The 57,671-nt window shown below is 44.2% G+C and carries 45 protein-coding genes, 1 tRNA gene, 1 other RNA gene and 1 pseudogene (1 of these 48 running past the window's edge); 28 read left to right on the forward strand and 20 right to left on the reverse strand.

All coding sequences use genetic code 11. From position 1 onward, the window contains the following. Positions 1-67 (reverse strand) — tRNA-Tyr (locus R8N28_RS17560). Between the two features lie 292 nt (positions 68-359). Here R8N28_RS17560 and R8N28_RS17565 point away from each other — a divergent pair. Both R8N28_RS17565 and vmeF read left to right on the forward strand, forming a co-directional pair. Next, on the forward strand, positions 360-1,454 hold the full coding sequence (locus R8N28_RS17565; RefSeq protein ID WP_005378593.1) for an efflux RND transporter periplasmic adaptor subunit: 1,095 nt from the start codon (positions 360-362) through the stop codon (positions 1,452-1,454). After that, positions 1,454-4,567 (forward strand): multidrug efflux RND transporter permease subunit VmeF, encoded by a 3,114-nt coding sequence (gene vmeF / locus R8N28_RS17570; RefSeq protein ID WP_065274283.1) that lies wholly within the window; start codon positions 1,454-1,456, stop codon positions 4,565-4,567. The genes R8N28_RS17565 and vmeF overlap by 1 nt, the downstream gene beginning before the upstream one ends. Positions 4,568-4,647: 80 nt before the next feature. Here vmeF and R8N28_RS17575 read toward each other — a convergent pair whose 3' ends face one another. Next, complete coding sequence (locus tag R8N28_RS17575; RefSeq protein ID WP_065274284.1) at positions 4,648-5,223, reverse strand: porin family protein; 576 nt, start codon at positions 5,221-5,223, stop codon at positions 4,648-4,650. Positions 5,224-5,437: 214 nt separating this feature from the next. Between R8N28_RS17575 and R8N28_RS17580 the strand changes: the two genes are divergently transcribed. Then, positions 5,438-5,755 (forward strand): DUF1244 domain-containing protein, encoded by a 318-nt coding sequence (locus R8N28_RS17580; protein ID WP_005378586.1) that lies wholly within the window; start codon positions 5,438-5,440, stop codon positions 5,753-5,755. A gap of 64 nt (positions 5,756-5,819) precedes the next feature. On the opposite strand, the gene R8N28_RS17585 is transcribed toward R8N28_RS17580, so the two are convergent. Then, positions 5,820-6,914 carry a PLP-dependent cysteine synthase family protein gene (locus tag R8N28_RS17585; RefSeq protein ID WP_005389952.1) on the reverse strand — a complete coding sequence of 365 codons (1,095 nt, stop codon included), beginning with the start codon at positions 6,912-6,914 and terminating at the stop codon, positions 5,820-5,822. Positions 6,915-7,052: 138 nt separating this feature from the next. On the opposite strand from R8N28_RS17585, the gene R8N28_RS17590 reads away from it, so the two are divergent. Further along, positions 7,053-7,517 carry an Lrp/AsnC family transcriptional regulator gene (locus R8N28_RS17590; RefSeq protein WP_017820003.1) on the forward strand — a complete coding sequence of 155 codons (465 nt, stop codon included), beginning with the start codon at positions 7,053-7,055 and terminating at the stop codon, positions 7,515-7,517. 456 nt (positions 7,518-7,973) lie between these two features. Beyond that, positions 7,974-11,015, forward strand: a complete 3,042-nt coding sequence (locus R8N28_RS17595; protein WP_065274285.1) for a D-Tyr-tRNAtyr deacylase — start codon at positions 7,974-7,976, stop codon at positions 11,013-11,015. 68 nt (positions 11,016-11,083) lie between these two features. Here the strand turns inward: R8N28_RS17595 and tesB are convergent, their stop codons facing one another. Beyond that, a complete protein-coding gene (gene tesB / locus R8N28_RS17600; RefSeq protein ID WP_005378575.1) occupies positions 11,084-11,944 on the reverse strand; it encodes an acyl-CoA thioesterase II in 861 nt (286 codons plus the stop codon). A gap of 240 nt (positions 11,945-12,184) precedes the next feature. Here tesB and R8N28_RS17605 point away from each other — a divergent pair, with 240 nt between their 5' ends. Beyond that, positions 12,185-12,619, forward strand: a complete 435-nt coding sequence (locus R8N28_RS17605; RefSeq protein ID WP_005378572.1) for a YbaY family lipoprotein — start codon at positions 12,185-12,187, stop codon at positions 12,617-12,619. A 30-nt stretch (positions 12,620-12,649) separates the two neighbouring features. Here R8N28_RS17605 and R8N28_RS17610 read toward each other — a convergent pair whose 3' ends face one another. Further along, on the reverse strand, positions 12,650-12,952 hold the full coding sequence (locus R8N28_RS17610) for a DNA base-flipping protein (RefSeq protein WP_033905036.1): 303 nt from the start codon (positions 12,950-12,952) through the stop codon (positions 12,650-12,652). Positions 12,953-13,209: 257 nt separating this feature from the next. Between R8N28_RS17610 and R8N28_RS17615 the strand changes: the two genes are divergently transcribed. From R8N28_RS17615 to udp, 7 genes are all read left to right on the forward strand, one after another. Continuing rightward, complete coding sequence (locus tag R8N28_RS17615) at positions 13,210-13,953, forward strand: hypothetical protein (RefSeq protein WP_005389942.1); 744 nt, start codon at positions 13,210-13,212, stop codon at positions 13,951-13,953. 152 nt (positions 13,954-14,105) lie between these two features. Beyond that, positions 14,106-16,109, forward strand: coding sequence for a GGDEF domain-containing protein (locus R8N28_RS17620; RefSeq protein ID WP_065274286.1), 2,004 nt, complete (start codon positions 14,106-14,108; stop codon positions 16,107-16,109). A 137-nt stretch (positions 16,110-16,246) separates the two neighbouring features. Further along, positions 16,247-16,343: signal recognition particle sRNA small type (gene ffs / locus R8N28_RS17625), an RNA gene on the forward strand. Positions 16,344-16,555: 212 nt separating this feature from the next. Next, the gene (locus R8N28_RS17630; RefSeq protein ID WP_005378485.1) at positions 16,556-17,290 is read left to right on the forward strand and encodes an RNA methyltransferase; all 735 of its coding nucleotides are present in this window, start codon (positions 16,556-16,558) and stop codon (positions 17,288-17,290) included. Between the two features lie 244 nt (positions 17,291-17,534). Then, positions 17,535-17,954 carry a CBS domain-containing protein gene (locus R8N28_RS17635; protein WP_005378483.1) on the forward strand — a complete coding sequence of 140 codons (420 nt, stop codon included), beginning with the start codon at positions 17,535-17,537 and terminating at the stop codon, positions 17,952-17,954. Positions 17,955-18,126: 172 nt separating this feature from the next. Beyond that, complete coding sequence (locus R8N28_RS17640) at positions 18,127-20,433, forward strand: zinc/cadmium/mercury/lead-transporting ATPase (protein ID WP_053307489.1); 2,307 nt, start codon at positions 18,127-18,129, stop codon at positions 20,431-20,433. A gap of 314 nt (positions 20,434-20,747) precedes the next feature. Further along, positions 20,748-21,506 carry a uridine phosphorylase gene (gene udp / locus R8N28_RS17645; protein ID WP_005378479.1) on the forward strand — a complete coding sequence of 253 codons (759 nt, stop codon included), beginning with the start codon at positions 20,748-20,750 and terminating at the stop codon, positions 21,504-21,506. A gap of 157 nt (positions 21,507-21,663) precedes the next feature. On the opposite strand, the gene R8N28_RS17650 is transcribed toward udp, so the two are convergent. Next, the gene (locus R8N28_RS17650; RefSeq protein WP_005378476.1) at positions 21,664-22,824 is read right to left on the reverse strand and encodes a DUF1887 family protein; all 1,161 of its coding nucleotides are present in this window, start codon (positions 22,822-22,824) and stop codon (positions 21,664-21,666) included. A gap of 163 nt (positions 22,825-22,987) precedes the next feature. Then, complete coding sequence (locus R8N28_RS17655) at positions 22,988-24,979, reverse strand: methyl-accepting chemotaxis protein (protein WP_065274287.1); 1,992 nt, start codon at positions 24,977-24,979, stop codon at positions 22,988-22,990. A 269-nt stretch (positions 24,980-25,248) separates the two neighbouring features. Between R8N28_RS17655 and hinT the strand changes: the two genes are divergently transcribed. The 7 genes from hinT to R8N28_RS17690 all read left to right on the forward strand — a co-directional run bounded on the left by hinT (position 25,249) and on the right by R8N28_RS17690 (position 31,462). Continuing rightward, on the forward strand, positions 25,249-25,599 hold the full coding sequence (gene hinT, locus R8N28_RS17660; RefSeq protein ID WP_005378473.1) for a purine nucleoside phosphoramidase: 351 nt from the start codon (positions 25,249-25,251) through the stop codon (positions 25,597-25,599). A gap of 69 nt (positions 25,600-25,668) precedes the next feature. Next, entirely contained in the window at positions 25,669-27,066 is a 1,398-nt protein-coding gene (locus R8N28_RS17665) for a COG3014 family protein (protein ID WP_065274288.1), read from the forward strand. Next, complete coding sequence (locus R8N28_RS17670; RefSeq protein WP_064353738.1) at positions 27,066-27,458, forward strand: YcfL family protein; 393 nt, start codon at positions 27,066-27,068, stop codon at positions 27,456-27,458. Before R8N28_RS17665 ends, R8N28_RS17670 begins: the two co-directional genes overlap by 1 nt. A gap of 66 nt (positions 27,459-27,524) precedes the next feature. Next, positions 27,525-28,115, forward strand: coding sequence for a penicillin-binding protein activator LpoB (gene lpoB / locus R8N28_RS17675; RefSeq protein WP_005378467.1), 591 nt, complete (start codon positions 27,525-27,527; stop codon positions 28,113-28,115). Positions 28,116-28,139: 24 nt separating this feature from the next. Beyond that, positions 28,140-29,021 carry a thiamine kinase gene (thiK, locus tag R8N28_RS17680; protein ID WP_065274289.1) on the forward strand — a complete coding sequence of 294 codons (882 nt, stop codon included), beginning with the start codon at positions 28,140-28,142 and terminating at the stop codon, positions 29,019-29,021. Positions 29,022-29,096: 75 nt separating this feature from the next. Beyond that, a complete protein-coding gene (gene ycfP, locus R8N28_RS17685; RefSeq protein ID WP_005378464.1) occupies positions 29,097-29,639 on the forward strand; it encodes an alpha/beta hydrolase YcfP in 543 nt (180 codons plus the stop codon). A 533-nt stretch (positions 29,640-30,172) separates the two neighbouring features. After that, the gene (locus R8N28_RS17690; protein ID WP_005378463.1) at positions 30,173-31,462 is read left to right on the forward strand and encodes an NAD(P)/FAD-dependent oxidoreductase; all 1,290 of its coding nucleotides are present in this window, start codon (positions 30,173-30,175) and stop codon (positions 31,460-31,462) included. A gap of 76 nt (positions 31,463-31,538) precedes the next feature. On the opposite strand, the gene R8N28_RS17695 is transcribed toward R8N28_RS17690, so the two are convergent. From R8N28_RS17695 to R8N28_RS17710, 4 genes are all read right to left on the reverse strand, one after another. Then, on the reverse strand, positions 31,539-32,087 hold the full coding sequence (locus tag R8N28_RS17695; protein WP_005387823.1) for a GNAT family N-acetyltransferase: 549 nt from the start codon (positions 32,085-32,087) through the stop codon (positions 31,539-31,541). A 160-nt stretch (positions 32,088-32,247) separates the two neighbouring features. Next, entirely contained in the window at positions 32,248-33,021 is a 774-nt protein-coding gene (locus tag R8N28_RS17700) for a peptidoglycan binding protein CsiV (RefSeq protein ID WP_005387825.1), read from the reverse strand. A 7-nt stretch (positions 33,022-33,028) separates the two neighbouring features. Then, the gene (gene mfd / locus R8N28_RS17705) at positions 33,029-36,490 is read right to left on the reverse strand and encodes a transcription-repair coupling factor (protein ID WP_054576370.1); all 3,462 of its coding nucleotides are present in this window, start codon (positions 36,488-36,490) and stop codon (positions 33,029-33,031) included. A gap of 5 nt (positions 36,491-36,495) precedes the next feature. After that, a complete protein-coding gene (locus R8N28_RS17710) occupies positions 36,496-37,065 on the reverse strand; it encodes a hypothetical protein (RefSeq protein WP_065274290.1) in 570 nt (189 codons plus the stop codon). 249 nt (positions 37,066-37,314) lie between these two features. On the opposite strand from R8N28_RS17710, the gene lolC reads away from it, so the two are divergent. The 3 genes from lolC to lolE are packed head-to-tail and all read left to right on the forward strand — an operon-like array spanning position 37,315 to position 40,470. Then, a complete protein-coding gene (gene lolC, locus R8N28_RS17715) occupies positions 37,315-38,523 on the forward strand; it encodes a lipoprotein-releasing ABC transporter permease subunit LolC (protein ID WP_053349430.1) in 1,209 nt (402 codons plus the stop codon). After that, the gene (lolD, locus tag R8N28_RS17720; protein WP_005378457.1) at positions 38,516-39,223 is read left to right on the forward strand and encodes a lipoprotein-releasing ABC transporter ATP-binding protein LolD; all 708 of its coding nucleotides are present in this window, start codon (positions 38,516-38,518) and stop codon (positions 39,221-39,223) included. Before lolC ends, lolD begins: the two co-directional genes overlap by 8 nt. Positions 39,224-39,225: 2 nt before the next feature. Further along, a complete protein-coding gene (gene lolE, locus R8N28_RS17725; protein WP_065274291.1) occupies positions 39,226-40,470 on the forward strand; it encodes a lipoprotein-releasing ABC transporter permease subunit LolE in 1,245 nt (414 codons plus the stop codon). A gap of 149 nt (positions 40,471-40,619) precedes the next feature. Here the strand turns inward: lolE and R8N28_RS17730 are convergent, their stop codons facing one another. Next, positions 40,620-41,129: a DUF2062 domain-containing protein gene (locus R8N28_RS17730; RefSeq protein WP_005387834.1), complete on the reverse strand. Its 510-nt coding sequence runs from the start codon at positions 41,127-41,129 to the stop codon at positions 40,620-40,622. 8 nt (positions 41,130-41,137) lie between these two features. Between R8N28_RS17730 and R8N28_RS17735 the strand changes: the two are divergent. The 5 genes and pseudogenes from R8N28_RS17735 to kdsB all read left to right on the forward strand — a co-directional run bounded on the left by R8N28_RS17735 (position 41,138) and on the right by kdsB (position 47,101). Beyond that, positions 41,138-43,393, forward strand: a pseudogene (locus R8N28_RS17735) (DNA internalization-related competence protein ComEC/Rec2). Positions 43,394-43,424: 31 nt separating this feature from the next. After that, positions 43,425-45,173 (forward strand): lipid A ABC transporter ATP-binding protein/permease MsbA, encoded by a 1,749-nt coding sequence (msbA, locus tag R8N28_RS17740; protein WP_065274293.1) that lies wholly within the window; start codon positions 43,425-43,427, stop codon positions 45,171-45,173. A gap of 5 nt (positions 45,174-45,178) precedes the next feature. Beyond that, positions 45,179-46,186, forward strand: a complete 1,008-nt coding sequence (lpxK, locus tag R8N28_RS17745) for a tetraacyldisaccharide 4'-kinase (RefSeq protein WP_065274294.1) — start codon at positions 45,179-45,181, stop codon at positions 46,184-46,186. Then, positions 46,167-46,346: a Trm112 family protein gene (locus R8N28_RS17750; protein ID WP_005378451.1), complete on the forward strand. Its 180-nt coding sequence runs from the start codon at positions 46,167-46,169 to the stop codon at positions 46,344-46,346. The genes lpxK and R8N28_RS17750 overlap by 20 nt, the downstream gene beginning before the upstream one ends. Next, positions 46,346-47,101 (forward strand): 3-deoxy-manno-octulosonate cytidylyltransferase, encoded by a 756-nt coding sequence (gene kdsB, locus R8N28_RS17755; RefSeq protein WP_053349434.1) that lies wholly within the window; start codon positions 46,346-46,348, stop codon positions 47,099-47,101. The genes R8N28_RS17750 and kdsB overlap by 1 nt, the downstream gene beginning before the upstream one ends. A gap of 79 nt (positions 47,102-47,180) precedes the next feature. On the opposite strand, the gene R8N28_RS17760 is transcribed toward kdsB, so the two are convergent. The 8 genes from R8N28_RS17760 to pflB all read right to left on the reverse strand — a co-directional run. Next, positions 47,181-48,740 carry a SpoVR family protein gene (locus tag R8N28_RS17760; RefSeq protein WP_005378449.1) on the reverse strand — a complete coding sequence of 520 codons (1,560 nt, stop codon included), beginning with the start codon at positions 48,738-48,740 and terminating at the stop codon, positions 47,181-47,183. Between the two features lie 11 nt (positions 48,741-48,751). After that, the gene (locus R8N28_RS17765) at positions 48,752-50,023 is read right to left on the reverse strand and encodes a YeaH/YhbH family protein (protein ID WP_065274295.1); all 1,272 of its coding nucleotides are present in this window, start codon (positions 50,021-50,023) and stop codon (positions 48,752-48,754) included. A gap of 47 nt (positions 50,024-50,070) precedes the next feature. Continuing rightward, complete coding sequence (locus R8N28_RS17770; RefSeq protein WP_005378447.1) at positions 50,071-52,005, reverse strand: PrkA family serine protein kinase; 1,935 nt, start codon at positions 52,003-52,005, stop codon at positions 50,071-50,073. A gap of 494 nt (positions 52,006-52,499) precedes the next feature. Beyond that, positions 52,500-53,000, reverse strand: coding sequence for a YfbU family protein (locus R8N28_RS17775; RefSeq protein WP_065274296.1), 501 nt, complete (start codon positions 52,998-53,000; stop codon positions 52,500-52,502). A gap of 136 nt (positions 53,001-53,136) precedes the next feature. Continuing rightward, positions 53,137-53,802: an energy-coupling factor ABC transporter permease gene (locus R8N28_RS17780; protein WP_065274297.1), complete on the reverse strand. Its 666-nt coding sequence runs from the start codon at positions 53,800-53,802 to the stop codon at positions 53,137-53,139. Positions 53,803-53,956: 154 nt separating this feature from the next. After that, positions 53,957-54,697 carry a pyruvate formate lyase 1-activating protein gene (gene pflA, locus R8N28_RS17785; protein ID WP_005387854.1) on the reverse strand — a complete coding sequence of 247 codons (741 nt, stop codon included), beginning with the start codon at positions 54,695-54,697 and terminating at the stop codon, positions 53,957-53,959. A gap of 211 nt (positions 54,698-54,908) precedes the next feature. Then, the gene (locus R8N28_RS17790) at positions 54,909-55,886 is read right to left on the reverse strand and encodes a lipid A deacylase LpxR family protein (RefSeq protein WP_005378443.1); all 978 of its coding nucleotides are present in this window, start codon (positions 55,884-55,886) and stop codon (positions 54,909-54,911) included. Positions 55,887-56,039: 153 nt separating this feature from the next. Next, a protein-coding gene (gene pflB / locus R8N28_RS17795; RefSeq protein WP_005378442.1) for a formate C-acetyltransferase crosses the window boundary here: on the reverse strand, positions 56,040-57,671 show its 3' portion. 645 nt of this gene lie beyond the right edge of the window; the window shows 1,632 of its 2,277 coding nt (coding positions 646-2,277); the start codon falls outside the window, past its right edge — the gene reads right to left on this strand; it ends in the stop codon at positions 56,040-56,042.

Raw genomic sequence — 57,671 nt, forward strand, 5'->3', positions numbered from 1 at the left:
GGACGGATTCGAACCATCGAAGGCAGTGCCGGCAGATTTACAGTCTGCTCCCTTTGGCCACTCGGGAACCCCTCCAGAGGATTTTTATACTTAGTAAGATGTTTTCCCAACTCATCTCCCAAGTGCGGAGCGAATCATAGCAAACTCGCTCAGGCTGTAAAGCGTTTTTCTTACGTTTTTACGTTGAATGCTGTCTTTTTGGGCAAAGATGGTAGAAAGTCAGCGTTTTGTTTGTCCTTTGAACAGAAGAGAGGCGCGCTTTTTACTTGAATTTACACTACTTGACGTTAAACACCGTATCTACTGATAAACTGTAAGCAGTTTAATGACATAAGTTTATTCGTTTAGAAGTCAATATCATGAGCATGAAAGCCACGTTATCGTTATCTGTTTTAACGCTTTCTATATTACTGAGTTCTCCATCGGTTTGCGCTGCGATGCGAGGAGGCTCAGCGGTTACTGTTGTGACTGAACAAGTAGAAACGCATGAGATCAATCAATCCTTAACTCTTATCGGCAAATTAAAGGCAGCGGAGTCTGTGGTTGTCGCATCGGAAGTCGCTGGCAAAGTGAATCAAATCGCTGTTAAAGCGAATCAAAATGTCCAGCAAGACCAGCTATTAATTAAGTTAGATGACGATAAGGCTCAAGCCGCTTTGATTGAGGCAAAGGCGTATCTAAAAGATGAACAGCGTAAGTTAAAAGAGTTCCAACGTTTGGTTAAGCGGAATGCGATTACTCAAACTGAAATCGATGCACAAAAAGCCAGTGTTGAAATAGCACAAGCGAGGCTTGATGCTGCTCAAGCCAATTTAGCTGACCTCCATATTACTGCCCCATTTTCTGGCACTGTTGGTTTTATCGATTTTAGCCGCGGCAAAATGGTCAGTGCGGGTACTGAACTTTTGACGTTGGATGATCTTTCCGTCATGGAACTGGATTTACAAGTACCGGAGCGCTATTTATCGATGCTTTCTATTGGTATGGAAGTCATCGCTAAAACCAGTGCATGGGGTAGCCAGACCTTTACTGGTCAAGTCACAGGTATTGATACGCGGATCAGTGCCGAAACACTGAATCTTCGCGTGCGTATTGAGTTTGATAATCCAGAAAATCAATTGAAGCCGGGCATGTTGATGAACGCTTCACTAGCATTTCCTGCTATTAAGGCGCCAATCATTCCTGTTCAAGCACTTGAATACTCCGGAACTAAACGTTTTGTATATGTAATTGATGAAAATAACAAAGCTACTCGTCAAGAAGTGTCGCTAGGTGCTCGTGTTGGCAACGAGGTGGTGATCGAATCTGGTGTTGAGATTGGTGACAAGATTGTGGTTCAAGGCATTGTTAACATGCGTGATGGTGTCGAAGTGAAAGAAATTGTCGCGCCACTAAAAGCGAACACCACGGATGTGACACGCAATGACAGTGAATCGGATGAGGAAGAAAACTAATGTTACTGTCCGACGTTTCAGTTAAACGCCCTGTCGCGGCGTTGGTTCTGAGCATGCTGTTGTGTGTGTTTGGCTTTGTGTCATTCACCAAATTAGCCGTTCGTGAAATGCCTGATATAGAAAGCCCAGTCGTTTCTATCAGTACGCGTTATGAGGGTGCATCGGCGACTATTATTGAAAGCCAAATTACCTCCGTTTTGGAAGACCAGCTTTCTGGGATCAGTGGGGTTGATGAAATTAGCTCCACTACTCGTAACAGCATGTCGCGTATCACGATCACGTTTGAGTTAGGTTACGATCTCAACACAGGTGTGAGCGACGTGCGTGATGCCGTAGCTCGTGCTCAGCGCTCGCTACCTGATGAAGCGGATGACCCTATTGTTTATAAGAACAATGGCTCGGGAGAGGCGTCGCTCTACATCAATCTCAGTTCTGCAGAGATGGACCGTACTCAATTAACGGATTATGCCGAACGTGTATTGATGGACCGCTTTAGCCTGATCTCTGGGGTTAGCTCCATTGATCTCTCCGGTGGTTTGTACAAGGTCATGTACGTGAAGCTTAAGCCAGAACTAATGGCTGGACGTTCAGTTACAGCTTCGGACATTACATCAGCTTTGCGAAGTGAGAACCTAGAAAGCCCAGGTGGTGAAGTTCGCAACGACTCAACAGTAATGTCCGTGCGTACGGCTCGTACTTATAACACGCCTGAAGATTTTCAATATCTTGTCATTAAACGCGCAAGCGACAATACACCTATCTATTTAAAAGATGTAGCAGATGTCTTCATTGGTGCAGAAAACGAAAACTCAACCTTCAAAAGTGATGGTGTAGTAAACATCAGTCTTGGTGTGGTACCGCAGTCAGACGCAAACCCGTTAGAAGTAGCGAAGCTGGTTAGGTCTGAAGTCGATAACATCCAGAAGTTCTTACCAGAAGGTACACGTCTTGCGATAGATTACGACGCGACAGTGTTTATCGAGCGTTCAATCGAAGAGGTGTACAGCACGCTATTTATCACAGGCGGCTTGGTGATTTTGGTGTTGTACATTTTCATCGGCCAAGCTCGTGCAACCTTAATTCCTGCGGTTACGGTTCCTGTTTCTCTGATTTCTTCGTTCATTGCCGCGTACTACTTTGGGTTTTCTATCAACTTGATCACCTTGATGGCGTTGATATTATCGATTGGTTTGGTGGTGGATGACGCAATTGTGGTTGTAGAGAATATCTTCCACCATATTGAACGCGGTGAATCGCCATTACTCGCCGCATATAAAGGCACAAGAGAGGTTGGTTTTGCTGTTATAGCAACAACATTAGTGCTGGTGATGGTGTTCTTACCGATCTCCTTTATGGATGGCATGGTAGGTCTACTATTTACAGAGTTTTCTGTATTGCTGGCTATGTCGGTCATATTCTCCTCTTTGATTGCCCTGACGCTGACTCCTGTATTAGGTAGTCAGATTTTGAAAGCGAATGTAAAACCAAATCGATTCAATGAAGCGGTTGATCGCTTGTTTAGCAAGCTTGAGAGTGGTTATCGCGCATTATTGAAAGGCGCATTGAAAGTACGTTGGGCTGCTCCGCTGGTGATTCTAGCTTGTTTGGGCGGTAGCTATTTCTTGATGAATCAGGTACCGGCCCAGCTGACCCCACAAGAAGATCGCGGTGTGATATTCGCGTTTGTGCGCGGTGCAGATGCTACGTCATACAATCGTATGTCAGCCAATATGGATATTGTCGAAGACCGATTGATGCCATTACTAGGGCAAGGTTATCTGAAGTCATTCAGTATCCAAACGCCAGCGTTTGGTGGCCAGGCAGGAGACCAGACAGGCTTTGTGATCATGATTCTAGAAGATTGGAACGAACGTGATATCACGGCTCAGCAAGCCCTTAACAAAGTACGGAAAGAATTGGCAGGTATCCCAGATGTTCGAGTGTTCCCATTTATGCCAGGTTTCCAAGGTGGTTCGAGTGAGCCAGTTCAGTTCGTATTAGGCGGCTCTGATTACGATGAGCTCGTTGTTTGGGCTGAAATGCTAAAGAACAAAGCAGAAGAATCACCAATGATGGAAGGAGCAGAGATAGATTACTCGGAAAAAACGCCTGAGTTATTGGTTACAGTTGACCGACAGCGTGCCGCAGAGCTAGGAGTCAGTGTTCAAGACATTTCTGACACCCTAGAAATCATGCTCGGTGGTAAAAGCGAAACGACTTATGTTGAGCGTGGCGAAGAGTACGATGTGTATCTTCGCGGTGATGAAAATAGCTTTAATAATGCTGCAGATTTAAGTCAGATTTATCTGCGCACGAATAGCGGTCAGCTAGTGACGTTAGATGCGGTCACAAAAATTGAAGAAGTGGCGGCCTCTATTCGTCTTTCTCACTACAACAAACAGAAGTCCATCACTATTACTGCCAACCTGTCGGAAGGTTATACATTAGGAGATGCGCTGGATTACCTAGACCAGGAAGCCATCGACAACTTACCGGGTGACATTTCGGTGAGTTATTCGGGGGAGTCGAAAGACTTTAAAGAGAACCAAGCGAGTGTTGCTGTTGTGTTTGCATTGGCACTGCTAGTGGCGTATCTCGTGTTGGCGGCTCAGTTTGAAAGCTTCGTAAACCCGTTAGTGGTCATGTTTACGGTGCCGATGGGTGTATTTGGTGGCTTCCTTGGTTTAGTTATTATGGGCCAAGGTATGAACATTTATAGCCAGATCGGCATGATCATGTTGATTGGTATGGTGACGAAAAACGGTATTTTGATCGTAGAATTTGCCAATCAGCTACGTGATCGTGGCGTTGGGTTTGAAAAAGCGATCATTGATGCAGCTGCGCGACGTCTACGTCCAATCTTGATGACTGCGTTTACCACACTTGCTGGCGCAATTCCGTTGATCGTATCGACAGGGGCGGGTTATGAGAGCCGTATTGCCGTGGGTACGGTAATCTTTTTCGGGATGGGGTTTGCGACATTGGTGACCTTGTTTGTTATCCCGGCAATGTACCGATTGATTTCGGCGAAAACACAAGCACCAGGTCATGTAGAAGCAGAGTTAAACAAAGCAATTAGCCATGATACGAAGGGCCGTATAGCGCACCCTTAAATCAAACGTTAAAACATAAAAGCCGAGGTAATAACCTCGGCTTCTCTTTATCGGTTTAAAGTTAGCTCGGAAGCGTTCGATTAGAAGCGTTTCCCTAGGCTGATTTGTACACCTTCGTAGCTGTCGTAAAAATCTTCAAAACCCATATCCGCGACATTATAAATGTACTCTGCGCGTAACCAGATATCTTTGCTCATATCCCAATGGACACCAGCACCGATGTTGAATAGCGCGCCTGAATCATCTGTGACTTTTTGTTCGTTTGGAACATACATTTCAGCTTGAGTGCCAAGCGCAGTTACGCGACCAAACAGTGACAGCGGCGTATCGCCTAAGTCATCACTTGTTACAACAGCAGACATACCTGCTTGGTAATAGTGAAGATCTAAGTCAGTTTTTAGAGCATCGTTCTTAAGTTCATTTTGTGAATAGCGCAGAACCCCTTCAAACGCGAGGTATTGGTTTATATGGTAACCCCAGCCAACTGTGATATGTGGTGTTGACCACTCATTGTCTCTATCCGAGCCGAAATACGGTGTATCAAAACCAACGTTACCAGTACCCAGATAAAAATAAGATTGATGAGCTTGTTCTTGAGCAGCTAAAGTTGGCACGCTAATGGTCAAGGCAGACAATAATAGAATGGCGTTTTTCATAACTAGACGATAACCTTGGTAAAAGACCGTTGTAATGATTTGTTTAAATGTTAATTTAATCAATAGGATGGATGGTAATTATCATATCAGCTTTTATCAAAGGTAGTGATTTTAGAATGGGAATTGTTGCGCTAAAGCATACTTCTTACTCATGACTACCGACTAACTAGATATGGTGACGAAAGCTAGCTAAATAAGAGAGAAGGAAAGGAAAGTGGCTGAATTCAAATACAAAAACTTGACTCAAGAAGAACAAGATAAGTTAGACGCGGCGACATTTCGCCGTTTATTGGCGCATTTAGATGCTAACAAAGACGTACAAAACATCGACCTGATGATCCTTGCGGGCTTCTGTCGCAACTGCTTTAGCAAATGGTATAAATCTGAGGCTGAAAATCTCGGTTTGGATTTAGATATTGATGACGCTCGCGAACGTGTTTACGGCATGACTTACGATGAATGGAAACAAAATCATCAACCAGCGGCAACGCCAGAACAATTGGCTGCGTTTGAAGCGCGCCAGAAAAAGTAAAACCCAGCGATAAAAACAGCCCACATGAAGTTGGGCTGTTTTTTTTTAAAGTCCAGTTTGCACGTTAAGCGTTAGTTGAGCCGCAACAAGCTGGCTCAACGCAACCTTTTGCTTGAATGACTTCGAGTTGAGCTAAGTAAGGTTGAATATCGCCGATGTTCTCTTTTACCCATGTTAAGTCATAATACGTATCTAGGTAACGCTCTCCAGAATCACATAGAAGCGTCACGATAGAACCCTTCTCACCGCGTTGTTTCATCTCACAAGCCAATTGCAGCACACCGTAAAGATTGGTGCCTGTTGATGCGCCGACTTTACGCCCAATCAGCTGAGATACCCAATGGGCGGTTGCCACACTGGCTGCGTCTGGAATTTTGCGCATTTCATCAATGACACCAGCAATAAAACTTGGTTCGACACGTGGTCGCCCGATACCTTCAATTTTGCTGCCAGTATCGCCTTTCAATGAGTGATTTCCTGACTGGAAAGCATCGTAAAACACTGAGTTTTCAGGGTCTACCACGCAAAGCTTAGTGTCGTATTTTTGGTAACGAATAAAACGGCCAATGGTTGCTGATGTGCCGCCTGTTCCAGGACTCATCACTACCCAGCTAGGAATCGGGTGATCTTCTAACTCCATTTGGCTAAAGATAGAGTTCGCGATGTTGTTGTTACCGCGCCAGTCAGTAGCGCGTTCAGCATAAGTAAACTGGTCCATGTAGTGACCATTTAGTTCTTGAGCCAAGCGTCGAGACTCGTCATAAATCTGATCTGATCGTTCAACAAGGTGCGCTTTACCACCGTAAAATTCAATTTGTTCGATCTTTTTACGTGCAGTGGTTTTCGGCATGACGGCAATGAACGGTAAGCCAAGTAAACGCGCAAAATACGCTTCCGAAACGGCAGTGCTGCCTGAGGACGCCTCGATTACAGTGGTTTCAGGACCAATCCATCCATTACAAATAGCATAAAGAAACAATGAGCGCGCCAATCGATGCTTAAGAGAGCCTGTTGGATGCGTGCTCTCATCTTTTAGGTAGATATCGATACCATCAAGAGAAGGCAGTTCAAGTTTAAATAAATGAGTATCAGCAGAACGTTGAAAGTCTGCTTCAATTTTACGCACTGCATTGTTGATCCAGTTGTGGTCAGTACACATGGCGTCTCTCCTTGGAAATCGATAGATAAGCATTAGATGGGAATAATTTACCTATAATACGAGAGAAAAACTTTGCTATAGTTGCCGGTAATGACTATTTTTATAGAAAAGTTTTCTACACTTCGTGGGTTTTATAGGATGAGTTTGGATCGGGTCGATAAACAGCTGCTTGCGTTGTTACAAACCGACAGCACCTTGTCATTAAATGAGTTAGCAGAGCAGGTAAATCTGACAACGACGCCATGTTGGAAGCGTTTGAAAAGGTTGGAAGAAGAGGGCTACATCGAAAAACGCGTGGCGTTGTTAAGTACAGAAAAGCTCGAGCTATCTTTCATTGCATTTGTTCAGTTAAAAACGATTGATCATTCCGAAGGTTGGTATCACCATTTTGTTACAACTGTGAGTGACTTTCCTGAGGTAATGGAGTTTTATCGTATGGCTGGCGAGTATGACTACATGATGAAAGTACTAGTCAAAGATATGAAGTGTTTTGACGAATTCTATAAGCGGTTAGTTAATAGCGTAAAAGGGCTATCTAATGTGACTTCAACATTTGCTATGGAGTCCATTAAATACACAACAGAGTTACCAATCCTAAAATAACTCGCCCTATAAGAATTCTATCTAATGTTAATTCTACCTTTTAGTATTTTAAATGTTAAAAGGTAGTTTGATTATGCTTTTAAAACTATTTCCTACCAGATTTTTATAAATATAAACGATATTTATTCTCTCTTCTATTTTTCATTAACCATTTGTTTTTGCAGTCCATTAATCCTATACATCATAACGAAAGAAAAAATAACGCAATTTTTTCTCTTTCTTTTTCATGTTTTATTTTATTGAATATTAATTTTTACTAAATTAATGGAAGAGTTTGATTTAAACGTTTGCTTTTTGTGTTTTCATGTAATTTGGTCGCTATTTTTGATTATTTGTTTTTAGGATTAATACAGTAGCAATTACTTAAGTAATAAAGTACTCAAAAATGGGGATAGTGATTAATAAAACATCGTATTATTATCGCCCCATCTTGTATGTAACAAAGTATTACTAAAAATGAACAGAAATTACTATTTGCTTTTTCTCGCAGCTTTACTCGCTGGCTGTGGCGGTGGGGGAGACTCTAAGCCGAACAATACGAAGACACCAACTACGATAACAAAGCAGAACCGTCCGCAATTAAAAGTGGAAGACACGGTGTTGAAGTTTGAAGGAGTGGGAACGGTTACTGAAGCAAAACTGAGCAATGTACATGGGTCGGTATCTTACCAAGTCATTGATTCTAATCCGCCAAATGTCGTGAAAATTAATGACTCAGGAATACTACAAATTCTGCGCCCAGGAACGGCGACTATTCTTGCTACAGATAGTAGCTCTGCTTATGAATCTTCTGAAGCAAGATTTTCTGTCACTGTAGAGCGAGGCATCAATACTGAACTTTCAGTGAGTGATCTGAATTTCAATGCGATTGAGTCAGAAGGAAAAGCGTTGATCGTCCGTGGCCAAAAAGGCGAACTGAGTTATGAGGTAGAAAGTGGTCATAACTTGATTCGTGTTGATGAGAACGGTTCGGTATATTCATTAGGTTCAGTTGGTCAGGCATCGGTGCTGATTACTGATTCAGGTAACGACTTTTACTTGCCGAAACAAGTTCGCGCTACGGTTAAACTGCATGCAGTAGCTCCGGGGCAATTACAGTTCGCTTTGCTTGAAGACGAGTATCGAGAAGGGTTGACGTTAGAACCAGTGCGTCTAGATAAAGCTCAAACGCAACGTATTTCTTACAAAATTATAAATAGCGTACCAGACAGCAAGGTGGCCGAGTTGCTAGATCCTGAAACGGGCTTGCTTCTTGTTCATAATGTTGGTCGATTAACGGTTGAAGCGACTGCAACTTACAGCGACGCGTTTCTGGATAAACAGCAAACAGCGCAATTTTTTGTGGATATAAAACAAGGCAAGCGTCAAGAAATCAGCGCAGCGGATATCGTCACAACTTATGAGGAAGGTGGACGAATTTTCCCTAAGGTGACGAACGCCTACGGTGACTATGAGCTGAGAATCATTCGTGGTGAAGACGTTGTCGCTAAAACTGAAAATGGTGAAGCATTACTGATCAAAGGTGTTGGTGCTGCTGAAGTGGAAATTTACGAGCATGACATGCGTAATTATCCTGCAAGCAAAACTCGTTTTGATCTTGAAGTTAATCGCGCGCCTCATCCCGTTATAAAAGACATTGAAATGCCGCTTACCTATCAACCAAATCTTTCAATCCCTCTGACGTTTAAAGGGCAAAAAGGTAACGTAAATCTAGTTAGCAGCTTACCTAATGGCTTACGAATGACTGACGGCAAGTTGGAGGTAGTGACTGCGGGTGAGTACGACCTTAAGTTTGAAGACGATGGTGGGGAGTTCTACCAACCTATTCAATTTAATGTCGTCATCAAAGTTGCAAAGGCTGAAGGCCAACCGATGGCAACGCACGATTATGACGTTGTATACAGCAACAAATACAGTTTTGATCTTCACCGTGATTTTGGTTTGAGTGCTGACGAGCAAATTGAGATTGTAGATAACACCGCACCAGATGTTGTCGGTGGTTTTAGTGAAGGACGTCTCCATGTGTATAAAGCGGGTAAAGCGACGCTAACTGTGCGCAGAAAAGAGAGCGCGAATTATACCGTTGGTCCTGATCAAAAAGTCTACGTGACAATTTTGAGCGCGCCGAGCCGAATTGAAGTTCAATCCGATGTGGAAGAGATTTGGAAGGTTGGCCAAACATTTGTTGCGCCGAAAATCTCTGGTACGGTTGGGGAAGTTACGTACCGATTTGCAGACAACGCAGCAATAGATGTGGTTTCCTTAAACAGCCAAACGGGTGCCATGCAAATTCTTAACGCGGGTAGCACAAAAATTATTGTTTCGGATGCGGGGGACGACAAAGTGGATCCGGGTGAAAGTAGTTTCTCGGTCACGATTAAACAAGGCACAAACCCGGTATCGGTTACTTACCCAACGGTAGAATTCTCCGCTGGTAGTGTTATCTCACCAGTGATGAGTGGTGGGATTGCGAAGGCAAGTTACCGTCTTATTAACCAAAAAGACCCTGTGGTCGAGCTAGTTTCTCCTGATACAGGGCGTTTGAAAATCCTGCATGCAGGCACGTACCAATTAGAGGTTACCCTTACTGGGCGCAACTACAAAGCTAAAACAATCGTCGTAAATGGCACTATTAACAAAGCGAATCACCCTGGTTTAAGTGCTTCTACAATGAAGGTGGAATTTGAACCATTTAAAAAGGTTAAGCTAGACTTTGGTACACCAATAGGAAACCGCAGCTATCAAATATCCAGCTCAACAATTAAAGGAGTCGCTTCATTAGATGTTGATAAGGAAGAGCTGACGTTACTTGATCTCCCGCCAGTAAAAAGACGTTGGATTTCTCTCGACATTTCGGAAGGAGAATCTCGAGATTACAAAGCGTTGGAAAGTAAGAAAGTCCAGCTGTATCTAAGCTTTGCAGATGAAGGTGTTGCGGATCAATATACATTGCTTGAAACTGAACAAACAGTATTGTTTAGCACGCTAAATGCACGTGAGTTTTCTAACTTAGAAGAAAGTGAGTTTGGTTTGATGAACGTTCGTTCAGTGCGTGAGCCAACGGACGAAGAATTGAAATTATACGGCAAAGGTAAGATTGCACTACTTGCATTCAAGCCGGTGGGTAACGATGACCCAACTCTAATAAAAGGAGCGTGGGTACACTTAGCTCGATTTGATGGATGTACATCAGAGCTGTTCGAAGATGATCTCAAGCCTTTTGAAGCAATTGACTATGATGACCCAGGATACTGCACCAGCGGCAGCACGATTCGTATGACTCGGTTCTTAATAATTGATGACTCGAAGATGGAAAAGGTAGAGTATGAGTTAGTAGCACCTGTGATTACTTACCGTCGTGGGGTTCGTGAATTTTTAGCAACGAATAAAGGTGGATTCTATGCCGACCCAAATGTCATTTACGGGAAAGGCGAATATGGTTACCCGAAATCACTTTACGAATGGTCGGTTGTTAACATGAAGTATCAACCAAATTAATCATCGTTTGATACCCATTAAAAAAGGAGTGCGGAACAGCACTCCTTTTTTCGTCTAGCGAACACGAGCTATTTCGTGTAGCGCATCACCCCTTCTTGCACGGCGGTCGCCACTAAGTGACCTTGCTGGTTGTATATTTCGCCACGGACCAACCCACGAGTATTGCTCGCCGTTGGGCTCTCTATCGCATATAGAAGCCATTCATCCATCTTAAACGGGCGATGGAACCAGATAGAGTGGTCAATGGTGGCCACTTGAAAGTTAGGCGTCATTAATGAGACTTCATGTGGATGCATTGCTGTTACAAGGAATCCCCAATCGGATGCGTAGGCCAGAAGGTACTGGTGAATTAGCTGATTCTCTGGCATTTCACCATTAGCACGAATCCAAAGGTACTGTTTGGGTTCTGCTTTTTTGGGCTTCAAAGGGTTGATAACCGTAACGGGGCGAGTTTCGATTGGCTTTTCCCCGCAAAATGTTTTGCGTAAGCGTTTGGGTAGAAATTCTGCAATATGGCTTGCGAGCTCACTCTCTGAGGCAAAGTTTTCTGGACCAGGGATATCTGGCATTTCTTTTTGATGATCAAACCCAGGTTGATCGCCATGGTAGGATGCGGTTAGGTAAAAAATAGGGCGTCCATTTTGAATTGCCTTTACGCGTCTAGTGCTAAAGCTACGGCCATCTCTCAGATTTTCTACATCATAAATAATAGGTTTTTCTGGATCGCCAGGGTACAAAAAATAGCTATGGAAGGAGTGTACCGTGCGTGTTTCTTCAACGGTGTAGCGCGCAGCAGAAAGCGCTTGCCCAATTACTTGACCGCCATAAACTTGAGGCAAACCTAGGTTTTCACTTTGGCCACGAAACAAGCCTTCTTCTAATTTTTCGAGTTGTAGTAGGCTGAGCAATTCTCGTAGTGGTTTACTCATTGTGTCTCCTCACCGTTGTCTTTCATTCCAAGTTACCTCAACAGCCTCACTCTTGTGAAGTGGCATAGTTAAGAACTATTGAGTAACTTAGAAATAGTATTGTTCCAATTATGAAACAAAATCAATTGTTTGATAAATTCTAACTCAGTCAAACTATTGTCAAATAAAGTGACAGGAAGCAGACAGTTTTATATTCCACACCTATAATTGCTTCGGTTTAATGCTCTTTTCGAGGAATATATGAAAAAAACACTACTACTTGTTACTTCTCTACTCTTTGGGGCTGCGTTAGTGGGTTGCCAAACTTCTCAAAATACAGAAATGGAATCTACAGAAGCGTCAATGAAGACGATTACAGGTACAGTGGCTTATCGCGAGCGGATTGCCTTGCCACCAAACGCAGTGGTTACTATTGCGTTAGAAGATGTGTCCTTGGCGGATGCGCCAGCAAAAGTGTTGGCGAAACAGACATTCGAAACGGAAGGTAAGCAAGTTCCTCTTTCTTTTGAGTTGAGTTACGACAGCAATGAAATCAAACCAAACCATCGTTACAGCGTTCGTGCTCGCATTGAGGTAGATGGAAAGCTGCGTTTTATCAGCGACACACATAACGGTGTTATTACAGATGAAGCACAAACTCACCAATTAGATATTCGTCTAGTTGGAACACGTTAATACGACGTACTGAGAACAAAAAATGGCAGCTTAAGGCTGCCATTTGTATTTTTTAAGTGAAGTTTTGCCAACTTCCGAGACTTCAATCCCTTCTGCTTCTAATTTCTTTTTTTGTCGCTCTAAGTCTCTGCCTTTTAAAGATATTTTTCCTTGGCTATTTACCACTCTAAACCAGGGGAGTTTGCTGTCTTCTGGTAGGTTACCCAGTGCTTTACCAACATGTCTCGCATAGCCCGGATAACCGGCCATTTTTGCAATTTCCCCATAGGTGGAGACTTTTCCTTTTGGAATTTGGTGAATTACAGCAAAGATTTGCGCTAAAAATTGGTCCATACTCAAAAGTGTCTATTTTGGATTACTAAGGAATGGTAAACCATTGGACTTGTATATTGCTAACGGTTCTTAACCCTTGTGTTGTCAGCGACTCACTTTGAAGAATTACATTTTCTGTTCTTTAGTGTCGTTGGTTGATGAGCCTTAAACAGCATGAAGCAAACGCAAGCTAAGCTTGAATCTAGACCCTCTCAACGACTTTCAATCCCAGTTTTTGCCGTTGAGTTACCAAGTAGGTGGGGAAGCCAGGAGGCGCTATGATTTTATCGACACTTCAATTTTTCGTTACGACCTTACTCGCTGTTGTCTGCGTTCGGGCGATGAGTTTGAGCGAGGGTGACATTCCCGTTCTTGCACTTATGATCCCCGCGCTGTGGGTTCTGCCACAAGGTGGGTTCGCTGGCTTAGTATTGCTGGGCGCGATGATGGCTTTTGGTGCGACACTCTCAATGCAGCCAATTGCTTTGTCGGTTGGTGTTTTGATCCTTTTCCCACTTTTAATGGTGGTGTTTTCTCGTAGAAGCTCTTTAGGCGTGTTGCTCACCGCTGGTCTTATTGTACTTACACTGCAAGTTGGTCTTATGGTCACACAGCAAGGCGGTAAGCTGGATGGGTCTGCTTGGGTTACAGTGGTTCAAACCATTGCGGTTATGGCGATGTGGTGGTCGGCTGCGCATTGGACGCCATCCAATAAACACAGCTGGTGGCCGTTGTTTTTGTTGCTCCCATTGTGGATTGCAGGCCTACCGTACGCCGTTCTTATGGCGTTAAGTTTGACGGGAATGTTAGCGTCAATGGAAGCACTTGCGAAGCTTCAACATACCATTCGTTGGAGCAAATTATTATGTTGGACATTGCCGACTGTGGGTTTTGCCGCTTTAGTCGTCAGCCCGACCACGGATGTGCCAAACCCTGTTTTCGTGGTTTGGATCTGTTTGTTAGGGACGGCTTGGATGACTGACTATATTTTACGTAGTAGCGATGAACAGGCTGAATTATGAATTTTTAGTCAGGTAAAAAGTGACATGTGCGGCAGAGTATCGAATTGGTTGTGGAACAAAATGGAGATTAGTATATGTTCTTCATTTCATATTTACTACACTTCCAATAATAATAACCACAATATAAGTGGTTGATTTAAGATAAGTTTGTCATGACAACTTTTGCTCGAACACTGTTGCTTTTTGCATGTTGCCTCTTGAGTTTGAATGTAAAAGCCGAAGCCCCTTTAATTGCTCATTATAAAGTCGCGAGTGAAGCGGATGATGTCGTCACTCGTGTTCTTTTCAATGCTGCTTCAAAGGAGTTTGGCTTTACCGTTCAATACGTGAACTACTCCAGCTTTGATGCCATTCTAAATTCAGTAGCGAATGGGGAAGCGGACTTTGCTGCGAATATCACTTACACACAAGAACGTGCTCAACGTTTTAGTTATTCCCGCCCAACAAATATCGAATATACCTACCTCTTTGGTTTAAAAGATTCGACGTTGAGTGACATTTCGCGTGTTGGCGTCCCCAAAGATACAGTTTATGCCCAATTACTTAAACAACACTACCCTGAGCTAGAACAGATCTCTTATCAAGGTCACGAACAAGCAGTAACACTGCTACGTTCAGGTGCTGTGGATGGCGTTGTCGATGCCATTAACCAGCTCAAGCCGATGCTGATGGAGGGGTTTGACGCCAAGATGCTCAATGATCAGATTTCGATAAAGCCCGTATCCATCATCAGTAAAAAAGATCATCATCTTGAAGAGTTGGACACGTTCGCTACGTTTATTCACGGGGAAGCGGTGCAAAAGCAGCTTCGCGAAGAAATTTCCCAGTATCAATTTGAATTAAGGCGAGCAGCGTTGCGTGATTCTATTCGTTTATTACCCCTTGATTTTAATGAACCAATACGGATTAAGCTCGAATCTATCTTTCCATATGTTGTATACAACGCAGATGGTAGTGTCGAAGGGATGACGGCTGATGTAGTCCTGAGAAGCTGTGAGATCTTGGCTTTAAACTGCTTGATCATTAGTGAGCCTGGTGAAAGCTGGGGTTCTATGTACCATGAGTTTATCCAAGGTAATTTCGAAATTTTGGCGCCGTTAACGGTCAGCCGTGAGCGGCGCGCATTTAGCTACTTTCCAAAGCCCCATTACGCGCCAGCATCGGTGATGGTCAAGCGTTTAGGTTACAAACCGAGCACATACTCTCATGTTTCACAGTTGATATCTGAGCGGATTGGCGTAGTTAAGGATGACTTTTTCGATCAAATGATGACGCAACTGTTACCGCTAAAAGAACTCAAACGTTATCGTACCCAACAAGAGCTCATTCAGGGGCTACTAAATGAAGAAGTCGATTACATTCCGATGGATACGGCGATGCTCAATCATTTTTTACGTCTCAGTGAATTGGTTCCGATAGAGCAGGATACCGCTATTGGCGAGTTTTATGAGTCACAACTCTCTGTTGGATTGGTCGCGAATGAAAAAGGAGCCATGCTTGCGCCTTTCTTCAGTCGAGCGATAGCGATGTTAGAAGTTGATAAGATCATTGCTCAGTACGATGTACGCCCAGATTGGCGTACCGCACTTGAATATGAGATTCGATTAGCGACGCAAACACAAGCTGTGTTTATCTTTGTATTATTGTTTGCTATTTGTGTTTCGCTTTATCTTTACCGTCAATCGAACACTGACAACTTAACAGGGTTAAGGAATCGTCGTGCGTTGCAAGTAAAGTATCGAAAAGGAGTAAACAAAGATCTATCCATACTTTACTTAGACATTAATCATTTCAAACGAATCAATGACACTTATGGGCATCGCGCTGGGGACGAAGTTTTACAACTACTGGCACTAAAAATTCATTATGTCTGGTCGGGAAGATGTTATCGAATTGGAGGGGATGAGTTCATATTACTGGGTTATCCTACGCAAGCCGAGTTAACTAGAGCAATGAGAGAGCTCAGTAGAATCGATGTGAAAGGCAAATTATGTAGTGATTTGGAGTCTATAAGTATCTCTATTGGTTTCTCTGCAAAAAGGGAACGGCACATGAGCTTAGAGCAAGCGATGCATTTGGCTGATGAAGACATGTACATGAGTAAGCAGTCCTCACGGCACGACTCCTCTTATCGTGACTGCACGGTTTCATCATAAAGGAATGAATTGATCGAGTTTTGTTCAAACGGTAATGAAATGATGAAATTCAAGGTTTTTGCTCTTGCATTATGAGAGCTGATACTGAATAATCGCCCCATCGATTGAGGCAAGACCTCTCGAAAAGAATTATGGGGCTCTGGTCCTCTCGCAACAATAGCTCGTGAACTCGGTCAGGTCCGGAAGGAAGCAGCCGCAGCGTGTGACTTGTGTGCCGGGATGTGGCTGGGGTCCCACCCTTTGAAAGCCCTGCGTTATCGCAGGGCTTTTTTCGTTTTTGAGCCTTCTTTTATTTTGGCTACGCTTGGTGTTCAACGTCTTCTGATGATCAAGCTTCTTGAGGTTATTTAGGTATAATTTATAATCTCATCCGCTTGATACCGAACTGTCGTGAAGATTGTTTAGGGTACACTCGCCGAATAACCATTTTCACCTGGGATACTTTAATGATTTCAAAAAACCAATTAAAACTGCTTCGTGCTTTAGGTCAAAAGAAACAGCGTAAAGCGCATGGCTTATTCCTAGTTCAGGGTGAAAAGAACGTACTAGAGCTAGCAAGTAGTTCATTGAAGGTGAAGCAGGTTTTTGCAACAGCGGCATTTCTCGAACAAAATGCTGGTACGCTAAATCGTTTTGATTGTGTTGAAGCATCGCTTGATGAATTGACCAAAGCGAGCACGCTTGTGAGCAATAATGCGGCCATTGCTGTGGTTGAAATTCCGAGTGTAAAAGAGCCTCAAGCGAAAGGCTTGATGATTGCGCTAGATGGTGTATCCGACCCTGGTAATCTAGGTACGATTATTCGTGTTGCAGACTGGTATGGCATCAAGCACATTATTGCGAGTACAGATTGTGCTGATCCTTATAATCCTAAAACGATCAGTGCGACCATGGGCAGCTTTGGCCGCGTACAAGTGAGTTTGGTGGATTTGCCAAGTTACTTGGAACACGCCAAATTGCCAGTATATGGCGCGTTTTTGGAAGGAGAGAGCGTTCATAAAACGGATTTCGCTGCTGAAGGTATTTTGTTGATGGGCAGCGAATCTCATGGTGTGCGTGAAGCCGCAGCAAAATTCGTGACAGATAAGATCACGATTCCGGCGTTTGGCGGTGCCGAATCACTGAATGTCGCGATGGCGACTGGCATTATTTTAGACAACATGCGCCGCCAACATAGCTAACGCAACAATTACATAATAACAAAGCCAGTCAATTGACTGGCTTTGTTGTATTTTGCCTAGAAAAATCAGCCTGGCTGAATCTTGCGTTTAACGAAATACAGTGAATGTTGTTCGGTGAGTTAATTTTGTTTTAGTTCAATAGGCTGTGCCTATAAATAAAATTACTCCTTTCCATTTAGTAAAATCAGGAAATTAGGCGACACTTATCTAAAGGCCGCAATAAAATGCCCTTAAGGAGATAAGAATGCATTCATTAAAAGTAAAAGATTACATGACGTTGCAAGCGGTGACTTTCACGAAAGATATGTCACTTTCGGCAGCTTTAAACAAAGTAATGCAAAGTGTCACACTAGGTGGCCCTGTCATTGATGAAAATGAAAAAGTGGTTGGGTTTTTATCGGAGCAAGACTTATTAGATAAGTTGGTGAAAGCAAGTTATCACTGCCAAGATACACATACGGTACAAGAGTGTATGCATGATGATGTCTTATCTGTTTCTCCAGAAATGTCAGTAATTGAACTGGCTGACATGATGAAAGTTGGAAAGCCGAAAATGTATCCAGTGGTGGATGGCAAAGGTAAGTTGGTTGGTGTTATCACAAGAAGAGACGTGCTGCGTGCCATCGGAATGACATTAAATGAGTGTTTTAAGCATCCCGTTTAACCTCTCTGTTTAAATTTTACGGAATATTGCTTTTAAACTGGTTTGGAAAGACGCTTCGGCGTCTTTTTTATTTTCTATCGCCGAACTGTACAAATTTATCTTGACCTTGGAGCTTACTCTAAGGTTTATCCTTAGCAATAGGTAAATCACCGATACCAATAAGGAAAAAATTATGTGTACAAAACATCAAGGTTGCCAATCTAGCAAAATCAAAACTGCGGTGCCGCTTGGTGCAAGCGAGTCATGCTGTGCGCCAGTAAAATCTTCCCTCAATATCTCTCAGGCCAGTGTTGATGTTTCTGAAAGCTCTTGCTGTAGTGGAGGAGGCTGCAGCGTTGACACAGGCGAGGAAGACGATCCCACAAGGGAGAGTAATTCCTCCGTTCGGAACGCTTGGCTTGTGTCAGGTATGGATTGCCCATCTTGTGCGCAAAAGCTTGAGAAAGCCATTACGTCTTTACAAGGCGTCAGCCAAGCCAAGGTTTTGTTTGCAACAGAAAAACTGGTCGTCGATTTTGATGGTCTAGAGCTGATAGCTACGATAGAGCAGACAGCCCAAAAAACGGGTTTCCCGCTCTCTTCACTGGATGCTCCAAAACCAAGCACTACAAAGAAAGGCTGGCTTGGCGTCATAAGAGACAACATCCAAATTCTCTCGATTGCTGGTGCAATGGCTACTGCGGCAGTAATTTCTAAGATCGACCCTCAAATAAGCGCTTGGTTATTCACTTTGACGTGTTTACTTGGTTTATACCCAATCGCGCTCAAAGCATTTAAGTTGGCGCGTAGCGGTACGCCTTTTGCGATTGAAACGTTAATGAGTGTAGCGGCGCTCGGCGCTTTATATTTAGGTGAAACCGCCGAAGCCGCAATGGTGTTATTGCTTTTCCTTATTGGTGAAAAGTTAGAAGCATATGCATCATCTCGCGCGCGAAGCGGTGTCCAGGCGTTAATGGACTTAGTCCCAGAAAATTCAATTTTAATAATTGATGGTGAACGTAAAGAAGTACCAGCTGCTCAGCTTAAACCAGGGGATATCATAGAAGTCGCCCCCGGAGGTCGTTTGCCTGCCGACGGTGTTTTGCAAGATGCGCTTGCGAGTTTTGACGAAAGTGCGTTAACGGGAGAATCTGTTCCCGTTGAACATCAAACCGGTGGCAAAGTGATGGCCGGGGCTGTGGTTGTCGATAAAGTGGTTCGCTTACAGGTGACTTCCCGTCAGGGCGAGAATGCGATAGACCGAATTCTTCATTTGATTGAAGAAGCAGAATCCCGTAAGGCACCATTAGAACGCTTTCTTGATAAATTTAGCCGTTGGTATACGCCGCTAATGATGCTGGTGTCTCTGATGGTTATCGTTACGCCGCCATTACTATTTGCCCAACCGTGGGAAACGTGGATCTATCGAGGACTCGCCCTGCTGTTGATTGCTTGTCCATGTGCATTAGTCATTTCAACGCCTGCGGCGATCACTTCTGGCTTGGCGGCAGCTGCTAAGCGGGGCGCATTGATCAAAGGTGGTGCGGCGCTTGAGTTGCTTGGCAAGGTTGAGTCTGTCGCATTTGATAAAACTGGGACACTGACGCAAGGTAAACCAGAAGTGACTGATGTCTTTGCTTTTGATATGGATGAAGACAAGTTACTTAGCCTAACTGCGTCAATCGAGGTTGGTTCAAGTCATCCTCTAGCGGTTTCTTTAGTTACCAAAGTGCAAGAGCAGGGGCTTACTATTCCTGAAGCGTTGGATAAAACCGCGCAAGTAGGCTCTGGTGTCACTGGTTACGTCGATGGAAAAATGGTCCAAGTGGTCACGCCTTCAAAGGCAGACTTTCCACTTTCTCAGGAAGCCATAGAGCAAGTAGTTACGTTGGAACAACAAGGTAAAACGGTTGTCATTGTTCGTTACGATGACGAGGTCATTGGCGTGATCGCATGGCAAGACACATTGCGCTCAGATGCCCAGCAAGCCATCGCAATGTTGAAGGAACTTGGGGTCACGTCGGTGATGCTAACGGGTGACAACCCGAGAAGTGCAGAAGCAATGGCAAATAGAATAGGCTTGGATTATAAAGCGAGTTTGTTACCTGCAGACAAGGTGCATTACGTCGAGAAGCTATCACAACAACACACCGTTGCGATGGTGGGAGACGGTATCAATGATGCTCCAGCCATGAAAGCTTCGAGTATCGGCATTGCGATGGGAGGCGGTACGGATGTTGCGCTCGAGACTGCTGATGCGGCGTTAACACACAACCGTTTGATTGAGCTACCTGCCATGATAGAACTGTCGCGTGCGACGCTAAGTAACATTCGTCAGAATGTCGCGTTAGCGCTAGGTTTGAAAGGTGTATTCTTAGTGACAAGTTTACTTGGTGTTACTGGGTTGTGGGTTGCTGTATTAGCCGACAGTGGTGCAACAGCACTGGTGACATTGAATGCGTTGAGATTACTTCGTTTTGAGTCCAAGCAGATCAAATAACTGACCTAACCATTGATCCCACTCATTAATAGCCCGAGGCATTCGTGTATCGGGCTTTTTTTAACCGTATTCACCTGATGCGATCAGACGTTTTTCTCGTCCTTGAAATCACGCATTGCTATGCAACAAAATGATCTAATGCCCCTTAAAGTGTGATCAATACCAGTTTTGTTTGAAATTTCATTTTCATTACATTTTGTCATTGTGATTGTGATCACTCTATGTTGGTGAAAGGTTCGCTACAGTGCATCTGTACCCAATAACTGATTAATGAGCTTATTGTTCATAAAATAAGCCACAATAAGGAGCGACTTATGTCTCAAGCTGTATTCCATTTAGGTGTTACTGAAGCTGATCTTAATGGTGCGACTCTAGCGATCATTCCTGGTGACCCAGCGCGTGTTCAAAAAATCGCAGAACAAATGGAAAATCCAGTATTTCTAGCAAGCCATCGTGAATACACGCTATACCGTGCAGAGCTAGACGGTAAACCTGTTGTGGTTTGTTCTACAGGTATTGGTGGTCCTTCTACCTCTATCGCAGTTGAGGAATTGGCACAGCTTGGTGTTCGCACTTTCCTACGTGTTGGTACAACGGGTGCAATTCAACCGCATGTAAACGTGGGTGACATGATCGTAACGACGGGGTCAGTTCGTCTTGACGGTGCGAGCCTACACTTTGCTCCTATGGAATTCCCAGCAGTTGCTGACTTTGAAGTAGCAACCGCAATGAAAGCAGCGGTAGAAGAGTCTGGCGCTACAGTTCACATGGGTGTGACTGCATCAAGCGACACGTTCTACCCTGGTCAAGAACGTTACGATACGTTCTCTGGTCGTGTTGTTAAGCGTTTCCAAGGCTCTATGCAAGAATGGCAAGACATGGGCGTACTTAACTTCGAGATGGAGTCGGCAACACTGCTAACAATGTGTGCGAGCTCTGGTTTAAAAGCGGGTTGTGTGGCTGGTGTTATCATCAACCGTACACAAAAAGAGATTCCAGATCATTCAACTCTGAAAGAAACGGAAGCGCGTTCAATTAAAGTGGTTGTAGAAGCAGCGCGTAAAATGCTTTAAGCCGCTATAGTTGGCATTTAAACAAACAGAAAAAACCAGAGGCTAACCTCTGGTTTTTTTCTACTTATAGAAATGCGTACAGCTAAAATTTAGGTATAAAAAAAGCAGCATTAATGCTGCTTTTTATCGTTGTGAATTTTAGCTTTTCTTAATGGCACTATATCTCGTCTGAACCGCCCGCGTCTTTAAACCAAGCAGTTAAGTGCGTTCTTAAATCTTTAAGCTCATCAGGGCCAATCAGGGCTAGCCCTAAGTCTTCAGCACGAGTAATGTCATTGTGACGAAGAGGACGGAAGCTCACCAACATTGCGCGCGCTTGTAAGCCACCTAATAGATCGCGAAGCGATTCTAACTTATATAAAGTATCGTCGCCGTCATCTCTCATGCCTTTGGTTTTGCATTCGATGATGTGCAGCTTGTTGTTTACAACTGTTGCGACATCTAACTCATTGCGTACTTCACTTTCACCAAGTTTGCGATAAACCTGAACATTTAACGATCGATCTTGGATCGTCGGCATGGTGTCTTGGATTTGCTTCACGGTGCTGTGAACCAAAGTTTCTAACCACTCACCGTTTGAAAAGCGTCGAGCATCTTCATCTGCAAACGTTAAAACGCCATTCTCATAGGTGGCGATTTCTGCTTCTACTAAATCTGAAAGCAACATGTTGAGCTCACGGTAGCCCTGCTGTTTTTCGGAGAGCTCGACATCAAGCTTTTGTTCTTTGCGGCATGTGGTTGCAAGGTAGTTAAGTGTTGCTAGACCTGGCCCAAGCTCAAGCGCATTTGAGGCCCATCGTTCACCAAGTTCATACAATTTTTTATCAAGAAGAGGTGGTAAATCAACGTGGTGAAACTCGCCGCGTGCACCAAAGATAGTGAGGTAATCTGCAATCGTAATGTGATCTTCGACTTGGGTATCTTCTTTGCCATCAGGGTATAACCAACAAAGCTTATCGCTACTAGGCTCAACCACAAAAATTGGCCAGCGATAGGTACGGAAAACTTCGTACACCGACAACAAGCGATGACGAAGACCACAGCTCGCGTTCAATTTTACATCTTCGCCGCGTTCATGGAGATCTTTTGCCAGTTTTTGAATTGCTTGTTTGATCAGAGATGTATTAACAGCGGATGGAATTTCAAAAAATTCAGAAGTAATTTCTCGTTGATCTAAAACGGCACTCAGTCGGTCAAATATATCTAACTGGCTCTTGTCTCCGATGAAGACGATATGTGTGCTTAGCGTACGATTATCTAATAGAGGAGTGACCAATCTCACTGGGTCTTGGTCGATAATACCAACATGAACAGCCATAGATTTTCCTTTTTATGAGGCCGCTCGAAAAGAGTTGTGCAAGGGGATGAGCTGGCCTTATTAATCATATGTAGACATGGCCGACAAAAAACAAGGGCGACTTAACAAAAAGTCGCCCTTATACAGTTGATTGCACTAATTAATGCTCTTAATTATAAAGTATTTATAACTTAAATCGGTGGACCAATTCATTTTGCTGATGAGCCAAGTGGGTCAGTGATTCACTGGTTTGTGCGATACTCGACATGGCTTGGAAACTTTCATCGGCGATGTTGTTAATATCTTCAATGCTGCGAGCAATGTCTGTTGATGTTTCACTTTGCTCTGCTGCTGCTTGTGAAATGTGCGTACTCATTTGGCTGATTTCGATGATTAGCGCCTGGATCTCTTCCATTGAGCTGTTCGCTTTTGATGCTTGCTCAACCGACATCTCCATATCGCTCATACAGCTTTGTATGACTTGGTTCGCCGATTGCGAGCTAGATTGCAGATTACTGATCATGGATTCAATTTCAGTGGTTGATTGAGTCGTTCTTGATGCGAGTACTCGTACTTCATCTGCCACTACCGCGAAGCCGCGACCTTGTTCACCAGCGCGAGCCGCTTCAATTGCCGCGTTCAATGCCAGTAGGTTGGTTTGCTCCGCAATGTTGCGGATCACATCAAGGATAGACCCAATTTGACCACTCATCTTTTGTAGCTCAGAAACTGCGGAGACCGATTCGTTCAAACGTGTTTCTAGTTGATTAATGGTTGAGATGTTACTGCTCATAACATTTCTGCCTTCTTCAGAGGCAGATTCGACGCGTTGCACCATTTCTAGCGAGCCTTGCGCACTTTGCGCGACTTCCTGCACTGAATGAGACATTTCTGTCATCGCGGTAGCGACGTTTGCCGTTTGTTCGCGTTGAGAGCTCAATTTAATTTGTGCTTGCGAAGAGGTGCGTTCGTTGGTTGTCGCGGTTGACGATAGGTTTTCTGACGCTTCGTTGAGTTTCACCAAGATCTCGTGAAGGTTGTCGGCGAGTGAGTTAATGTGTCCACTCACACGGCTGAATTCGTTGTTATAGCGAATGTCGATACGCTGTGTCATATCACCTTCAGTCAGGCTTTCTAACACTTTTAGAATACGAGTCAACGGTTCGCGAACGCTTTGAGCGATGTGGTAGCCAATCGCTGTCGCGAGTAAAACGACAATAACGCCAATGATGATGGCTTTCGTTACACCCGCCGAATATATGTCACCTGCGTCTGCCAATGATTCATTGAGCTTATCTGTTGCGGTTGTCGTGAATTGCTCAAGAATCGCCATGGTTGAATCCACTTTATTTGCTAGGTTGGCGATATTGTTATACAAAGCGGCGCGAGCATTGAGGTAATTATTATGTTGGTCTAGCACACCGCCACGCATACCAACGTCACGAGTAAATTGCTCTACAGATTCGCCAAAAGCTTTTTCTAGCTCAGGAAGCTGAGTCACCAACCCGCGGAATGCGTAATTCAAGTGCGTTACTGCTTTGCGGTTTTTAGCTACGGCTTGCGTAACAAACTCAGGGTTGGAACTGGCGAGGGCATCAGAGGTAATTACTTCGGCATCTTTTAACTTGATAAAGTAGCTCTTTGCCATGACTTTGACAGAAATGCTGGTTTGATCTGCCACATATTCTTTAAGACCAACCGAAAGTTCGGTATTCAGTTTTTGGAAGCGGCGTGAGGATTTTTGCACTTCTTCTTGAGCCGCAAACATTGCTTCGTAGTTGTCCATGGCCTCTAGAGCTTCTGTAAAATAGCTCTGCTCTAACGTTTTTAACTGAGAAAACGGTTCGGCAAGAGAAGGGTAGATTTGGCTTGCGGTTTTCAGTTGAGCCAATGTGGATTCGAAGCGCTGTTGAGATCTAGCAAATTCCTGACGCATTTCATCCATGCGTTGTTTATTCTCTGTTGTCAGGAAGTCTTTAAATGATTTGTCGGCAGAAAGCAGCTCAACACTGGTTTGATTAGATAACGATACCAACGGTAGGGATGATTTAGAAACCGTGCCAAATTTTCCGTGAATAGCACTCATTCCTCCCATCATAATGGCAATTGTGACGGCAAATAGGATGATGATCAGTGCAAAGCCGGCATACATCCTTTTAATAACTGAACCTCGCATAAGTGAGCTTCCTCTCCCAAAAATAGACAAGCTACCCAAGCATTTTTGAGTTTACTTGGGTATAAAAATAATAATTGTCTTAAAAAAGTAACAAAATTCATTGGATTGTATTCAGTTTGTGACGCGCATTTTATGACGCACACGACAAAAAAAGCTTCGTTAATTAGCATTTGATTAATAATGTTAAGTGAACACTGTTTTTATTGAGCTCCGCTTTTGGTTGGCGCATACTAATTGGGGTCTAATTACGTTTATAAAATGGAGTCCTCATGGCGGAAGAAACGATCTTTAGTAAAATTATTCGCAAGGAAATCCCTGCCGATATCCTTTATCAAGATGATTTGGTGACTGCGTTTCGCGACATTAACCCTCGCACACCAAGCCATATTCTCATTATTCCGAATAAACTGATCCCAACAACGAATGATGTAGAAGCTGAAGATGAAGCAATGATGGGGCGTTTGTTCACTGTTGCTAGAAAGTTAGCGAAAGAAGAAGGTATTGCTGAAGACGGCTATCGCCTGATCGTTAATTGTAATCCACATGGTGGCCAAGAGGTTTACCATATTCACATGCACCTACTAGGCGGCCGCCCTCTAGGTCCAATGGTATTGAGCTAAGCTTTTAAAAGTGGGTGGTGATTCACCCACTTCTTTTTCCTGTCGAATGACACATTTGTGGAGATAAATGTGAAACTAGGTGTAAAGCTGTTAGGGCTGATGAGCTGGGCTTTAATGGCCTCTGGCTGCGCGAATTTATCTGCGGGCAATCTGTTTAGCCATTACAGCAACCAGAATCAAGAAGTTTATCAAGCCGTTGTTGCAGGGGAATATGCCAAAGCAAAACAACTTCAATCAAGTGAAGTGGGTGGCGAGATACTTGGCAATTTTGAAAAAGGTCGTATCTCTTTTCTTGCTGAAGATTACCTAACAAGTTTAAATGCGCTAGAAAGCAGCGATCGTGCTGTACGTGTTCAACAAGATCGTGCGACGATATCTGTGTCAGACACGGCAACGAGCGTCGGCTCTCTCGCAGTGAACGACAATCTCCAAGACTATCATCCCGCCGATTACGAACTTGGCTTTTTGCACCTGTATCTAGGACTAAATTACTTACAGAAAAACGATTTAGAAGGGGCACTAGTTGAAGTGCGTCGAGCTAATCAAGTTCAGGAAGCAGCAAGAAAGGCGCGTGAAAAAGAGCTAAAAGCAGCAGAGAAAGACCTTAACAAGCAAGGCATGTCTGCCAATTTAGGCAGTGTGTTAGCGAACTACCCTGATGCTGGTAAAAAACTAAGCGCGGTACAAAATGGTTATCTGTTCTATCTTTCTGGCTTGTTATATGAAGCGTCGCGAGACTTAAACAGTGCTTATGTTGATTACCGACGAGCACTCGCTGTAATGCCAGACAACAAGCAAGTTGTGGAAAGCACCTTATACGCTGCTAAGAAGCTGGGCATGCGTGAAGACTTGCGCATGCTAGAGAAGCGGTATGGTAAAGCACCTTCTGGATTAACTCAGTCACAAGGGCGAGTCATCGTTATTGATGAGCAGGGTGTTGTTGAGGCGATGAAAGGGTGGCGTATTGATTTACCAATTTACGACAGTCGCGATAATGGCGCGATTTATTCGTTGGCGCTTCCTTATTATCAGAACCGAGGTGCTCAACGTTTTAGCGATGTTGTTTTAAATGGTCAGATATTGCCTTCCAGTACGCTGACTGATGTTAATGCGATGGCGCAAAACGATCTTAATGAACGTCTTACTACAATAGTGATCCGTCAAGCTCTTCGTGTTTGGGCAAAAGATCGAATCCGAAAAGAGGCGGCGAAAAAAGGCGATGATGTAGGCAACATACTTTTCAATGTATGGAACACATTGACCGAACAGCCAGATACAAGAAGTTGGCAAACATTGCCAGCGCAAGTGAAAACGGCTTCAAAAATCGTGAAACCGGGAACACAAAGTTTAAACTTGGGTGATCAAACCTATCAGTTTGAAGTGCCTGCACAGCAGACTACATTGGTATGGGTATCTCGTCAGGGAGCACACTCAACCGTGTGGCATAAACAGCTAGGGAGACTGTAATGAAAGCATGGCTTGTTTGTTTAGCAATGGCTATTGGTTTAGTTGGATGCGCCGAAAACACGGCTGGTATTCGAATTGATGGCCAAACGCAAAAAGTATTTTTTAATGATAACGTTTTAGGTAGTCGCTTATTAGTTGACAACATCACCACCACTTACGTTGATGATCGCCCACGAGGAGTCGTGCTGCTGAGTAGCAATTACAAAGGTGATCAGCACATTCTTTACCGATTTTATTGGTATGACAACAATGGTTTAGAAGTGAATACCAAACCTGGTCCGTGGCGAAAAATGATTGTGCGCGGATTTGAGCAAGTCACGTTATCTGAAGTTACTGTGAATCCAAATGGCACAAAATTCCGTGTGCAAATTAGAGAAGCACAAGACGATTAATCTTAACGGCTCTGCCGAAGCTGCCGCGCTAACGATGCGCTGGTATTGAAAAACTAAGGAACTCTCATGAAAAAAAGTATTATTGCTCTTTTAGGTCTTGCCGTCATTTTAGGTGGCTGTTCTAACAAAGTCTCTTACGGCGATGCGCAAGCAACAGAAACCACGACTATCGATTTTGGCTCAACAGATTTACAAAAAATCGCGGCTGAAATGGTGGATAGCATGATGATGTCGGGCTCTGTAGCAGCAATTACTCGTGACCAACGTCCTATCGTTTTTGTTGAGCGAATTAAGAACAAAACCAGTGAACATATTGACACTGAATCCATTACTGACACGATCTCTACTAAGATGTTGAACTCAGGTAAGTTCCGTTTTGTTGATATGGATCGTGTTGAGTCTGTGCGTGAACAACTTAACTTCCAAAATACGGATGAGCTTGTTAACCAAAGCACAGCGATCCAATTTGGTAAAATGGTTGGTGCTCAATACATGCTTTACGGCAACCTATCTAGCATTGTGAAAAATGCAGGTAGCGATAAAGATGTATACTACAAGATGACCATGCGCCTAATGGACCTAGAAACAGGTTTGATTGAGTGGGCGGATGAAACTGAAATTCGTAAAGCGCAATCTAAGAGCCTATTCGGTCTTTAATCGAACAGGGTGGAGAAGTCATCAATGGCATGGTTTTCTTGGCAACAAGCAAAACAGTTAGATCCGAGTCTTAACGCTCTCGATGGCTTCTTTACGGAGCCTCCGGTAAAACTACAAACTGTTACCGGGGGGCTCACCAACCGTTGTTGGCGGTTGGAATCTTCTCAAGGCCTTGCATACATCTGGCGACCGACCAGTCATGTCTGCAAGGCTTTTTCAATTTCTCGTCACAGTGAATATCAAGTGCTGAATGCAGTCTCTTCATTGGAAATTGGCCCCAAGCCAGTTTTTATTCATGAGCAAGGGTTGCTGGTGGAATGGATAGAAGGAGAGGCACTGACGGAGTCAGGCTTAGCACTAAGCGATTTATTATCCATTGCGGCGAAGATTCATCAATATCCGATAAGCGCAATTCCTTTGGTTCCATTTTCATATATTTCTCGCATCGATCATTATTGGCTTGAGCTTGATGGTCAGTATGTGGGTACGGAGTTTGAGGCTTTGTACATGAAGTGGAGCACGGAACCGAACGTTGCACCTGTTCCGCTTGCCCTATGTCACTTCGATCTGGGGTGTTACAACCTAGTGCGAGGGGAGAGTGGGGTGAAAGTCATTGATTGGGAGTATGCCGGGATTGCTGACCCTAGGCTAGATTTGACCTTAACTATTCAGGTCGCGAATGCGCCTGTGGAAGAAGCGGTAAAGCAGTATTGCCAAATTCGAGGTATCGAAGATGTGTCTCTTTGGCTGAGAGGTGTACACGCTTGGCAACCAAGAACCTTGGTGATGGCGATGCTCTGGTATCTACTTGCCTATAAATTGTGGGGAACTGAACAATACTTAAACAGTGCGTATGAGTTGAAAGGCTCATTGTGTATGGAAGATCACTGTTTTGAGAACTCGTGATATTTTCCCCTTTAACAGTAAGGAAATAGTGGTAGTTTTAATAAAAGTACCAGATACACACAGGGAGAGGTACACATGATTATTTACTTACACGGCTTTGACAGTACAAGCCCGGGTAACCACGAAAAAGTTCTTCAACTGCAATTTATCGACGACGACGTTCGTTTTATCAATTACAGCACCCTTCACCCAAAGCACGACATGCAACACTTGTTAAAAGAAGTGTCTAAAGTTATCGATCAATCTGATGACCCAAACCCATTAATCTGTGGGGTTGGTTTAGGTGGTTACTGGTCTGAGCGAATTGGTTTTCTATGCGGTATCAAGCAAGTGATGTTCAACCCGAACTTGCACCCAGAAAAAACGATGGCTGGTCGAATCGATCGCCCAGAAGAGTACGAAGATATCGCAACAAAATGTGTTGATCAGTTCCGAGCGAAAAATCAAGCTCACTGCTTAGTGATTCTCTCTAAAGATGATGAAGTGCATGACAATTCGAAAACGGCAGCTGAGCTAGAAAAACACTATCAGATCATTTGGGATGAAACTCAGTCTCATAAGTTCAAAAAAATCTCTCATCATTTACAAGCGATAAAGGCATTTAAAAATACTTATTAATGTTGAGTGTAGACAGTAAAGCGGCGTTTTTATCGGCTGCTTTGCTGCGATTCCTTCTCTTGAGTATGCCGAGCCACTGTCTCTTTGAAAGGCACATTTTCTTGGTTTAACGCTTTGAATATTGTGTTCTCCTTACCGTTTTCTTACTTCCCTCCTATGTAGCACGAACACCTTGTTGTAGAGTAGTCGAAAAGTAGTCAATCCATACTCGTTACACGGATTTTGGTTGCCTTCAAAGTTGGTCTCTATATAATGAACCGGACTAAAATAATTTGATAAATATCAAAAAAAATTGAGAGCGAGTAATAAACTTGCCCAAAAACTTCTGGCGTCGTATGCGTACCAGATAAACATGCCAAACCCTGACAAGTCATTGATAGATAAAGAATCAAAGTGGGTGGTAGTTTTTTAATCCAAGTAATTGAGACACCTCTAAGAACCAAGAATTCATCGGTTGGATGGATGCCACAAATGTTTGTGAGTCATGCATCGAGCTGAACCCCATATATTCATTTTTGTAGAGGAAAATCATTGTGACACGCATTATCGTTGTAGGCGGCGGTGCAGGTGGTCTTGAGTTGGCAACTAAGCTTGGTCGAACTCTAGGTCGCAAAAACCGTGCGCAAATTACGCTAGTCGATCGAAAAGCGAGCCACTTGTGGAAGCCATTATTGCATGAGGTTGCTACAGGTTCTTTGGACGAAGGAGTAGATGCACTGAGCTATCGAGCTCATGCAAAAAACCACAGCTTCGACTTCCAAATGGGTAGTCTTCAAGACATCGACCGTGAACGTAAAGTGATCATCTTAAGTGAGCTTAAAGACGAACACGGTGAACTTCTTATGCCAAGCCGTGAGCTAGAATACGACATTCTAGTGATGGCGATTGGCTCGACATCAAACGACTTCAACACGCCTGGCGTTCGTGAAAACTGTATTTTCCTAGACAGCCCTGAGCAAGCACACCGTTTCCGTACAGAAATGAACAACGAGTTCCTAAAGCTGCACGCGAAAAACGGCAACGGTACGGTCGATATTGCGATTGTTGGTGCTGGTGCAACTGGCGTTGAACTATCAGCTGAGTTACATAATGCTGTTAAAGAGCTGCGCACTTATGGCTTCGGTGATCTTGATTCTAGCAAGTTGAACGTCAATCTGATTGAAGCAGGTGAGCGTATTTTACCAGCGTTACCTCCACGTATTTCTTCTGCTGCTCATCAAGAGTTGGTGAAGTTGGGCGTAAACGTGCGCACCGCCACTATGGTGACTAAAGCTGAAAAAGATGGCCTTACTACAAAAGATGGTGAGAAGATCCCAGCTCAAATCATGGTTTGGGCTGCGGGTATCAAAGCTCCAGACTTTATTAAAGATATCGCTGGCTTAGAAACGAACCGTATCAATCAGCTTGTAGTGAAAAACACACTACAGACAACACGAGATGATGACATCTTTGTTATTGGTGACTTAGCACAATGCACCCAGTCTGACGGTTCGTTCGTGCCGCCACGCGCTCAAGCTGCACACCAAATGGCAAGCCAGGCATTTAGTAACATCGTCGCGAAGATCAACGGGCGCGAGTTGAAAGACTATGTATATAAAGATCACGGTTCATTAGTGTCTCTAAGTCGCTTCTCAACCGTTGGTAGTCTGATGGGGAACCTAACTAAAGGGTCGATGATGGTAGAAGGCCGTATTGCTCGTGTCGTTTACATCTCATTGTATCGCATGCACCTAATGGCGTTGCACGGTGTATTCAAAACCGGTCTGATGATGCTCGTCGGCCGCATTAATCGCGTGCTGCGTCCAAACCTTAAGCTGCACTAAGGTTTTAAATCCACTCTGTGTGGATGTGTTGTATCTTAAAAAATGCAGAAGCCACCGCAAGTCGGTGGCTTTTTGTTTATGTTAGATCTGTCGGTAAAAGTGAGAACACAACGCCATCTTTAGGCTTACCCTGAAAAATAAACCGGTTTCTGGCGATGGCTTCTTTTTGTGCACCGACGGACTCAATTAAGGCTTGGCTAGCTTCGTTGTCGGGGTCACAAACAATCTCTAGTCGAGTTAAACTTAGCTTTGCGAAGCAGAATTCTGCTAAGGCTTTAACGGCTTCTTGGGCATAACCTTGCCGTTGATAGCGGTCGGCAACCCAGTAACCAATACTCGCCATATTAAACGTATGATATAACTCATTAACCGCTGCCATTCCAACCAAAGTGTTACTTTGCCGCTCATAGATACCGAAACCAAAAGCCTCAGTTTTGACCCAGTTAAGACGGGTTGCCAACAGAAAGTCCTGCGCGGTTTTCAATGTGACGTTTTTATCACACCAGTCAAGCCATTGGTGCAGCGAAGGGGATTCTGCAAGTAGTCGTTGTAGTGAATGTGCTTCTTCAGCAGGGATGAGCTTGAGCGCTAAGCGGGGCGCAATGATTTCAAAGTCTGGACTCATGAACTAATACGACTTCCATGTTGAGTGTAAGTAAATTGAAAGCTGTCTATTTATACTTGAACGCAGCTATTTTCCTTGCTCTGCGTTGGTTAGGAATAACTGAGGTATAGCAGATAAAAACAAAGCGCAGCTTTGCTGCGCTTTGTCGAACCGCTCGTGCTTATCGAACCCGACGAACTTGAATGATCATACCCATCAACGGGTTATCTAGGTAATGAGTCTCGCTGCTACGCATACGACGTTTTTGATCCATTCGATAACTCTTCAGGAATTTCTCTTCGGTTACTGTCGGCGATATTTCTGCCAAGTTACCAACTTGGACGTTACCATCTACTTCACCTAAGTCATCCGCCAATTGCTCAGTTGAGGTTGGTTCAAAACGCACCTCTCTAACACTTGGTTCGCGCAGATCTAGTGTTGTTTCAGCGAAGAGGTAATGCTGTACGTATATTTGGAATCGACCATCTAGTTCATATAAAGGACCATTGACCGTCTCTTCACTGTAACCGTCGCTGGAAAATGTTTGATTACTATTGCCATTGATTGGGCGGCCATCTGCTTGATAAGAATCAGAGAAATCTCGCCCGCCAACGATGCGGAAAATTGGGGCGCTAGATTTACCTCGGTCACCTTGACGCCAGGCTACGTGTTTAAGCACTTTAAAGCCGGCATGATTATTTAGTGCCGCTTCTTGCGCGTTGAGACGGAAAGAAGAACTTGGCAAAAGCGTCACGCCTTTAGAGCGGCGGTAGGATTCACTCTCTAGGCTACCGACATTTTCCATATCGATTTTTGGCAGTTGATTCGGCCAAGATTCTGTTGTGCTTTCAGCGTCGACTGCTCGCTTGAAAATGATCACTTCAATATCAAATTGGCGCTGTGCCCAAGAGGGCATTGAGACACATAGAAGCAATAACGGGATCAGTATTCTCATTCGACTATTAGCTCGTTGGTAATAAATTCTGTTTAAAATCATTCAGTAAGTCTTGAACAAACTGAATGCGTTTACGTCGGTCCACCAATGGTACGCTAAACTTGAACTTAGTTGGACCTTCCATTGCAAATTTTTGCGGCTGTGATTGCAGCAGTTTAACTAAATACGCTGGATTTATGTCAGCATCAGGGTAAAACTCGATAAATCCACCTTTATCATGGGCTTCTATCTTTTTCGCTTTTAAACTACCAGCCGAAATTTTCAATTCTGAGACGGCAAGTAAGTTCTTTGTTGCGTCTGGAAGCAGACCAAAGCGATCAATCAGTTCCACTTTTAGCTCTGATAGTTCATCACTGCTTGTGACACTCGCAATGCGTTTGTACATCGACAGTCGTGTGTTTACATCCGGAATGTAATCATCTGGTAAGAGCGCTGGGATTCGCATTTCCACTTCAGTTTGCTCACGAAGCAGCTCATCCAAAGATGGCTCCTTGCCTTCTTTTAATGCTTGCACTGCTTGTTCCAGCATTTCCATATAAAGTGTAAAACCAACGGATTGAATTTGCCCACTTTGCTCATCACCAAGCAGCTCACCAGCACCACGGATTTCTAAATCGTGGGTTGCTAACGTAAAGCCAGCACCTAAGTCTTCCAGTGAAGCAATCGCATCAAGACGCTTGATGGCATCTTTGGTCATGGCTTTTGGATGTGGCGTTAATAAGTAAGCATAGGCTTGATGGTGCGAACGTCCAACACGGCCACGTAATTGATGCAACTGCGCCAAGCCAAGATTGTCCGCACGATCCATGATTATGGTATTCGCCGTTGGTACGTCGATACCGGTTTCGATGATGGTTGTACACACCAACACATTAAAGCGCTGATGGTAGAAGTCATTCATGATTCGCTCAAGTTCGCGCTCGCGCATTTGACCATGAGCCACGGTAATGCGTGCCTCTGGGATGAGTTTCTGTAAGTCTTCTGCCGTTTTTTCAATGGTTTCAACCTGATTGTGCAGGAAGTAAACCTGACCACCACGCATAATTTCACGCAGTACCGCTTCACGGACCACTGGCTCTTCTTTTTGTCGAACAAAGGTTTTAATGGCTAAACGGCGTGCAGGAGGTGTCGCGATGATCGACAGGTCTCGCATGCCACTCATTGCCATATTCAGTGTGCGTGGAATTGGTGTTGCGGTGAGGGTAAGAATGTCCACATCCGCACGCATTGCTTTGACTTTTTCTTTTTGACGAACCCCAAAGCGGTGTTCCTCATCAACGATCAACAAACCTAAATCTTTGAATTTAATGTCGCTCGAAAGCAGCTTATGCGTACCAACGACAATATCGACTTTACCATCGGCAACGTCTTGCAGAATGACTTTTTGTTCTTTGGCAGATTTAAAACGAGACAGTACTTCAACTCGGATTGGTAAGTTGGCAAAACGGTCACGGAAGTTTTCGAAATGCTGCTGAGCAAGCAAGGTTGTTGGTACGAGTACGGCGACCTGTTTACTGTTATCCGTTGCGACAAATGCTGCGCGCATAGCGACTTCCGTTTTACCAAAGCCCACGTCACCACACACTAAGCGATCCATCGCTTTTGCCTGGCACATGTCTGACAAGACGGCATTGATGGCCATCGCTTGGTCATCTGTTTCTTCAAACGGGAATGTTGCTTTAAATGTTGCGTATTGCCCACGATCTAGCTCAAATTTGAAGCCCGGTTTTAATTCTCGTTTTGCATACACATCCAGCAATTCTGCCGCGACATCACGCACTTTTTCTGCCGCTTTACGACGTGCTTTTGCCCACGCTTCACCACCTAATTTATGCAGTGGCGCACTCTCTTCAGCGCCGCCAGAATAACGGCTGATAAGATTCAGTGATGAAACTGGCACGTAGAGCTTGGCATCGTTTTGATACTCAAGGGTGACGTATTCCGTTTTCATACCACCGGCTTCAAGTGTTTGTAAACCGATGTAGCGGCCAATACCGTGATCAATATGAACCACAGGTTGGCCGGGTTTTAGTTCGGCAAGGTGGCGAATAACGGTGTCACTGTTGACGGCTTTTTTATCTTTGCGGCGTCGCTGGATAACACGGTCACCGAGTAGATCACTTTCACAGATCAGAGCGAAGTTCAGCTCTTCGTGAATGAAACCATGCTCTGCTGCGCCTAAGACCAAGCTGAATCGATCACCCGAGTCTAGAGCTTGGTAAAGTGAGCCATGTACGACTGGCCGAACTTTGATGCCTTGCAACAGCTCCGTTAGTGCTTCACGACGACCTTCTGACTCTACCGAGAAAACGATTTTGCCGCTGAATTGCTCACTAAACTGACGAAGGCGCGAGAGCGGCTCTTTATTTTGTTGTTGAACGCCAAGCTCGGCTAACGATTGTACTGGTAGGTTTTGACGACCGGCACGCTTAACCACTTTATCTAGGCTCAATTGAGCGATAGGGAGCTGTTTTAGTTGACTGAAAAGTTCGTCTTTTTTCAACCAAAGCTGTTCAGGAGTCAAAAGAGGACGCAGCGGATCAACTTTTTTCTGGTCGTATCGATATTCGACATCGGTTAAGAAAGTATCGACCGCAGATTCGATATCACCATATGTGATGACTTGAGAGTCTTCTGGCAAATATTCAAATAAAGTCTCGGTATGGTCAAAAAACAGCGGCTGCCAATACTCAATACCAGCGGGCCACGTGCCTTTGGTCACTTGCATGTAGATTGATTCAGGCTCGCGGCGTGCGTCGAACTGGGTGCGCCAACGTGTACGGAAATCTTCAATCGCTTCTTTAGTGGTTGGGAACTCATGTGCAGGCAGCAATTGGATTTGCTGAATATCGTCGATAGAGCGTTGGTTCTCTGGATCAAACGTGCGAATGGTATCTATTTCATCATCAAAGAAGTCGATGCGGTACGGGTCATTGCTGCCCATAGGAAAGAGATCCAGAATAGACCCACGACTTGCATATTCACCTGGCCCAAATACTTGATCTACATGGCGGTAGCCTGAATTTTCAAGTTGTACACGTAACTTCTCTAGCGAGAGCCGATCACCAGTTTTCACCATTAAAGTGTGTTGCAACAGAAAATCACGTGGCGATTGGCGTTGCAATACTGTACTGACCGGGACGATGGTTATGCCATCACGTTGACTTGGCAGTTGGTATAGGCGTGCGATACGTTCAGAGATGATTTCTTGATGCGGAGAAAAGTTATCGTAAGGCAGCGTTTCCCAGTCGGGGAACAGGCTTACCGTTTGGTCGGTGAATTGCTCAATCTCTGCCTGAAGCTTTAAAGCGATTTGCGGGTCAGGCACAACGAGTAGCGAGTGACTCGAATGCTGCTTGGCCAGCTCTGCAATGGCTAGAGGTAGAGCTGCGCCCGGCAAATTACCTAGCTGTTTTTTGTCGCCACGCTCTGAAGGGTTTGTGACGGAAAGAATCGTTGCTTTTGTCATAGGAATTATTTTTTATCTCGCTCCATCGAGCGCTGACGTAAAAGTTTTTGTTGTTGATACAGTGCCGCCTTTATCAGTAAATCTTGATCAGATTCTCGGAGCATCTTGTATCTAAGCGTGATAATGAAATCTTGCTCTGAAGCATCACATTCTTCTACTTGAGCGTAACAGTAAATCGCCGCAGCAGGGTGATCGAGGAACAGTTTAACACGAACGAGTTGTTGAGTAGTTAACGCTGTATCTGAGCGGAAACTGAGTTGACTAGCACCAAACTGCGTCGTTTGATATCGAATGGAGGCGTCATCTTGTTGTGAAAGCATAAAGCTCAACAAGAGGTTAAGTTTCGCGTTTTGCGTATCAAGCAAGTTGATCACATGCTTTAACTCTTTGTTTTTCAGCCCTAGACGCGCGTTGTCTGCCAACATATCTAAGTGACTAAATTCACTGGCGACAATAAATGGTGCTGGAATTTCGGAGGCAAATGTTTCTTCATCTGGCAAAGCAAAGTCCGCACTCAACGTTTCGACGTTGATGGTGAGGTTATGATGGACGGTAAAGTATTCTTGCTCTGTCATATAGTCGATCCTTTTGCCAGTGAGCGCTCCTTGCTCACTCAACAAACAAAGAGAAATAGGGCACTGATTATCGCTAACTGAATGAAGTTATCAAGTTTAGCCGATTTGTCCTTGAACTTTTTGCCCTAAATACAGACTTATTGCATGTCGTTGACAAATTTAGCGATTCTCTTGTCTTCTTAATGAGAAGAGTAAGGTAAGATAATCCGCTAAAGCTTTATATCAAAACAACCAGTTGGTTTGTCTTATATGTATCATCCTATCTCATTGTTTATTGGCTTAAGGTATCTTCGGGGACGCTCTGGAGATAGGTTCAGCCGATTTGTTTCTTATATGTCGACGGCGGGTATTACGATCGGTGTAATGGCGTTGGTGACGGTTCTTTCTGTGATGAACGGGTTTGAATCGCAGTTAAAAGAACGCATTTTAGGTGTGCTACCTCATGCCGTGGTTTCGCAACACGATGGAAAAACGCCTATGACCGAGTCTGCCCCTCCATTTGTTCAAGCGATGTCGAGTGAATCTCAGCCGGAGCCTATCGTTAGAGGAGAGGCTGTTATTCAGAGTTCTGCACAGCTGACGGCTGGTTACCTCATCGGTATTGAACCTAAGAAAGGCGATCCGATTAGCAACCATTTGATTGCCGGACGATTATCGTCACTTCAAGCAGGTGACTACAATGTATTTTTGGGTCACAGTTTGGCGCGTTCACTAAAGGTCTCAATCGGGGATAAAGTGCGCTTGATGGTGACCAACGCAACGCAGTTTACCCCACTTGGCCGTATTCCTAGCCAGCGAAACTTTACTGTCTCAGGCATTTTCAATACGGGATCGGACGTTGATGGTCAATTAATGATTGTGAACATGACGGATGCATCTAAGCTGATGCGTTTCCCTAAAGACACGGTTTCTGGTTGGCGTGTCTTTTTCTCTGACCCATTTATGGTGACGGATTTTGCTGACCAACCCATGCCTGATGGGTGGCAATGGAGTGATTGGCGCGAACAGCGTGGTGAGCTTTTCCAAGCGGTGAAAATGGAAAAGAACATGATGGGACTTATGCTAGGTCTAATTGTGGGTGTCGCTGCATTCAATATTATCTCCGCTTTAATCATGGTGGTAATGGAGAAACAATCAGAAGTCGCAATATTGAAAACTCAAGGCATGACTCAATCTCAAGTGATGACCATTTTCATGGTGCAAGGTGCAAGTAGTGGTGTAATTGGCGCGATTGTTGGTGGCGCTGCGGGCGTGATCTTGTCACTTAATCTAAATGCGATTCTTGAATCTGCTGGTGTGGCGCTATTCAGCTTTGGTGGTCATCTACCCATCTTGATTGATTCACTGCAAATTCTTTTAGTGGTGGTATTGGCGATTGCTCTTAGCCTTGCTGCTACGCTTTATCCTTCTTATCGAGCATCTTCTGTTAAACCTGCTGAGGCACTTCGCTATGAATAAGCTATTAGAATGTCGTGATATTCGTAAAGTCTACCGAGAGGGTTCGTTAGATACGGAAGTGTTGAAAGGCGTAAGTTTCGATATCGACAAAGGGGAGTTGGTTTCTATTGTTGGCTCTTCTGGTTCGGGAAAAAGTACCTTATTGCATATTTTAGGTGCGTTAGATGACGCAACTCATGGTGAAGTTGATTTTCTAGGGCAAAACCTATCAGCTTTGAGCTCGAACAAACAGGCGGCATTACGCAACAAGCACCTTGGTTTTGTATACCAGTTTCATCACTTATTGGCTGACTTTACTGCGCTTGAAAATGTGGCGATGCCACTGATGATTGGCGGTGCTAAAGTAGCGGATGCAAAACAGGCGGCTAAAGCGCTGTTAGATAAAGTTGGTTTGAGTCATCGGATGCAACATAGACCCTCCGAGTTATCGGGCGGTGAGCGTCAGCGTGTTGCGATTGCGCGTGCATTGGTGAATAAACCTGATCTGGTCTTGGCTGATGAACCTACGGGGAACTTAGATCACAATACGGCACTGTCTATCTATGATTTGATGCGCGAGCTCAATAAAGAGTCAAACATTGCATTTTTGGTTGTCACGCATGACAAAGAGCTGGCAGCAAAAATGGATCGTCAAATGCACATGCAAGATGGTTTGCTCGTAGATCGTTTTGTGACTGATACAGCATCTGCGGAGGGCTAGTTTTGTTTACCTCTTTAGCTTTGATGATTGGTGGTCGCTTCAGTCGAGCGAAAAAGCGCAACAAGATGGTGTCTTTCATATCGCTTTCTTCGACCATTGGTATTGCGGTTGGCGTTGCTGTGATCATTATCGGTTTGTCTGCAATGAATGGCTTTGAGCGCGAGCTGCAATCGCGTGTGTTGTCTGTGATCCCACACGGCGAGTTAGAAGGTGTTAATGGACCACTTCATGACTACACCAAAACGATGAATCAAGCTCTAAAACATGAACATGTTGTCGCGGCAGCACCGTACGTTCGTTTTACGGGTTTGGCAGAAAAAGGCAGTAAGCTAAAAGCGATAGAAGTTCGTGGCGTAGAGCCTACTTTCGAGCAAGCGGTGTCGAGCTTATCGAATTTTATTGATCAAGCAGCTTGGCAAAACTTTTATGCCGGTCAGCAGCAAGTGATCTTAGGCCGAGGTGTAGCAAACGAGCTAAATGTCGCCGTGGGGGATTACGTTACGTTAATGATTCCGCAAACAGGCGGCGCAAATAAAGTGCAGGCTCCTAAGCGTGTGCGCGTGAAGGTGTCAGGGTTCTTAACGTTGAATGGCCAAATCGACCACTCTCTAGCGTTAGTACCATTAGCTGATGCGCAGCAATACGCGAGGTTAGGGGGAGGGGTCACAGGCATTTCACTAAAAACTGACGATGTTCTCAATGCGCCTTCTATTGTTCGTGAGGTTGGTAGCATGGTTGATGTTTACGTGTATTTGAAAAGCTGGCAGCAAAAGTTTGGTTTTTTGTATCGCGATATTCAGCTCGTGCGCACCATTATGTACTTGGTGATGGTACTGGTGATTGGCGTGGCATGTTTTAATATTGTGTCTACGTTGATGATGGCAGTGAAAGACCGAGCGGCGGAAATTGCAATTTTGCGAACAATGGGAGCAAAAGATAGCCTAATCAAACGGATCTTTGTTTGGCAAGGTGTATTCTCTGGTGTATTTGGCAGTCTCGTCGGCAGTGTTATCGGTGTCTTAGTGGCGTTAAACCTGACTCCGTTAATTAAAGGGTTAGAGAGCTTAATTGGTCATCAGTTTTTATCGGGTGATATTTACTTTGTTGACTTCTTACCATCACAACTACACTGGCCAGATGTGGCATTGGTGTCAGTGACGGCGATAGTGCTTAGTTTACTTGCGACGTGGTATCCTGCTTCTCGTGCCGCAAGGTTGAATCCGGCGGCTGTACTGAGTTCTAAATAGCTGATTGTTTTACAATATGCGAAATACAAAAAAGGACCGAATTCGGTCCTTTTTTGTATTTATCCGACTTGAGTAACATCGCGTTTCATTCTAACTGTTAGATGCCCCTCAACTGATAGCTCAAATGCTGATTTTTACGCAGTAAGGTCTTATCTTATTTTGCGTTTTTGCCAGCTCCGTACCACGGAGTAGCGCCAAAGCCCTCGAATTCCGAAGTAGCCAATAATCGCGGATACAACCCCACAAATTGCGCAGCCCAATAGAAATGGAGGTCCAATGGTGCTCATTTGCTGCATGATGAATTCCCACGATAGTTCAAAGTGAAAAGGTTGCGGGGGAAGACGCATCACTAGAGCACCTAGCTTGTACGCAAAGTAAAATAGCACAGGCATAGTGATAGGGTTGCTGATCCATACCAAAGCGACGGAGAGGGGCAGATTGACACCCAACATAATGGCCAAACCAGCGGCCATGATCATTTGGCTCGGCAGCGGAACAAAAGCCATAAATAACCCGACAGCAAAAGCCCCTGATGCCGAGCGGCGGTTTAAGCACCACAAGTTTGGGTTGTACAACACATTGCCGAAGACCTTCAATGCTTTTTGGCGTTTGATCAATTCATGATCTGGCATGAAGCGTTTTATCAGCTTTCTAGGCATAGGACAGCATGACTCTCTCAGAAAAAAGTTGGACCTTGGCGTTATTTTTAGCGAGCGTAATCTCGTCAGCTTGGTGGCCGACAATACCAGATTGGCGTTGGTTGCTGCTGGGAATAATAACCACTGGCTCAATAATCAAATTACGTCGTGGCTTAATTAGCATAGGCGCAATTGCGGGCTTTATGGTTGTCATCGTCCACGGCAATGTATTGGAGTCTCAGAGACAAGCCCTTTTTCAAGCAGGGGAGAATATTACCATAATTGGTAAAGTTGACAGCCCTTTTACGCAAATAAGTCACGGTTATGAAGGTATTGTCGCTATAGAAGCGGTAAATTCTCAAACTCTGTTACCTTTTCTTAAACCTAAAATCCGTCTTATTACGCCTTTTCCACTCGATGTTAACAGTGAGTTTACGACATCCATCTCGTTAAAGCCGATTACAGGTCTACGCAACGAAGCTGGCTTTGATGCTGAAAAGCACGCGATGGGTAAAAATATTATCGCCCGAGCGGTTGTCAACAAAGACGCTAAGTGGATTGTTCGTTCTAATGTATCTCTGCGTCAATCCATTATTGCCGATGTCGCTGATGATGTGTCTTCCCTTCATCATTTCTCGTTAATAAGTGCGTTAGTTTTTGCTGACCGTTCTTGGTTGTCTAAGGAAGATTGGCAAGCGCTCAGGGACAGTGGTTTACTGCATTTGGTCTCCATTTCTGGTTTACATATTGGTATGGCGTTTACTTTTGGGCTAGTCGTGGGCGGTACCGTTCGTTATCTATTACCCCAATAACAGTTGTTGCCTAGCTTATATGGGCTGATCTTCGCTGTTGCCTACGCTTGGTTAGCGGATTTCTCTCTGCCTACTACGCGAGCAGTGTCGGTATGCGTTGTTTACGTTCTCCTGAAGTATACTCTGGTGCACTGGACTTCTTGGCGAGTTCTTTTGCTTGCAGTATCTCTACAACTGCTTGTTCAACCTTTTGCATCCTACAGTATGAGCTTTTGGTTATCATACCTCTCCGTTTGTGCGGTATTGTTCGCAATTAATTTGATTCGACATCAAAGGGGAGGTTGGAAAGCGAGATTAAAAGCGTTATTGCTTACTCAATTGATGTTGAGCGCTTTAATCGTACCTGTTAGTGGCCATTTCTTCTCCGGTTTTAGTTTGTCCTCAATAGCCTACAACTTGGTATTTATTCCTTGGTTCGGATTTATCGTTGTACCTTTGATGTTTCTAGCCCTGTTCTCATCTTTGTTTCTTGAAATGATAGCGAAGCCTCTGTGGCATTTGGTGGACTGGTCATTACAGCCATTGAGCACGTCAATACAGTACGCAGTAGGTTCTTGGCAATCCATTAGCATGGAAATGACAATGCTGGTTATGGCGATAGTGGTTTGCTTAATATTTCAACGGTTCATGTCTCATTACGCGTGGTATTTGTTACTCGGCATCGTTATTAGTATCAAGCTTGCATCGAAGTATGAACCGAGTTGGCGTATCGATGTATTAGATGTAGGTCATGGCCTTGCAGTGGTTGTAGAAAAAGACGACAAGGTGTTGCTGTATGACACTGGTAAAGCATGGCAAAGCGGCAGTATCGCAGAGCAGGTCGTCACTCCGGTTTTGCATCAACGAGGTTATGAAAGCATAGATACACTGATTCTAAGCCATTTCGATAATGATCACGCAGGCGGCCGCTTTTTCATTGAAGATGCCTTTTCTCCACAGCGTAAATTTAGTAGTCAATTCTTTATCGGATATGAACCTTGCACTAGAGGCGACCAATGGAAATGGCAAGGATTAAACATGGAAGTGCTCTGGCCTCCTGCACTTGTTCAACGTGCGTATAATCCGCACTCCTGTGTATTACGACTTACTGACCCTATTTCTAACTTTAGTATGCTTTTTACTGGTGATATTGAGGCCATTAGCGAGTGGATATTGCTTAGAGAGCCCGGAAAGTTACAAAGCGATGTGATGCTAGTCCCTCACCACGGGAGTAAAAGTTCATCGAATCCTCGATTTATCGAGGCGGTGAGCCCGAGTGTGGCAGTTGCTTCTTTAGCAAAAAACAATCGATGGGGAATGCCAGCGGAAAATGTCGTTGCTTCATACCGAAAGCTTGGCATTACTTGGCTTGATACTGGTGAGGGTGGTCAGGTAAGCTTCTTTATTCACCGTGATAATTGGCGCTCAGAAACCAAACGTAGCGATACATTTGAGCCTTGGTATAGGCAGATGCTGCGTAAGGGAGTAGAATGAGAGTCTTAATGTAAGAAAATAAAGCACTTCTATGTCGATAAATACTGATGAAACGACTTGGCAGACGTTTAAGCGTCTATGGCAATTTATTCGCCTTTATAAGTCAGGTCTTGTCGTTGCAGTCATTGCATTAGTTATTAATGCCATATCAGATACCTATATGATTTCCCTGCTAAAACCACTACTCGATGAAGGTTTTGGGAACGCTGAATCTGATTTTTTACGCACGCTTCCATTGATTATTTTTGCCATGATGTTCATCCGTGGCATAAGTGGATTTGTCTCCACCTACTGTTTGAGCTGGGTATCTGGCAACGTAGTTATGCAAGTCCGTCGCATGGTGTTCAATCACTTTATGCATATGCCAGTGTCTTACTTTGATAAGGAAAAGACGGGCAATTTATTGTCGCGTATAACCTACGACTCAGAGCAAGTGTCAGCGGCAACTAGCCAAGCGTTGGTGAGCATTGTCCGTGAAGGCGCAAGTATCATTGGTCTGTTAGTTTTGATGTTTTACAACAGCTGGCAATTGTCGCTAGTGCTGTTTGCTGTTGCTCCCGTTGTAGCATGGGGTATTGGTGTTGTTTCTAAACGTTTTAGAAAAATATCCAAAAATATGCAGACCATGATGGGTAACGTAACTGCATCAGCAGAGCAGATGCTGAAAGGCCATAAAGTTGTGTTGAGCTATGGCGGCCAAGACATCGAACGTAAACGATTTGAAAAAGTCAGCAACCAAATGCGTCAACAAAGCATGAAGTTGGTGACGGCTCAAGCGGCGGCTAACCCTATCATCCAAATGATTGCATCACTTGCAATTGTTGCCGTTCTTTATTTAGCAAGTATTGATTCGATTAAAGAGCAACTGACTCCAGGTACATTTACTGTTGTCTTCTCTGCAATGTTTGGTCTGATGCGCCCACTTAAAGCGCTGACTAACGTTACTTCTCAGTTCCAACGTGGTATGGCCGCGAGCCAAACGCTCTTCGCGTTAATTGACCTCGAGCCTGAGAAAAACGAAGGTAAGTTGACAGTTAAACGCGCAAATGGCGATGTTTCAGTTAAAAACGTAAGCTTTACTTACACTGGTGCAGAAAAACCAGCATTGGAAAATGTCAGCTTCGATATTCCAAGAGGAAAAACGGTGGCGCTAGTTGGCCGTTCTGGCTCAGGTAAAAGTACCATCGCGAACTTGTTCAACCGCTTCTATGATGTTGACAGTGGATCTATCACATTAGATGGGCATGATATTCGTGATTACGAGCTAAAGAATTTACGTCAGCAATTTGCACTAGTATCGCAAAATGTTCATTTGTTTAATGACACGATAGCAAACAATATTGCGTACGCAACGGATGGTCAATATGAGCGCAGTGATATCGAGAAAGCGGCAACACTCGCGCATGCGATGGAGTTCATCGGCAAAATGGATGATGGACTTGATACCATGATTGGTGAAAATGGTGCTAGCTTGTCTGGTGGTCAACGCCAACGTGTTGCGATTGCGCGAGCTCTATTGCGTGATGCTCCAGTGCTGATTCTTGATGAGGCAACTTCGGCTTTGGATACCGAATCCGAGCGAGCTATTCAAGCTGCACTTGATGAGCTGCAAAAAGACAAAACGGTACTTGTAATAGCGCACCGCTTATCCACAATCGAGAAAGCCGATGAAATTCTTGTGGTTGATGATGGTGCCATCATTGAACGTGGCAACCACGCTGAGCTTATTGAGAAAAATGGTGCGTATGCACAATTGCACCGTGTTCAGTTTGGTGAATAAGCGCGGTGATTGAAAAAATCTGGTTTGAAAACCATCCAATAAAATACCTCTTGTGGCCGCTTTTGTGGCCACTGAGTTTATTATTTGGAGCGATAAGCAAGTCAAAGCGAAAGCAATACCAAACTGGCCGCAAGCAAGCTTATAATGCGCCTATACCTGTTGTTGTGGTTGGCAATATCACTGCTGGTGGCAATGGTAAAACACCAGTTGTTGTGTGGCTTGTTGAGCAACTACAGCAAATGGGCTTTAAGCCGGGGGTTGTTTCTCGTGGTTATGGGGCAAAGGCTCCTGCCTATCCGTTAGTGCTAAAAGAAGATACGCCAGCGAAGCATTGTGGCGATGAACCTAAGTTGATTCATCGCCGTACAGGAGCACCTGTTGCGGTAGATCCTGTGCGTTCAAATGCAGTGAAAGCACTGCTAGATTTGGATGTGGATATCATAATTACGGATGATGGATTACAACATTATGCGTTAGGCCGTGATATTGAGTTAGTGATTGTGGATGGGAATCGCCGGTTTGGGAATGAAAGCCTGATTCCATTAGGTCCTTTACGTGAAGGTATTGAGCGACTTAAAGAAGTCGACTTTATCATCACCAATGGCGGTCAAGCGCATACGGGCGAAATCGCAATGGCTTTAGCACCCTCTAAAGCTATTAATCTTAAGACTAAGCAACATGTGGATGTCTCGGAGTTGAAAGATCTCGTCGCATTTGCGGGCATTGGGCATCCTCCGCGTTTTTTTCATACACTAAACTCGATGGACGCAGATGTTAAAGTCACAAAAGGTTTTGCTGACCATCAAGACTTTGATCAACAAGAATTAGAAGCATTGGCTCAACAAGGGACCAATGTGATTATGACCGAGAAAGATGCCGTCAAGTGCAGCCATTATGCGCAAGATAATTGGTGGTATCTGCCTGTATCTGCCCAGTTTGAATCAAACGATGCAGAGCAAATTTTAAATAGAATAAAAGAGGTTAAAGCGGCTTATGGATCACCGTCTACTTGAGATTGTAGCTTGCCCTGTTTGCAAAGGTAAGCTGACGTACGATAAAGATAATCAAGAGTTGATCTGCAAATTGGATCGCCTTGCTTACCCGATCAAAGAGGGTATTCCAGTTCTGCTAGAGCCTGAAGCTCGCACTATGAGCATGGATGAGGGACGCTAATGTCTTTTACGGTTGTCATCCCTTCGCGCTACGCATCGAGCCGTTTGCCTGGTAAACCGCTAGCGGATATTGGTGGTAAGCCTATGGTTCAGTGGGTTTATGAACAAGCGCTACAAGCGGGTGCGGAAGATGTCATCGTTGCAACTGATGACGAGCGTGTTGCGAAAGCGGTTTCGTCATTTGGTGGTAAAGTTTGTATGACCTCTCCCCACCACGAATCAGGTACGGAGCGTCTTGCCGAAGTTGTTGAAAAAATGGCTATTCCGTCAGACCACATTATTGTTAATGTGCAAGGGGATGAGCCTTTGATTCCGCCGTCCATCATTCGTCAGGTTGCTGATAACTTATCTGGGTGTGAAGCCCCGATGGCGACGTTAGCTGTAGAAATAGACTCGGAAGAGGAAGTGTTCAACCCGAACGCTGTTAAAGTTGTCGCAGATGAGCAAGGTTATGCGATGTACTTTAGTCGAGCAACCATCCCTTGGGATCGCGATAACTTTGCTAAACAAGACAAAACCATTGCCAACCCATTAATGCGTCATATTGGTATTTATGCTTATCGAGCTGGTTTCATTAATACGTATGTCAACTGGGCACCAAGTGCATTAGAGCAGATTGAGTGTCTTGAGCAACTGCGAGTGCTTTGGTACGGTGAAAAAATTCATGTGGCGGTAGCGAAAGAAGCACCAGCGGCAGGGGTTGATACGCCCGAAGACCTAGAAGCCGTGCGCGCGATTGTTGCAAAGCAAGCGTAACAAATGCTCATATAGATTTAAGAATAAACAAGGCTCCTGAATTAGGAGCCTTTTTGTTTTACTTGTATCGAGGTATTAGTTAAATGTTAGTGTCGTATTGGTTCCGTTTAGGGCAGGTTGCTAACACCTCTCGGTGACCGGTGTCTTTCACTTCTTGGAGAATGACATCAAAGCCCCATAATCGGTACACGTGCTTTAGAACTTCTTCGTAACTATCATCAAGTGGGATGCGGTTGTGAGGAACGTACTGCAACGTAAGTGAGCGATCACCACGGACATCGACATTAAACACCTGAATGTTTGGCTCAAGATTAGATAAGTTATACTGAGCAGCTAAGGTTTCTCTAATGCGTTTATAACCCATCTCATCGTGTATCGCAGCGACTTCAATAAAGTTCTTATGATCATCATCGTTTATCGCAAACAGCTTGAAATCACGCATTAATTTCGGAGAAAGGTATTGGCTAATAAAGCTTTCATCTTTGAAATTATGCATCGCGAAATGCACTGCATCTAACCAGTCGGTTCCTGCCAAGTCTGGAAACCACTCTTTGTCCTCATCAGTTGGTTCTTCACAGATACGCTTAATATCTCGGAACATGGCAAAGCCTAACGCGTAGGGGTTAATGCCATTAAAGTAAGGACTGTTATAAGGCGGCTGAGCCACGACACTGGTGTGGCTATGTAAGAACTCTAGAATGAACTTTTCAGACACCAAGCCCTCATCATAAAGATGGTTGAGTATGGTGTAGTGCCAGAACGTTGCCCAGCCTTCATTCATGACTTGCGTTTGTTTTTGCGGATAAAAATACTGACTGATCTTACGGACGATCCGAACAACTTCACGCTGCCACGGCTCTAGCAACGGCGCATGTTTTTCGAAGAAGTAGAGCAAGTTTTCCTGAGGCTCGCTTGGGAATCGCTCTTTAATGTCTTCCTCTTTCGTCTTGGCTGTCGGTACGGTGCGCCAAAGCTCATTAACTTGAGATTGTAGGTATGCTTCGCGTTCTTCTTGTCTTGCTTTTTCCTCTGTAATTGAGATTTTCTCTGGACGCTTGTAGCGGTCTACACCAAAGTTCATTAACGCGTGACAAGAGTCGAGCAGCTTTTCCACTTCTTTTACGCCATATCGTTCTTCACATTCGGCTAAGTACTTTTTGGCGAACAGCAGATAGTCGATAATAGAACTGGCGTCAGTCCACGTTTGGAATAGGTAGTTACCTTTGAAAAAAGAGTTATGGCCGTAACACGCGTGCGCTATCACGAGTGCTTGCATTGTTACCGTATTTTCTTCCATCAAATAAGCAATACAAGGGTCGGAGTTAATCACAATCTCGTAGGCTAACCCCATTTGACCATGTTTATAGTTCTGCTCTGTTTGAATGAATTTTTTACCAAATGACCAGTGGTTGTAATTGATTGGCATGCCGATACTTGAGTAGGCATCCATCATCTGTTCTGAAGTAATCACTTCTATTTGGTTAGGGTAAGTGTCTAGGCGATAATGCTCCGCGACACGCTTAATTTCTTTGTGGTATCGCTCTAACAGCTCAAATGTCCAATCTGGTCCATCTGGCAACACTTTACTGTTACGCTTCTTAGGCGCCTCTCCTGAGAGGTTTCTCGTTGCGGTATTCATCGCTAGCCTCCTTACGCCGTTTCTTTTTGGAATAGTTCACGAAAGACTGGGAAAATATCCTCCACAGAGCGAATGTTTTTCATTGCGAAATTAGGAAACTCTCCAGTGAGTTTTTCGTACTCATGCCATAGAGTTTGGTGCGAGCGCCGCGTGATCTCTATGTAAGAGTAATACTGACAGTTTGGAAGTAATTTGTTCACTAACAGATCCCGGCATCTTGGCGAATCATCTGCCCAGTTGTCACCGTCGGATGCTTGAGCTGCATATATGTTCCACTGACCAATCGGGTATCGCTCTTTTACTATTTCATCCATTAACTTGAGCGCGCTAGATACAATGGTACCCCCGGTTTCTTGTGAGTAGAAAAATTCGTGCTCGTCCACTTCCTTCGCTTGGGTATGGTGGCGGATAAAGACGACTTCGACATTCTCGTAGGTACGAGTTAAGAACAAGTACAAAAGAACATAGAAGCGTTTTGCGATGTCTTTCGTTGCCTGATCCATAGAACCGGATACGTCCATTAGACAGAACATGACCGCTTGGCTCGATGGTACAGGGCGTTTCTCATAGTTCTTGAAGCGTAAGTCGAAGGTATCGATGAACGGCACGCTTTCGATTTTCTTGCGCAGTTCTTCAATTTCAGCCTTCAAGCGGTTCTCTTCAAACTGCTGAGCAGGCTCAATATTTTTGATGCGAGCAAGTTCGTCTTCTAGCTCTTTGAGAAGTCGTTTCTTACCAGCAGTCATTGCAGTACGGCGCGCAAGAGATTGTTGCAGAGAGCGTACTACGGCGATATTGGAAGGGATACCGGCAGTTTGAAAGCCTGCACGGTGCGTTTTCCATTCTGTGATTTTGGCAATTTGGTTTTTTTCTAGATTAGGCAGCTCGAGATCTTCGAACAAAATATCGAGGTACTCATCTTTTGATATTTGGAATACAAATTCGTCTTGGCCTTCTCCATCTGGACTGGCGTTCCCTTCTCCAGAGCCGCTACCTTGACCGCCACCTTTGGGACGCTCAATTTTATCACCAGTAATGAATTGATCGTTACCGGGATGAACTCGTTCGCGAACACCACCTTTGCCTTGATGAAATATAGGCTCATTGATGTCTTTGTGAGGGATAGAGACGTCTTCGCCCGTTTCCGTATTCGTAATCGAGCGTCGATTCACTGCGTCTGCTACCGACTCTTTTATTTGCTCTTTGTGGCGCTTCAAGAAGCGCTGTCGATTAACAGCGCTCTTGTTCTTGCCATTGAGCCTTCGGTCTATAAATTGCGCCATGAAATAGCCCTCTTCATGTTTCACAAGCGACCTAACTCAATACTGGGTTAGGATGACTTACGTACTCGTAGGTACCACTCAGAAAGTAGGCGAACCTGTTTCTCGGTATAGCCTTTTTCCATCATGCGAGCGACAAAGTCGTCGTGCTTCTTCTGATCTTCAGAAGAGGTTTTCGCATTAAATGAGATAACCGGAAGTAGCTCTTCGGTATTGGAGAACATTTTCTTCTCGATTACTGTGCGCAGTTTTTCGTAGCTGGTCCAAACCGGGTTTTGACCATTGTTATTCGCTTTCGCACGAAGCACAAAGTTAACGATCTCGTTTCGGAAATCTTTCGGGTTAGAAATACCAGCTGTTTTTTCGATCTTTTCTAGCTCAGCATTCAGTGAAGAGCGATCAAATAGCTGACCGGTTTCTGGATCTCGGTACTCTTGGTCTTGAATCCAGAAGTCTGCATAGGTGACATATCGGTCGAAGATGTTTTGGCCGTATTCAGAGTAAGACTCAAGATAAGCGGTCTGAATCTCTTTACCGATAAATTCAACGTATCGAGGTACTAGGTAGCCTTTCAAGAACTCGAGATATTTCTCTGCTGTTTCAGCAGGGAACTGTTCGCGCTCAACCTGTTGTTCAATCACATAGAATAGATGTACAGGGTTGGCTGCCACTTCGGTTTGGTCGAAGTTAAATACGCGTGACAAAATCTTAAAGGCAAAACGTGTTGAGAGACCGTTCATGCCTTCATCGACACCAGCATAATCACGATACTCTTGATAGCTTTTTGCCTTTGGATCCGTATCTTTCAGCGTTTCACCGTCGTATACGCGCATCTTAGAGAAGATGGACGAGTTTTCAGGCTCTTTAAGTCGAGAAAGAATACTGAATTGTGCCAGAGTCTCGAGCGTGCTTGGTGAACAAGGGGCTTGAGACAACTCACTGTTTTCAAGGAGTTTTTGGTAGATTTTGACTTCTTCTGAAACACGTAGACAGTAAGGTACTTTCACAATATAAACACGGTCCAAGAACGCTTCATTGTTCTTGTTGTTACGGAAGGTCTGCCACTCAGATTCGTTTGAGTGAGCCAGAATCATACCGTCGAATGGAATCGCAGAAAGGCCTTCTGTACCGTTGAAGTTGCCTTCTTGCGTTGCTGTTAACAGCGGGTGAAGCACTTTGATTGGTGCTTTGAACATCTCAACGAATTCCATTAAACCTTGGTTTGCTTTACACAGCGCACCGGAGTAGCTGTAAGCGTCTGGATCGTCTTGCGAATAGTGTTCAAGCTTACGAATATCGACTTTACCAACCAATGATGAGATATCTTGGTTGTTTTCATCGCCTGGTTCAGTTTTGGCAATACCGATTTGGTCAAGGATAGAAGGACGTACTTTCACTACTTTAAATTTGGTGATATCACCACCAAACTCGTGAAGACGTTTAGCGGCCCACGGAGACATGATCGAGCGAAGATAACGGTGCTCTATGCCATATTCTTTTTTCAAAATATCGCCATCTTCTGTGGCTTTGAATAGGCAGAATGGATGGTCATTCACTGGGCTGCGTTCGCCGTTAGCAGTAAGAACATAAATAGGCATCTGTTCCATCAGAGCCTTAAGCTTTTCTGCAAGCGAAGACTTACCGCCACCTACAGGGCCGAGTAGGTAAAGAATCTGCTTACGCTCTTCTAGGCCTTGCGCCGCATGTTTTAGGTAAGACACAATTTGTTCTATGGCATCTTCCATGCCATAAAAGTCTTTAAAGGTTTCATAACGAGAGATAACACGATTCGAGAAGATTCGGCTTAGTCTCGGATCCTTTGCCGTATCGATTATCTCTGGTTCACCAATCGCCATCAGTAGGCGTTCTGCTGCATTAGCATAAGCGCTTTTGTCATCTTTACACAGGGCTAAAAACTCCTGTAACGACATCTCTTCATCTTTTGCAGCTTCATATCTTGATTGATAGTGGTCGAAAATACTCATGTCGCTTTCCCCTTTAATAGTCAGTCTACCGACGAACGTTGATTCAGGCTTTCCACCAACAGTTATGCTCGTTGTTGTTTGAATATACGTCCTGTTATCACATTTGGTTCGTACAGAATGTAAGATTGGCGACACCAAAGACTTTGCTTTATGGACGGTTTTTTCGTTACAACGGTGAGCGGTGGATATGAATTTTTCAATCACAGCCTTTCTCTACTTAAGCCTAGTCGGGGATTTGCAATTTTGCTTAACAATTATGAATTTATTGTAAAAGTGACATTTGAATCACTCTTTTATTAAGGACGAATTTATGTCGTGAATAGGTGCAATAGAAATTCAAATATTTGGCAAAGACAGAAGAGTCTCAGTGATTCGTTGTTCTACATTGAGCAAGGTAAGTGAAAGAGGTAGGAAGAGAGCAAAGTCTTAGATAAGTTTGTGACAGGGTAAATAACAAGGAGAGCGGGCGCTCTCCTCATTCTTAGACGACCATTTTATGCGCTTAAGATTTGCGCTAGTTCGTTTTCACATAAATGATACTGACGAGGGCAGTTACGCCAAGTTTGCAGCATGCGGCGGTATTTATCTAGCATCGGCATTTGGCTGTTAAAGTGATGATCTGCCTTGTCAAACTGAGGGTACAAACCTTCAGAATCGATGAGAAAACGTACGTAATGTACTTGTTGCGCTTCTGAAGCGATATCAAATCCCAAAAACTTCAAGCGGCGCTGATCTACGTTGCTGCGGTCTTCATCGTCTAGCATGTTGTAAGATTCTTGCATCGCATGATACATCTCCATAACGTCGATGATCTCACGACATTCTGCTTCTGAGAGGCAGCCGAAATCTTTGTTCAACTCTCGCATTTGTAGTTCATAACCACGTTCAACGATCGTTTGTAAGCGTTTGTATTTGGCTGCATTACTTGGATCAAGTTGAGACATAAGGTTGTATTGGTTTGATAGAATCAAACGTTGAGCGTTTGACATTTCCATGGTGACCTCACTAGATATCTAATACATTTTTAATGTGCTTAGGTTAACGCTTAAGACATGAGTGAAACATGATCTCAACACATATTTAATACTAAAAAATGGCAAGAACTGTCACTTTTGACCAGTTTGAAAACACTTATTTATGGTAATGATTGTATATGTAGTCTCGGTCTGAAAATACTCTCAGCCACTCTGGCTTGAATACGGTTAAAACCGCCAGTGCCATACCATTTAATAGACCTTCTGGAAAGGCGAGCAACGGCACAAAAACAAAGTAGTTATGTTGAATGGTTTCCCAATCGTAGTGACCAACTGATAGGTGATAAAAAGAGTTAATGATGAGGTGCAGACTTCCTGTTATCGCGCCATTGAAAAATCCAGCAACGAAGATGAAAACAAAAATGTTTCGTGGTAAGTAGTGGTAACTCAGAAGAAACACTAAGTAACTAATGAAAATCGGAATTAGGGCAGATAGAACTAACGACGTGGGTAAGAGTAGCAAGGACACATCATGTAGTAGGTGGTTGACCAACATAGCGGGAATGCTGAGTAGAAATGCCATGCGCCAACCATACATCATCGTCAGCGTTGTTAGTGCAAGAAAATGAATCTGTAATCCTTCTTTTACACCTGCTTGAGCGGCCCATAAAATACTGAAAAAGAAGAGCGTTGCAAAAACGAGGTGCTGAAATCCTTTTTCTTTTTCCAGTTTGAGCCAAACGACTTTTTTCCAATCTGGTAGGCAGTAGACTACTACTATCCAAATTGAGACAACAAGAGAGCCTAAGTTAAACAAATCCATGTTACTTCCTTCCTATGCGAACATGACGCAATCATTTCTATCGTTCTTTTTATACCTAAATGACCGCAGAGAAACTCACTGATAAGGCTTAGATATAATCAAAAAAATACCAGCAATAAGCTGGTATTTTAAAGAGGTTAGTCTTGCGGTTCACTTAGTATTTTACGTTATCGTTGTATTGAGCAAGAATGGATTGAATTTCATCCATGGTTTCTTTCGGTGGCGGGTTTACGCCTTCGAGTGGGTATTCTAAGCCTAACGCTTCCCACTTATGAGCCCCTAATTTGTGGTAAGGAAGTAACTCGACCTTTTCGATGTTATCCATGTCTTTAATAAATTCACCAAGCATGTGTGCTGCTTCTGGGTCATCTGTGTAACCAGGCACGACGACATAGCGAATCCATGTTTTCTTTCCGATTTTTTGCAAGTAACGAGCAAAGTCCAATGTGCGTCGGTTGGATACACCGATGAGATCTTGGTGCACTTCGTCTTTCATGTGTTTGATGTCAAGCATGACTAAGTCTGTTGCATCCAGTACTTCATCGATAACATCAGTGTGCTTACGAACATAACCGTTAGTATCTAGACATGTATGAATGCCTTCGGTTTTAGCTGCGCGGAAAAAATCACGTACGAATTCCGGTTGAAGCATCGCTTCGCCGCCAGAACAAGTAACGCCACCACCTGATGCATTCATGAAGTGGCGGTAACTTTTCGCTTCGGAAATGATTTCTTCAACCGTGACTTCTTTGCCATCATGCGTGTCCCAAGTATCGCGGTTATGGCAATACTTACAGCGCATTAAACAACCTTGCAAGAAGACGATAAATCGAATACCAGGTCCGTCTACGGTACCACATGACTCAAATGAGTGAATACGACCAGCTGTTGACATCTTTTGCTCTCATTACTAGTAAATTCTAGCTGTTATTTTATTACAAAAAGCAGGGTTAAAACAGCTTTGTCGGTACTAAAGGCAAGGTTATTTGAAGAAAGAAAATAGATGGAGCCAATCTGCATAAACGCTTGAACACGAGGTGGTTAATACCTACCCCGAGAACTTGCCGTGTATCTAGATTGACTTCGATGCTGGGATAATCCAGTTTTTAGAAAAAGGCGAACACGGAGAACGAGCCTGTCCCATAAACATCGGTTTGGGCTTCTTCATAATCCGGTGTTTTAATTGTAAAGGTGATGCTTGCACCGTAATTTTGGTTGTACCAAGATACCCCCGCGACGGCACTTGCTTGCCAATTTTGCAGTGTGACGTCGTATGGCGCTGACGGTTCAGGAATGCCAGGACGATCTCCTTCGATAGTCATGTCATTAAAGCGGTAACGACCTTCAAACCCGGTGAACAAGAACCAACTCGACGTGTTCTGAGCGATCATACTTGCTGAGAAAGGGCTTTCGACACTGATATTGGCGGCTCCGATGCTATTCGCTAGGTTTGTACCCCAACGAAACATGACGCCTTGAGAGACATCACTACGGAAGTTACCCGCATTGATGTCGTTAATGTTGGTGATCTCCCATTGTGTTTTTTGTTCTTCGCTGCGCATCAATTTGTTAAATACGCGGTAACCAAGGCTGAACGCCACTTTATCTTCAATCTGGTAATCCCAACCTTGAGGGTCCGTCGATCCTGTTATGCCGTGAACGATTTCTTGCGCCTTTTCTGATAGCGAACTTTCACCCGTAGTTCCTATGGTGAAATTGTACCGTACAGCTTTGTCACTCGTTAGGGAAAGGTAGTTGATTTCGGTGTGTAGGTAACCGGCATATGGGCGATCATTGATTAGTGGATAATCGGCTTCAATGTCGCTTGGAGTCCACATCTTGTGGCCAAGAACCAACTCTATTTTATCGATATTGGCGTGCTCTGAGTTAGCTAGACTCAGCCATTTCCATTGGCTTTCTTGTGTCAGTTGGTCTGTCGCGTAAGAAAGGAAAACACCATTCGTATAGTCTTGATCGACGCCAAAAATACCATCGTTGTCGATGGTAAAAGAAACCGTAGACTTAGTGGATGCTATTGCAACTGGAGAAAGAAGGGTAAGAATAATTAATTTACTAAATCTCATAGACTTTATTTGCTAACTTTTTTCGCATCATACGTAAGAATGCGGGCAAAAGTCTTTCGCGATATCACAACTTTCATTCAAGAAATAAAAAAAGGCTGATGCTACTTAGCATCAGCCTTTGTTGTATTACTAGAACGTTATTTCGCTATAGTCTTATAGAGACTCAGTGAATGTACGCGCGATTACGTCAGCTTGTTGCTCTGCAGTTAGAGAGTTGAAGCGAACAGCGTAACCAGATACACGGATTGTTAGCTGAGGGTATTTCTCTGGGTGCTTAACTGCGTCTTCTAGAGTTTCACGGTTAAGAACGTTCACGTTTAGGTGTTGACCACCTTCGATACCCGCTTCGTGGTGGAAGTAACCATCCATAAGACCAGCAAGGTTAGCGCGTTGTGAACCCTCATCTTTACCTAGTGCGTTAGGTACGATAGAGAATGTGTAAGAGATACCATCTTGTGCGTCAGCAAACGGCAGTTTAGCAACTGAAGTTAGTGATGCTACAGCACCTTTCTCGTCACGACCGTGCATTGGGTTTGCACCTGGAGCAAATGGAGCACCAGCACGACGACCGTCAGGCGTGTTACCAGTTTTCTTACCGTAAACCACGTTTGAAGTGATAGTAAGAATTGACTGAGTAGGGATTGCATCACGGTAAGTCTTAAGCTTACGGATTTTGCCCATAAATACAGAAACAAGTTCACATGCAATGTCATCAACGCGTGGGTCGTTGTTACCGAATTTAGGGTAATCGCCTTCGATTTCGAAGTCGATTGCTAGACCGTCTTCGTCACGAATTGGCTTAACTTTTGCGTATTTAATTGCAGATAGTGAGTCAGCTGCAACAGATAGACCAGCAATACCACAAGCCATAGTACGCTTAACGTCACGGTCGTGTAGAGCCATTAGCGCCGCTTCGTAGCTGTACTTATCGTGCATGAAGTGGATAGCGTTTAGTGCAGTCACATATTGTTTCGCTAGCCAATCCATGAAGTGGTCCATTTTCTCCCACAGTTCATCGTAGTTAAGAACATCGCCTTCGATCTTAGGCATTTGCGGGCCAACTTGGATTTTTAGCTTCTCATCCACACCACCGTTGATGGTGTAAAGCATTGTTTTCGCAAGGTTCGCACGAGCACCGAAGAACTGCATTTGCTTACCAACAACCATTGGAGATACACAACATGCGATCGCGTAGTCGTCAGAGTTCATGTCTGGACGCATTAGGTCGTCATTTTCGTACTGAATAGAAGAAGTATCGATAGATACTTTCGCACAGAACTTCTTGAAGCCTTCAGGTAGTTGCTCAGACCAAAGAACAGTGATGTTTGGCTCTGGAGAAGGACCCATAGTGTATAGTGAGTTTAGGAAACGGAAGTTTGTACGAGTAACTAGCGTACGACCGTCAAGACCCATACCACCCATAGACTCAGTTGCCCAGATAGGGTCGCCAGAGAATAGATCATCGTACTCAGGAGTACGTAGGAAACGAACCATACGTAGTTTCATTACGAAGTGGTCGATCATTTCCTGAGCTTGTTCTTCAGTTAGCTTACCAGCCGCGATATCACGTTCGATGAAGATGTCTAGGAACGTAGAAGTACGACCTAGAGACATAGCCGCACCGTTTTGAGATTTAACAGCAGCTAGGTAACCGAAGTAAGTCCACTGAATAGCTTCTTGCGCAGTTTCAGCAGGACGAGAAATATCACAACCGTATTTTGCAGCCATTTCTTTGATTTGACCTAGAGCACGGTGTTGCTCTGCGATCTCTTCACGAAGCTGCAT

Source organism: Vibrio sp. Vb1554 (genome assembly GCF_033344235.1).

Excerpts from the sequence above, each read along its gene's own strand:
- R8N28_RS17565 (WP_005378593.1), top strand. The coding sequence starts at position 360 with ATGAGCATGAAAGCCACGTTATCGTTATCTGTTTTAACGCTTTCTATA.
- vmeF (WP_065274283.1), top strand. The coding sequence starts at position 1,454 with ATGTTACTGTCCGACGTTTCAGTTAAACGCCCTGTCGCGGCGTTGGTT.
- R8N28_RS17575 (WP_065274284.1), bottom strand. The coding sequence starts at position 5,223 with ATGAAAAACGCCATTCTATTATTGTCTGCCTTGACCATTAGCGTGCCA.
- R8N28_RS17585 (WP_005389952.1), bottom strand. The coding sequence starts at position 6,914 with ATGTGTACTGACCACAACTGGATCAACAATGCAGTGCGTAAAATTGAA.
- R8N28_RS17590 (WP_017820003.1), top strand. The coding sequence starts at position 7,053 with ATGAGTTTGGATCGGGTCGATAAACAGCTGCTTGCGTTGTTACAAACC.
- R8N28_RS17595 (WP_065274285.1), top strand. The coding sequence starts at position 7,974 with ATGAACAGAAATTACTATTTGCTTTTTCTCGCAGCTTTACTCGCTGGC.
- tesB (WP_005378575.1), bottom strand. The coding sequence starts at position 11,944 with ATGAGTAAACCACTACGAGAATTGCTCAGCCTACTACAACTCGAAAAA.
- R8N28_RS17605 (WP_005378572.1), top strand. The coding sequence starts at position 12,185 with ATGAAAAAAACACTACTACTTGTTACTTCTCTACTCTTTGGGGCTGCG.
- R8N28_RS17610 (WP_033905036.1), bottom strand. The coding sequence starts at position 12,952 with ATGGACCAATTTTTAGCGCAAATCTTTGCTGTAATTCACCAAATTCCA.
- R8N28_RS17615 (WP_005389942.1), top strand. The coding sequence starts at position 13,210 with ATGATTTTATCGACACTTCAATTTTTCGTTACGACCTTACTCGCTGTT.
- R8N28_RS17620 (WP_065274286.1), top strand. The coding sequence starts at position 14,106 with ATGACAACTTTTGCTCGAACACTGTTGCTTTTTGCATGTTGCCTCTTG.
- R8N28_RS17630 (WP_005378485.1), top strand. The coding sequence starts at position 16,556 with ATGATTTCAAAAAACCAATTAAAACTGCTTCGTGCTTTAGGTCAAAAG.
- R8N28_RS17635 (WP_005378483.1), top strand. The coding sequence starts at position 17,535 with ATGCATTCATTAAAAGTAAAAGATTACATGACGTTGCAAGCGGTGACT.
- R8N28_RS17640 (WP_053307489.1), top strand. The coding sequence starts at position 18,127 with ATGTGTACAAAACATCAAGGTTGCCAATCTAGCAAAATCAAAACTGCG.
- udp (WP_005378479.1), top strand. The coding sequence starts at position 20,748 with ATGTCTCAAGCTGTATTCCATTTAGGTGTTACTGAAGCTGATCTTAAT.
- R8N28_RS17650 (WP_005378476.1), bottom strand. The coding sequence starts at position 22,824 with ATGGCTGTTCATGTTGGTATTATCGACCAAGACCCAGTGAGATTGGTC.
- R8N28_RS17655 (WP_065274287.1), bottom strand. The coding sequence starts at position 24,979 with ATGCGAGGTTCAGTTATTAAAAGGATGTATGCCGGCTTTGCACTGATC.
- hinT (WP_005378473.1), top strand. The coding sequence starts at position 25,249 with ATGGCGGAAGAAACGATCTTTAGTAAAATTATTCGCAAGGAAATCCCT.
- R8N28_RS17670 (WP_064353738.1), top strand. The coding sequence starts at position 27,066 with ATGAAAGCATGGCTTGTTTGTTTAGCAATGGCTATTGGTTTAGTTGGA.
- lpoB (WP_005378467.1), top strand. The coding sequence starts at position 27,525 with ATGAAAAAAAGTATTATTGCTCTTTTAGGTCTTGCCGTCATTTTAGGT.
- thiK (WP_065274289.1), top strand. The coding sequence starts at position 28,140 with ATGGCATGGTTTTCTTGGCAACAAGCAAAACAGTTAGATCCGAGTCTT.
- ycfP (WP_005378464.1), top strand. The coding sequence starts at position 29,097 with ATGATTATTTACTTACACGGCTTTGACAGTACAAGCCCGGGTAACCAC.
- R8N28_RS17695 (WP_005387823.1), bottom strand. The coding sequence starts at position 32,087 with ATGAGTCCAGACTTTGAAATCATTGCGCCCCGCTTAGCGCTCAAGCTC.
- R8N28_RS17700 (WP_005387825.1), bottom strand. The coding sequence starts at position 33,021 with ATGAGAATACTGATCCCGTTATTGCTTCTATGTGTCTCAATGCCCTCT.
- mfd (WP_054576370.1), bottom strand. The coding sequence starts at position 36,490 with ATGACAAAAGCAACGATTCTTTCCGTCACAAACCCTTCAGAGCGTGGC.
- R8N28_RS17710 (WP_065274290.1), bottom strand. The coding sequence starts at position 37,065 with ATGACAGAGCAAGAATACTTTACCGTCCATCATAACCTCACCATCAAC.
- lolC (WP_053349430.1), top strand. The coding sequence starts at position 37,315 with ATGTATCATCCTATCTCATTGTTTATTGGCTTAAGGTATCTTCGGGGA.
- lolD (WP_005378457.1), top strand. The coding sequence starts at position 38,516 with ATGAATAAGCTATTAGAATGTCGTGATATTCGTAAAGTCTACCGAGAG.
- R8N28_RS17730 (WP_005387834.1), bottom strand. The coding sequence starts at position 41,129 with ATGCCTAGAAAGCTGATAAAACGCTTCATGCCAGATCATGAATTGATC.
- msbA (WP_065274293.1), top strand. The coding sequence starts at position 43,425 with ATGTCGATAAATACTGATGAAACGACTTGGCAGACGTTTAAGCGTCTA.
- R8N28_RS17750 (WP_005378451.1), top strand. The coding sequence starts at position 46,167 with ATGGATCACCGTCTACTTGAGATTGTAGCTTGCCCTGTTTGCAAAGGT.
- kdsB (WP_053349434.1), top strand. The coding sequence starts at position 46,346 with ATGTCTTTTACGGTTGTCATCCCTTCGCGCTACGCATCGAGCCGTTTG.
- R8N28_RS17760 (WP_005378449.1), bottom strand. The coding sequence starts at position 48,740 with ATGAATACCGCAACGAGAAACCTCTCAGGAGAGGCGCCTAAGAAGCGT.
- R8N28_RS17765 (WP_065274295.1), bottom strand. The coding sequence starts at position 50,023 with ATGGCGCAATTTATAGACCGAAGGCTCAATGGCAAGAACAAGAGCGCT.
- R8N28_RS17770 (WP_005378447.1), bottom strand. The coding sequence starts at position 52,005 with ATGAGTATTTTCGACCACTATCAATCAAGATATGAAGCTGCAAAAGAT.
- R8N28_RS17775 (WP_065274296.1), bottom strand. The coding sequence starts at position 53,000 with ATGGAAATGTCAAACGCTCAACGTTTGATTCTATCAAACCAATACAAC.
- R8N28_RS17780 (WP_065274297.1), bottom strand. The coding sequence starts at position 53,802 with ATGGATTTGTTTAACTTAGGCTCTCTTGTTGTCTCAATTTGGATAGTA.
- pflA (WP_005387854.1), bottom strand. The coding sequence starts at position 54,697 with ATGTCAACAGCTGGTCGTATTCACTCATTTGAGTCATGTGGTACCGTA.
- R8N28_RS17790 (WP_005378443.1), bottom strand. The coding sequence starts at position 55,886 with ATGAGATTTAGTAAATTAATTATTCTTACCCTTCTTTCTCCAGTTGCA.